Origin of the sequence: Pseudomonas sp. NPDC098747 (assembly GCF_044760045.1) — a bacterium.
Lineage (GTDB): Bacteria > Pseudomonadota > Gammaproteobacteria > Pseudomonadales > Pseudomonadaceae > Aquipseudomonas.
Genome location: NZ_JBIWAL010000023.1, coordinates 1 through 57,671 on the forward strand (window position 1 = coordinate 1; position 57,671 = coordinate 57,671).

The window sequence follows — 57,671 nt, forward strand, 5'->3', positions numbered from 1 at the left end:
AGTCCCCTCTCCCTCCGGGAGAGGGCTAGGGTGAGGGGCTTTTGATCTGGCTTTTGATGTTGCTCTTAGCCCCCTTCGGCAGGCCGAGCGAAGGTCTCCATCAGGGGGTTAGGCGCGCAGCGCCGTGCGGCGAAGCCGCACACATCGAGAGGAGGTGCCGCGAAGCAAACCGGAGGCGATGCCCCCGGATGGACACCGTAGCGAGGGAACACTGAGCCTCAGCGAAGTGCCGTACGCCGGGGGCAAAGCCTTTTGCTTACTTTTCGGCGTCTGGAAAAGTGAGTCGCTGTAAGAGCGAAACCATAATTGGCCATCACCGCAGCAACGGATATGCCCACAACTCCCAAAATCCCAAAACCAAACAAAATCAAAAAACCGCAGCCTTCAGCAACTCCCACACAGTTCGGTATCTGGCAGATGCACTCGGTTCAGACTCTCAACACTTTCCCACCAATCGCCACCGCTACCAGCAACACCGCCATCAACCCAAACGCAAAACTCAAACTGCTGGCATGCGCGACAAACCCAATCACCGCTGGCCCCGCCAGAATCCCCGCATAACCCAGCGTGGTAATCGCCGGCACCGCGATACTTTCCGGCATCACCGTCTGCTTGCCCACCGCCGTGTACAGCACTGGCACGATGTTCGAACAACCGGCACCCACCAGCGCATAACCGACCAGAGCGAGTTGCCAACTTGGCGCGAACGTCGCCAGAAACAGGCCCGTCGCCGCCAACAGACCGCCAAACAGAATGATCCGCGTCGCCCCTACAATCCGCACGATCCGGTCACCCATCAAACGTCCAGCAGTCATGGTCAGGGCAAAAGCTGCGTAACCCAAACCCGCATACGCTGTGTCGATCCCGCGTTCCTGAGCGAGGAACACCGCACTCCAGTCCAGCGCCGCGCCTTCGGTAAGAAAGACGATGAAGCACATCCCGCCGATAAACAGCACGATGCCGTGTGGCACCGCGAATGCCGGTCCCGAGCTTTCGCTGCCATAAGGCAGCATGTGCGGCACGCATTTGAACAACGCGGCGATCAGCACCGCGACCACCACCAACATCGCCCCCAGCGGCGACATACCGAGGCCAAGCAGGGCGCTGACGCCCGCCGCGCCAACAATCCCGCCGAGGCTGAACAAGCCGTGAAAACCCGACATCATGTTCTTGCCACTGGCGCGCTCGACGATCACCGCTTGCAGGTTCACCGTCGAATCCACCGTGCCCAGCCCGGCGCCGAACATGAACAGCGTGGCGATCAGCGCCGGAATCGACGACACCGTCGCCAGCAACGGCAACGCCGCGCAGATCAGTAACGTGCCGCCGGTGGCCACGCGTCGGCAACCGAACCGCGTCGCGAGAATCCCCGCCAATGGCATCGCCAGAATCGAACCGACCCCGAGGCACAACAGCAGCAATCCCAGCGTGCCCTCATTGAGCCCAGCGCGGGCCTTGGCGTACGGCACCAGTGGCGCCCAAGCGGCAATGCCGAGACCGGCGATGAAAAAAGCGATGCGCGTGGACATCTGTTGCAGACGTCCGGGGACGAAGGTGTCTTGGGGGGTGAGGCTGGTCATATCGATCCTTGGCAAAAATACATCGCGTCCCCGAGGGACAGTGATTGAACGTCGAGGTTCGATCACAGGACTTGAGGGAGCGCAGGAGGTTATCGTTGCACAGTCCAACCTGTGGGAGCGAGCTTGCTTGCGAAAGCGGTGTGCCCGTCGACATATTCTTTGGCTGATCCAACGCATTCGCGAGCAAGCTCGCTCCCACAGGGGATTGCGTTTTACAGTGGCGTTTTCGATGCGATGAAGGACAGGTGATGACGCAGTTCTACAATGCGCGGGGCAATATCTACGGGGTGGTTTCTCCGGCAGCGTTGCGTGAAGCGCAGATCGCTTTGCCCGCGAGTGCGACTGAATGTGCGTCATCGCGCAAGGCTTGGAGTGAAGCGGCCGTAGCCCTGTGCTGCGACTGGCCCGACGGTCAGCGCCCGCCGAACAGCAAACCCCACCGCAGCGACGGCTTGCTGATCGGCCCGTTCCAGAACTCGCCGCCATTTGACGTGCTGATCGTCAACACCGACGGCACCCTCGCCGAGCGCAGTGGCAATGGTCTGACGATTTTTTCCCAAGCGCTGACCGACCAGGGGTTGATGCTGGGGCAGGGGGCGCTATTACGCGTCCATCACGACAAAGGGGATACGGTGCAAACCTCGGTGAAACCAGCCGAAGTCGAAGGTGTAAAAGGTTTCTGGCTGGATCTCGGCCAACCCGGATTCGGCCCGACTGCGGTGGGTGCGCAGAACGATCGAAACGGCGAACTCAATGGGCGTGCAGTGAGCCATGTGAAACCCTTGGCGCAACTCGATCCCGCGTGGAGCCACAGCCAGTTTGTACGCATCGGCAATCCGCATTGTGTGACGCTACTGACAGACGTTGGCGCATTGCCGAGTAACGAGCAAATGCGCGAGTCACCGCTGAGTGAAGGCTTGACCCGGATTGCTTACGCGACGCCGACTGGCGCGGGAGAGCCTTGTCCGGCGGGTGTAAACCTGCAATGGGCGGCGCGCGAGTCGTCGCAGCGGATCGTCGCGCGGGTGTTCGAACGCGGTGAAGGGCCGACCGCATCGTCAGGCACCAGCGCCAGTGCGGTGGCGTGTGCAGCATGGCGGGTCGGTTGGGTCGCGGCTGGGGAAGTGCGGGTAGCCATGCCCGGTGGCACGGCGCCGATTTTGCTTGAAGAAGAGCAAGGGGAATTGGCTAGCGTCAGATTGTTCGGTACGGCGCAATTGATGGGCTGAATTCGAAATCGCCATCGCTGGCAAGCCAGACTCCCACAGGGTTTTGTGCTGAACACTTCATCTGTGTACACAACAGTCCACTACATGATTTGTGGTCAGACACATACTCTGTGCTCACCGAAAACCCTGTGGAAGCTGGCTTGCCAGCGATGGGGCCCTCAGCCTCAGCTCAGGTCGCTACTGAACTCCACCACTGGCATCTGCCGCTTCATCAACACTTTGCCGCCGCGAATCGAATACAGCGGCAAGCCCTGGCTGCGAATGACCTCGTAATCGCTGTCCGCCGAGAGGATCAGCAGGTTCGCCGGTCGCCCCTGTTCCAGGCCGTAACGCTCGCCCAGATGCATGGCTTTGGCGCTGTTGTCCGTCACCAGATCCAGTGCACTTTGCAGGTTGCGGTAACCGAGCATGTGACAGATGTGCAGGCCGGCCTCAAGCACGCGCAGAATGTTGCCGTTGCCCAGCGGATACCACGGGTCGACGATCGAATCCTGACCAAAACACACGTTCATCCCAGCTTCGAGCAACTCATTCACGCGAGTCACGCCACGGCGTTTCGGGAAGTTGTCGAAGCGCCCTTGCAGGTGAATGCTCTCGGTCGGGCACGAGACAAAACTGATCCCGGAATGACCGAGCAGGCGGAACAGTTTTGCGCAGTAGGCGTTATCGTAGGAGCCCATCGCCGTGGTGTGGCTGGCGGTGACGAGGGCGCCCATGTCGCGGCTGCGGGCCTCTTCGGCGAGCACTTCGAGGAAGCGTGAGTGCGGGTCGTCGGTCTCGTCGCAATGCACGTCGACCAGGCAACCCGTGCGCTCGGCCAGGTCCATCAGAAACTTCACCGAACTGACACCCTGATCACGGGTGTACTCGAAATGCGGGATCCCGCCGACCACGTCTGCGCCCATGCGGATGGCTTCTTCCATCAACTCGCGACCATTGCGGAATGACTCGATGCCTTCCTGCGGAAACGCGACGATTTGCAGGTCGATCAGGTGCCGACTTTCTTCGCGCACTTCGAGCATGGCTTTAAGTGCAGTGAGTTGCGGGTCGGTGACGTCGACGTGGGTGCGTACGTGCTGAATGCCGTGAGCCGCGAGCGTCTGAATGGTTTTCTTGGCGCGGGTCTTGGTGTCTTCTTCGGTGATGGTGACTTTGCGCTCGCCCCAACATTCGATGCCTTCGAACAGCGTGCCGCTCATGTTCCAGCGCGGCTCGCCGGCGGTGAGGGTGGCGTCGAGGTGAATGTGCGGCTCGACGAAGGGGGGCACCACCAGATTGCCGCCGGCGTCGAGGTCGTCGGGGCCCAGGGTCGGGGCTTCGGTCTGGCGGGCGATGCTGTGGATCAGCCCGTCTTCAAGGTGCAGTTCGTGCAAACCTTCCTGGTTGCGCAGTCGGGCGTTGATGATGTGCATCAGGCAAATCCTTCTTATAAGTCTTGAAGTGGCGCGCTGGCGCTGCGGGCGCCGAGTATTGCGGTGAAGATGACATACGTTAGCGCGGCAGCGGCGATCCCTACCAGCGGCGCGACCCACGGCGAGCTGAATGCAGCGACGGTGCCGACCCCGTAAGCCCCGAGGCCCCGCCAGTTGAACGCCGGTAGCCGTGCGTCGGCCAGACGCGGATAGCGCCCGCGCCAGCGGAAGAAGAAGTCGGCCATGATCACGCCGCCAATCGGTGGAATCACCGTGCCGAGCAGGATCAGATAAGGCACCAGCATGTCGTACATGCCCAGCAGGGCGAGCAGGGTGCCGATCACCGCGCCGGCCAGGGTCACGGTTTTGCGTCGCTCGGTGCGCAACAGGTTGCAACCGGCGACGGCGAAGTTGTAGATGGTGTTGTCCTGGGTGCTCCAGATGTTCAACAACAGCATCGCCATCGCGGCCATGGCGAAGCCCTGCAACAGCAGCACTTCAACCACGTCCGGTTGCTGGTAGACGATGGCGCCGTAGGCACCGATCAGTACCATCAGGCCGTTACCGATGAAGAACCCGATCAGGCTTGCCAGCACCGCAACCTTTGCCGAACGCGAGAAACGCGTCCAGTTGGTCGCCTGCGTCGCGCCGCTGACGAAGGTGCCGAACACCAGTGTGATGGCGGTCGACCAGTCCAGCGAACCACTGGGCACCACGCTCAGCAAACCCTCGAAACCGCCGACTTTCACCGTCGCGACCCACATCGACAGCAACAGCAGCAACATCATTGCCGGCACCGCGATGTACGACAGAATCTCCAGCCCGCGATAGCCGACATACGCCGTGGCGCAGAACATCAGGCCGAACAGCACCATCAGCCCGAGGACCGTGCCCTCATCGAGGTTGAAATATTTGCCGATCACCACCGCCGCCGTTGCCGTACCCCAGGCGTACCAGCCGATCTGGGTGAAGCCGAGGATCAGGTCGCTGAGCTTGCTGCCAACTTCGCCAAAACAGAAACGCCCCATCAACACCGAATTGAGACCGCTCTTGAAGGCGATGTAACCCAGGCCCGCCGCGTACAACCCGAGCAGCAGATTGCCGACGATGATCACCGCCATCAACTCGGCAAAACCGAACGCCACACCGAGCTTGCCGCCGGCAAACATGGTCGCGGTGAAGAAGGTAAAACCCAGCAACACCATCGCCGTGGAGGCCAGGCCTTTGCGCGCATGCAGGGGGACTTCGCTGAGCGGGTAATCGTTGCCGGGATCGTTTTGCGTCATGGGGGCGTTCCTTGCTGAAAAGGGAAGACGCGGGGAGGGTTGCAGCGGTCGTGCCAAACCGGGAGTTGCGAGTATGTATAGACGAGCCAGCGAGTTTCGGCGCGAAAGCGGTGCACCTGAACACACCGAAGCCCCATGTGGGAGCTAGCTGTGTTCGCGCACGGCATGGCGTATCTGGCGCCCGCTGGATCCAGCAGGCAGTCCGTCACGGGCCTGTCCTCTTGGCGGGTTTGAGCCAAAAAGCATAGGCGTAAAAAAACAGCCATGGCGGCTGTTTATTCAGTCACTGACACTGCGCATATCACTGTGGGAGCGAGCTTGCTCGCGAAGGCGTTGTGTCAGGCAACAATTACTTCGCTGGCAAATCGCTTTCGCGAGCAAGCTCGCTCCCACAGGTTCTTCAGTGTTCTCGGGATCGAATTACTCCCCGCGATAGATGCAACCGCTAGTGCAGGTCTCGTGGATGCGGATCGCGCTGAGTTCCGGCAGCAGTGGCTTCAATTCCTGCCAGATGAATTTGGCCAACACTTCGCTGGTCGGGTTTTCCAGACCGGGAATGTCGTTCAGGTAGTTGTGATCCAGACGCTCGTACAAAGGCTTGAAGATCGCCTTGATCTCGGAGAAGTCGCGGATCCAGCCGGTGTGCGGATCGAGGTCACCGCTGAGGTGGATCGCCACTTTGAACGAGTGACCGTGCAGACGCCCGCACTTGTGACCGTCCGGGACGTGCGGCAGGCGGTGGGCGGATTCGAATGTAAATTCCTTGAAGATTTCCACAGTGTTTTCAGCTCTGTTCAGATGGCGTTCGCCGCAGCGATTCGGGCAGGCGGCGAGTTTACCAGCTTGTGTTTGGCCGTGCTGACTAAAGGGTCAGCAAGCGCTCGGCGAGGCGACCATTGGCAGCCAGTTCGAGAAACTCGTCGCCCAATCGGCGGCTCTCGTCCATCGCCGCGTGCCAGTATTTCTGCCGGCTCGGCGCGTCGCCCATGAAACGCTTGAAGTCATTACGATCGGGCAGTTTGCCGAAGGGCAGGCGCGCCAGGTATTCCCTGGACGGGGCGAGCAACAGCACGTCCTGCAAACGCTCCACTGAAGCGCGACGCCACGGCAAGGTCTTGTCAAACCAGCCCGGAATCACCCGATCGGTGAAGTGCGGATAGAGCACGATGCCGTCGCCGCTGTAGGGCAAGTCGAGGTGATAGTCGAGCAGGCCACCGTCGCGAAACGTCCCGGCACCGGCGCCCGGCAAGTCACGCACGCCTTCCATGACCATCGGGATCGAACCCGACGCCAGCAACGCCTGACGCAGATTGCCGGCATTGAGCGCGACGAAACGTGACGGGAAATCGTTCAGCGCATTGACCGGCGGCGCCAGGCGCGGATCGTGGATGATCAACCGTTCAAAGTGCCGCGACAGTCGCGCACGGCCACGCAAGTTGTCGGCAATCACCGAACCCAGCGCCAGACCGAGACGGCCGCGATGATCATCGGCCAAACGCCCCTGACTTTTCACCACCATGATGTTCAAGCGGTAGTGGGCGTTTTCCAGAATGCTCGCGTCGCGGCCGTCGAGCAGGTCGTTGAGCATGCGCTGTGAACTCTGGCTGACCTCGGCCATGGTCACGCCTTTATTGAAATGCTGTTCGGCGTAGAGCTGCCCGAGGCGACGGATGCCTTCGGCGGCGTCCGGCAGACAGGCGCTGGCGAAGCGCCAGGAACCGACCGATGCTCCGATCAGCGAACGCTCGCGCGGCGCACTCGGCAGCCACTCACCGAACAACGCCAGATCCAGCCCCTGAATCCCAAGCGCCTTCGGCCCACCAGCCGCGCCGGGCAGGGTGCCGACGTCGGCAGCGTTCAGCCCTTGCGCACGAATCCGCGCCATGGCCCGAGGGCCGGCCTTGAGGGTGAGGGCAGGGAACTTGATGTGGATGGCAGTCATACCGGTCTCGATCGATAGCAAGCGAAGAATTATAGGCGCACTACTGAACTCTGTGGGAGCGAGCTTGCTCGCGAAGGCGTCAGCTCAGTGACAATGATGGTGACTGACACTCAGCATTCGCGAGCAAGCTCGCTCCCACAGGGGTTGATGTTTGGCAGGTGCTCTCGTGGGTTTGCCATCAGCAATGATGGCCATTCAGTTTCAGTTAAGTTCATCCCGTTAAGGTGCCCCCCGTAGGCAACACATAAAAATACGGAGATCCACATGAAAACCCTGACTGCCCTGTCCCTCGCCTCGATCATCGGCCTGACCGCCAGCCTCGCCCATGCCCGCGATTTGGGCCCTGATGAAGCCCTGCGTTTGCGCGACGCTGGTACTATCGTCTCCTTCGAGAAGCTCAATGCCACGGCACTGACCAAACACCCGGGTTCGTCGATCACCGAAACCGAGCTGGAAGAGGAGTACGGCAAGTACATCTACCGGGTCGAATTGCGTGATACGCAGGGCATTGATTGGGATGTGGAATTAGACGCGGTCAGCGGGCAGGTTCTCAAGGATCATCAGGATACGTAATGAAGGTTAATGTTCGCGCCACCCAGCTTACGGCGTTGGCGTTGGTGATTGTCTGCTCGGCAGCGATGGCTCGCGACCTTGATCAGGACGAAGCGCTGAAGTTGCGTCAGCGCGGGGTAATCCTGCCGCTCGAGCAAGTGTTGCAGCAGGCCATGGATCGCTATCCCGGAGCAAAACTGCTGGAAGTCGAGTTGGAAGAGAAACACGACGTCTACATTTATGAAGTCGAGTTGCTGACGGTCGAGGGTGTGGCGCGCGAGCTGCACCTGAAGGCCGATACCGGTGAACTCGTGAAAGACAAGGAAGATTGATCGATGCGCTTGCTTCTGGTGGAAGACCACGTACCGCTGGCCGACGAATTGATCGCCGGCCTGCAACGCCAAGGCTACGCGGTGGATTGGCTGGCGGATGGACGCGATGCGCTGTATCAGGGCAGCAGTGAGCCCTATGACCTGATCATCCTCGACCTCGGCCTGCCCGGCGTGCCGGGGCTTGAGGTGCTGGCGCAGTGGCGCGCGGGCGGTTTGGCGATCCCGGTGTTGATCCTGACGGCGCGCGATTCCTGGGCCGAACGCATCGAAGGACTCAAGGCCGGCGCTGACGATTACCTGACCAAACCGTTCCACCCCGAAGAGCTGCACCTGCGGGTGCAGTCGCTGTTGCGACGCTCCAAGGGCCAGGCCAATCAAACCACGCTCAAGGCTGCGGGCCTGCATCTGGACGAGGGCCGTCAGTGCGTGACGCGCGACGGTGCTGACATTCAGCTGACCGCTGCAGAATTCCGTCTGCTGCGCTATTTCATGCTGCACCCGGAGCAGATCCTTTCCAAAAGCCACCTCGCCGAACACCTCTACGACGGCGAGACCGAGCGTGACTCCAACGTCCTCGAAGTCCACGTCAATCACCTGCGCCGCAAGCTGGGCAAAAGCGTGATCGAAACCCGTCGCGGTCAGGGTTACCTGTTCGGCGGGCAAGCTTCGTGAGGTCGATCCAGCGCCGCTTGAGCCTGGGTTTGATCAGCGTGATGGTGGTGGTGGGTCTGGTGCTGGCGCAAACCAGTCTGTGGTTGTTCGAAATGGGCTTGCAACGCTACCTCGAAGCCGGATTGCGCAACGACAGCGAAAGCCTTTTGGTGGCGCTGGTGCGCGGCCCGCAGGGTTTTCAGCTGGATGAGCGTCACCTGTCGCCGGCCTATCAGCGGCCGTTTTCCGGGCATTATTTCCGCATCGATTTTGCCGACAGCCACTGGCGCTCACGCTCGTTGTGGGATCAGGACCTGCCGCTGCTCGAGCATCCGGGCCTGCACAGCAATCTGCAATTGGGCCCGGACGGTCAACAACTGCTGGTGCTGCGTTCGGACTATCGCCGATTGGGCCAGTCGATCTCCATCAGCGTCGCGCAGGATTACACGCCGGTGAACGACAGCTTCCAGCGCATGCGCCGGATCGGCCTCGGTCTCGGTCTGGCCGGTTTGCTGCTGATTCTGTTGTTGCAACGCATCACCGTGCGTCGCGCGCTGCGTCCGCTGGAAAAGGCTCGTGAGCAAATCGCCCAGTTGCAGCAGGGCCAGCGCTCGCAACTGGACGATCAGGTGCCGGTGGAGCTGGAGCCGCTGGTGGCGCAGATCAACCATTTGCTCGCGCACACCGAAGACAGTCTCAAGCGCTCGCGCAATGCGCTGGGCAATCTCGGGCATGCGCTGAAAACGCCTTTGGCGGTGTTGCTGAGTCTGGCGTCGAGCGAAAAACTCGACAGCCATCCCGAGCTGCGCAAGATCCTCAAGGAACAACTGGAGCAGGTTCAGCAGCGGCTCAATCGTGAGCTGAATCGCGCACGGTTGTCCGGTGATGCGCTGCCGGGCGCGCTGTTTGATTGCGATGCCGAACTGCCGGGGTTGCTGGCGACGCTGAACATGATCCACGGCGAGCATCTGGCGCTCAGTTACGTTGCGCCGAAAGGACTGCAACTGCCGTGGGACCGTGAGGATTTGCTGGAGCTGCTCGGCAACCTGCTGGACAACGCCTGCAAATGGGCGGATGCCGAAGTGCGTTTGAGCGTGGTCGAGAGCGCCGCCGGGTTTGCCTTGAGCATCGAGGATGATGGCCCGGGGATTCCCGAGGAACAGCGCGCTCAGGTGTTCGGTCGCGGGACACGGCTTGATGAGCAGACTGACGGGCATGGTTTGGGGCTGGGGATTGTGCGGGACATCGTCGACACCTGGGGCGGCACGTTGGTGTTGGGCGAGAGTGAGTGGGGCGGGTTGAAGGTGGAGATTCAGTTGCCTCGGCGGTGAATCTTCAAGAGCCCCTCACCCTAGCCCTCCCGAAACGACGGACCGCCCGGAGGCAGAGGGAACTGACCGAGATGTTTGTTTGAGGTACGCCGACCTGAACTATCGAGTCGAACTCAGGTTTTAAACAGCATGAAGATCGGCTCCCTTTCCCCCTCGCCCCCTTGGGGGCGGTCTGACGTTTCGGGAGGGCTGGGGTGAGGGGGAATCCAACTGACACCCCACAACCTTCGAATCAGACGCGAAACTGATCCATCAAACTCTGCTGCTGATTCGCCAGGCTGTTCAGCGACTGGCTCACTCGCGCCGACTCGTTCGCTTGCCCGGACAGCGACTCCGTCACATCGCGAATCGTGGCCACGTTGTTGTTGATCTCTTCCGCCACGGCGCTCTGTTCTTCAGCGGCACTGGCAATCTGCAGGTTCATGTCGCTGATCACCGTCACCGCATCACCAATCTGGCGCAGCGCCGTCACCGCTTGGCCAACCTGTTCGACACTGCCCTGCGCTTGACGATGGCTGTTGCTCATCGAACCGACCACATCTTGCGTACCGCTCTGCAACTGCTCGATGACCTGACGGGTTTCCTCCACCGACTCCTGCGTGCGGCGGGCGAGGTTGCGGACTTCGTCGGCAACCACGGCAAAACCGCGTCCGGCTTCACCGGCACGGGCCGCTTCGATCGCCGCGTTAAGGGCCAGCAGGTTGGTCTGCTCGGCGATGGCGCGGATGGTTTCCAGCACAGCGCCGATTTTCTCGCTGTTGGCGGCCAGGCCTTCGACCTGCACCATCGCCGCGCTCATGTCGGCGGCGAGGGTGTCGATGCTGGCGGTGGTGCGGTCGATCACGGTCAAACCCTGACGTGTGGCTCGATCAGCATCCTTGGCGGCTTCGGCTGCCTGAGCGGCGCTGCGAGCGACGTCTTGTGCGGTGGCACTCATTTCGTGGGACGCGGTGGCCACCTGATCGACTTGGCGGTATTGCTGCTCCATGCCGGCGCTGGTCTGGGCGGCGATGGCCGAGGACTGATCGGCAGTGTTGCGCGCGTCCTGCACCGAGCGTTTCACTTCGGCGATGATCGGCTGCAACTTGTCGAGGAACTTGTTGAACCACCCGGCCAGTTGACCGAGTTCATCCTGCTTGTCATACGCCAGACGTCGGGTCAGATCGCCTTCGCCGCTGGCGATGTCTTCGAGCATGTGCGCCACGCCAAGGATCGGTCGGGTCACGCTGCGCGCCATCAGCCACACCAGCAGCAAGCCAATCAACGCCGCCAGTCCGCCGAGGCCCAACTCGATCAGCGTGCCGGAGTTGTTGCTCGCATCCAGTTGCTGCTTGAGCGCTTCGGCCCGTTCCACCAGCACTTTTTCCGGGACATCCAGCAGCACGGCCCAAGACGGCCCGCCAGGAATCGGCTGGAACGGTGACAGTACTTTCAACTGGCCGTTGCTGTGCAGGCTGCTGACGTTGGTAGTGGCTGCAAGTTGGCGCAGCAGTTCGGCGCCGCTGGCGGTGTCCACCGTGTCCAGACGCTGGCTGAGTTTGCCGGCGTCCGGGCTGTAACCAGCGAGCAGGCCGACCGGGCTGATGATGCTCACGGCGGTCTGGCCGTTATAGAGCTTTTTGCTGGCGCTCTGACTGATCGCTTGCAGGCTGTTGAGGTTGATGTCGACCGACAGCGAAGCGATGACTTTGCCATTGACTATCAGCGGGAAGACGATGCTGGTCATCAGCACGTTATGGCCGTCGATTACATAGAAGTACGGCTCGATCACGCAGGGTTTGAGCGTGGTGCGTGGGCAGGTGAACCAGGCGTTGGCAGCCTGACCGCTGGGGCCGGTGCTTGTGTCGGCCATGTCGCTTTCCGGCAGGGCCATCGAGGTGATTTTGCCAGGTACAGGTTGTGACCAGTAGAGGGCGAAACGCCCCTTGTCGTTACTGCCTAACTCACCTTGTCCAGCAAATAGCTCGTCCTTGCCGTCCAGCGCGTTGGCTTCGAAAACCAGCGACAGACCGAGCAAGTCGGGGTTGGCTTGCAGCGCGGATTTGACCTGACGGGTCATGTCTTCGCGCAGGTCGAAGGCATCGAGGAAGCGCTTTTCAGCCTGCTCGCGCAGGAACAACACCTGACGCGAGAAACCATGACCGTATTGATAGGCGTCCATGAACTGCTGACGAATGCCGGCGGCTTGCACCTCGCCCTGGGATTCGATGCGCGCCTGGGCCGATTCGGTGAGCATCTCCATGCTGGAGGCTTTCACCAGTGCGGAGCTGTGCTCCATGCGATACAGCGAAAGACCCACCAACAGGGTCACGATACCGGCCAGGCAAAGCCCGGCGAGCAGGGTGATTTTCCATTGGATGGAAAGTTGTCTGAGCGACATGAAGACGTCCTTATTCGATAAATATCTGAGACTTTGCACTGTAGCGGCCGCTTTTCGGCTTTCTTTATCTCGAAAACACAATATGGCGGATTGCCGCACTTCAACTGCTTGCGAGAGTTCCCTGTGGCGAGGGGATTCATCCCCGTTGGGTGGCGAAGCCGCCCCCTGCGATCTCCAGATAAACCACATTCGCAGTTTTCACGACTGCTTCGCAGCCGAACGGGGCGGTGCGACGGTTCGTTAAATCCCCTCGCCACAGTCGAGATTTGGTCGCTCGCTTTGACACCACCGCCACTCTGCGGCACAGTGCGCGCCCTTTTAATAAGACCCTCTTTGCAATCCGCCGGTTGACCTTTGGCGGACTCATCCTGTCTGGCGGTCGGTTTTCCACCGCAGTGTTTTTTGAGGTAGTGAAATGAATGCAGTCATAGCGGCGGTTGGCATCATGCTGATTCTCAGCCTGTCCCGCGTGCACGTGGTGATCGCTTTGATCGTCGGCGCGCTGGTCGGCGGCCTGACCGGTGGTCTGGGCATCGATGCCACGCTCAAGGCGTTCAACAGCGGCTTGGGCGGCGGGGCGACGGTGGCGTTGTCCTACGCGTTGCTCGGCGCTTTCGCCGTGGCGATTGCCAAGTCGGGCCTGGCCCATGCGCTGGCCGACAAGGCACTGGCAATGGTCGACCGCCAACATGCGACCGGTGGCGGCAACGTCAAATGGTTGCTGATCGGCCTGTTGTGGGTGGTGGCGATTGCTTCGCAGAACATCCTGCCGATCCACATTGCGTTCATTCCGCTGCTGGTACCGCCGCTTCTTTATGTGCTGACCAAGCTGCAACTCGACCGCCGCTTGATCGCCTGCGTCATGACTTTCGGTCTGATCACGCCTTACATGTTTCTGCCGGTGGGCTTCGGCAACATCTTCCTCAATGAAATCCTGCTCGCCAACGTCGCACGGAGCGGCGTCGACATCAGCGGCATCAACGTCACCCACGCCATGGGCATTCCGGCGCTGGGCATGGTCTTCGGACTGGCGATGGCTTTCATCAGTTACCGCAAACGGCGTGTGTACGATCTGGCGAAAATCGAGCAGGTTGAGCAAGCGACGGTGCAGTACAACCCGCTGAGCCTGATGATCGCCGGTGTGGCGATTGCTGCTGCATTCATTGTGCAGTTGCTGCTGGACTCGATGATTATCGGAGCGTTGGTCGGCTTCCTGATCTTCTCGGTGTCCGGCATCGTCAAGTGGCGCGACACCGACGATTTGTTCACCGAAGGCATGAAGATGATGGCAATGATCGGTTTCATCATGATCGCTGCCTCCGGTTTCGCCGAAGTGATGAAGGCCACCGGGCAGGTACAGACCCTGGTCGAGTCGTCGGCGTCGTGGATTAATCACAGCAAGGGCGTGGGTGCGCTGTTGATGTTGCTGGTCGGGTTGCTGGTGACCATGGGCATCGGTTCGTCGTTTTCGACCGTGCCGATTCTGGCGGCGATTTTCGTCCCACTGTGCGTACAGTTGGGCTTCAGCCCGTTGGCCATCGTCTGCATTGTCGGCACTGCCGGAGCGCTGGGTGATGCCGGTTCGCCTGCCTCGGACTCGACCCTCGGCCCGACCTCTGGCCTGAACATCGACGGCCAGCATCACCATATCTGGGACACCGTGGTGCCGACTTTCCTGCACTACAACCTGCCGCTGCTGGCGTTCGGCTGGGTGGCCGCGATGGTCCTCTGAACATCACATGGCCCCTGTGGGAGCGAGCTTGCTCGCGAAAGCGGTGAATCAGTTGCATAAAGGCTGACTGACACGACGCCTTCGCGAGCAAGCTCGCTCCCACAGGGGGATGTGGTGATTCGTTTGCTCAACTTTTGATCTGACGTGCCGTTAAAGCCTTTAACCACGCCAATAAAACCAAAAGAGTGAGCCCCCCCAATGCGCCTGAGCCTCAAGGCTAAAGTCCTCTCCCTTGCCGTCCTCCCGGTATTGCTCTTTGCGCTGGTCATCAGCCTGACCACGCTGTTCATTCTTCAGGGGCAGGCGCAAAAAGAGGTCGAACAGACCCGCGAACGCCTGCTCGGCGACGCCAAAGCCACTCTGCAAAGTTACGTCGCCGTGGCCATGACCACGATCAAACCGCTGTACGACGCGGCCGCCCCGGGCGATGACGCGGCGCGCGCGCAGGCGATCAAACTGCTCTCGGGGATTCGCTACGGCAAGGACGGCTACTTCTTCGGCTACGACTCCGAGACTGTGCGCCTGTTCAAGGCCAACGATCCCGAAGGCGTGGGTAAAAGCTTCAAGGACAACCGCGACCCGAACGGCGTCTACGTCAACCTCGGTCTGGTGAAAGTGGCGAAGGACGGCACGCATTATCTGCAATACAGCTCGCCGCTGCCGGGCAACGCGAAAGTACTGGTGCCGAAACTCGGCTACACCGAATACCTGGCGAAGTGGGACATGGCGGTCGGTACCTCGGTCAACCTCGACGGCATCGAAGCGCAAGTGGCGCTGGTCGAAACGCAGGTGCAGGAACGCATGCAAGGCGTGGTGCTGAGCATCGTCGGCGTGGCGGTGGTGGTGCTGTTGGTAATCGCGGCGGCGGGGATGCTGCTGGCCAATACCATTTTGCGTCCGCTGACCCTGATGAAAGCCAACCTGGACGACATCGCCGCAGGCGAGGGTGACCTGACGCGCCGCTTGAACATCACCAGCCAGGACGAACTCGGCGAGCTGGCCGGCTCGTTCAATCGCTTCGTCGACAAGATTCATGGGCTGGTGCGACAGATCACCGAGATGACCACGCAACTCACCGGGCTGGTGACGCAGGTCTCGGATCAGGCCCAGCGTTCGGATAAGGCGATGGAGCGTCAGCGCCATGAGACCGATCAGGTCGCCACGGCGATCAACGAAATGTCCGCCGCCGCGCAGGAAGTCGCCAAGAGCGCGCAGAACGCCGCCGTCGCCGCCCAGCAGACCGACGAAGAAGGCCAGAGCGCCAAACGCGTGGTCGCTGGCAGCATCAAGCAGATTCATGCGCTGGTGGATGACATCCGCAGCAGCGGCGTGTCGCTGGACAGCCTGCAACAGGACGTGAGTTCGATTGTCGGTGTGCTCGGGGTGATCCGTTCGATTGCCGAACAGACCAACCTGCTGGCACTGAACGCGGCGATTGAAGCGGCGCGGGCCGGTGAGGCTGGGCGTGGTTTTGCGGTGGTGGCTGATGAGGTGCGCGCGCTGGCCAGTCGTACGCAGATCAGCACGCAGGAAATTCAGGCGATGATCGATCGCTTGCAAGCGGGCACACAATCGGCGGTCGAGGCGATGCGCCGCTCCAGTGAGGCCGGTGACGGCACCTCCGCGCAGGCCAATCAGGCTGGGGCTTCGCTGGATGCGATGGCGGAATTGATCGCGACCATCAACTCGATGAACGCGCAAATCGCCAGTGCTGCCGAGGAGCAGACGGCGGTGGCCGAAGAGATCAATCGCAGCGTGCATCAGATTGCGGTGGCGGTGGATAGTGTGGCGGATGAGACGCAGTTGGGGGCGCAGACTTCGCGCAGTTTGGCGGAGTTGGGGCAGCGGTTGGGCAAGTTGGTTGGGCAGTTCCGAATTTGATTTTTGGGTGAACCCTCGGGGCAGCCCTCACCCTAACCCTCTCCCAGAGGGAGAGGGGACTGACCGAGGTGTGTTGCGTCATACATCGACCTGAGAGATCCGGTCGATTATGGATTCACACCAGCTCTTCAGATCCGGTCGATTATGGATTCACAGCAGCTCTTCAGGTCCGGTCGATTATGGATTCACAGCAGTTTTTTCAGGTCGGCGTACTTCTGCAGCATCCCCCAATCAGTTCCCTCTCCCTCTGGGAGAGGGCTAGGGTGAGGGGCTCTTGATCTTCAAGCCCTCAAGGCCTGTCCCAGTAAGGCACGTCCCCAAAACACTCGACAAAGAAATCAATCACCGTCCGCACCTTCACCGACAATCGCCGGCTCCCCGGCCACAGCACCGCGATCTGCTGCGGTTCCAGACTGTTCGACACCTGATACTCCCCTAGCACCGGCACCAGTGTGCATTCGCGCACCGCTTCGCCAATCAGCCACGAGGGAAACATCACCAACCCCAGCCCCTGTTCGGCGGCTTGGGTGAGGGTGTCGGCGTGGTTGCCGGTGATCGGGCCCCTCACCGAATAGGGCGTCCAGTCGCCTTGATCCTGACGGAAAAACCAACGTTGCATGCCAGTCGCGCCCTTGTAGGCCAGACATTGATGTTGCGCGAGATCGTCGGGATGTTGCGGCGTGCCGTGGCGTTTCAGATACGCGGGACTGGCGGCGACCTGAAAGCGGTGCGGCGCCAGAATTCGCGCCTGCATGCTCGAATCGTGCAGCGCGCCGATGCGAAACAGCAGGTCTGCACCTTCCTGCAACGGATCGACGTAGTGGTCGGTTTGCTGGATGTCCAGTTGCAGCTTCGGGTAACGCGCGCACAACTGGCCGAGCCACGGCGTCAGATGCCGTTGACCAAACACCACCGGGGCGTTGATCCGCACCAGGCCGGTGGGTTCGCTTTGCTGTTCCTGCAAGGCTTGCTCGGCTTCTTCCAGTTGCACCAGCACCAGTCGCGCGTGATGGCCGAGCATGCGCCCGGCTTCAGTCGGCGTGACCGCGCGGGTATGGCGATAAAGCAATTGCTGGTTCAGCGCTTGTTCCATCAACTGGATTTGCCGGGAAATGGAGGAGGGCGCCACGCCCTCGCGGCGGGCGACTTCGGAGAAACTGCCGTGGTCGAGCACTGCAACAAACAGTCTGAGTGCCTTGAATCCGAGTTCATTGAGCCCGTGCATGGGTCGTCCTGCTGTGCGAGTTGCGCAAAAGTGTTGTCCTGATGCTCCCATTTATCGCACAGCGAAGCCAGCCGATAATCCGCGCCATCGTTTACTTGCACAGGTTTTGGTTATGCAGACGTTGGATGAGGTAAGTGTTAGCGCGCCGGTGGCCAAGCCGGGGTTGCGTTTGTTGTTGCTGCCGCTGGTGATTCTGGCGGGCATGGGTTTGTCGGTGGAGGCGGGTTTGCTCGGGCCGTTGGGGGTGCAGGTCGGGCATTTGTGGGCGACCTTGAGCATCTTCGGCGTCGGCTCGGCGATTCTGTTTTTGCTGCTGCTGTTTGCTGGTCCGCAAAAGGGCCCGGCGCTGACCGATCTGCCGCGCTGGCAGTTGATCGGTGGGTTTCTGGGGCCAATGTATGTGGTGGTTTTGACGTTGGCGACGCCGCATATCGGCATTGCGATGACGATGATCGCGATTCTGTCCGGGCAGGTCGGCAAGAGTGTCTTGATCGACCATTTCGGCTGGTTCGGGGCGACGCGCAAGAAGGTTAATGCTGAGCGTTGGCTGGCGTTGGGGTTGATTGTGGTGGCATTGGTTTTGATTGCGCGGGGGTGAGTGATGAGTCTGATTATTTTGTTGGCAGTGGTGGTGTTGGCTGGCGCGGTGTTGAGTGTGCAGGCGGCGATCAATGGGCGTCTGGGTGAATCCGTTGGGGTGTTGCGCAGTAGTTTGCTGACGTTTGTGGTGGGCGCGGTGGTGACCGGGTTGTTGATTTTGTTTTTTGAGCCGGCGCAGGCGGTGAGTTTGTTGGATGTGCCCAAATGGCAGCTGATGGGGGCGTTGTTTGGGGTGGTTTATATGATGGTGATGGTGGGCGCGGTGCCTGTGGTGGGTACGGCTGTGGCGACTGTTGCGGTGATTGTTGGTCAGCTTGGGATGGGCATGCTGATTGATAATTTTGGCTGGTTGGGGAATCCGGCGATTGAGCTGTCTTCGAGTCGGGTTTTGGCGATGGTGTGTTTGGGGTTGGCTTTGGTGTTTATGTATCGCAGTAGTGTTCGTTCTTCTTAGAAGTGTTTATTGGTGTGTATATCCGTTGCTGCGGGTGTGGCTGATTACGGTTCCGCCCTTACGGCGGGTCACTTTTGGCAAACGCCCCAAAAGTAACCAAAAGGTCTGTGCCCTGACGTTCGGCCCTCGCTGTGGCTCGGGTTCCTTCGCTCCGGGATTGATCCGGGGGCATCGCCTCCGGTTTGCTGCGCTGCACCTCCTCTCGATGTGTTTGGCTGCGCCAAACGGTCGCTGCGCTCCCACCCCCGGATCAATCCCGGAACGAAGCCTGCCGACGGGGCCTTGAGATCAAGAGCTGCACTCGAGCTAACGCTCATTGGGTTGAGTGGTGAAAGGCAATGCGTTCGGCTTTTGATTTGTGTGCAGTGGTCAACTAATTCCGGACACCTCAATAGGTAGTTTTGACGCCATCGCCCGCTCATAAGCAGTCGGTGTGAATTTGCCCCTCATCGGAACGCCGCCCGCCCAGCCCTCTCCCCAGGGAGAGGGGGCCGATTACTGTTGGTTTCGAAACTTATATTCGACTCGGTATCCCACGTCGGCGCACCTCGCCCAATCACCTCGGTCAGTCCCCTCTCCCTCCGGGAGAGGGCTAGGGTGAGGGGCTTTTGATCTGGCTTTTGATGTTGCTCTTAGCCCCCTTCGGCAGGCCGAGCGAAGGTGTCCATCAGGGGGTTAGGCGCGTAGCGCCGTGCGGCGAAGCCGCACACATCGAGAGGAGGTGCCGCGAAGCAAACCGGAGGCGATGCCCCCGGATGGACACCGTAGCGAGGGAACACTGAGCCTCAGCGAAGTGCCGTACGCCGGGGGCAAAGCCTTTTGGTTCCTTTTTGGCGTTTGAAAAAGGGACTCGCTGTAAAAGCGAAACCGCCAGAAGCCCCAACCGCAGCAACGGATATGCCCCCAGAACCAAAACCCAAAACCCAAAAACAAACAAAATCAAAAGATCGCAACCTGCGACAGCTCCTACACTGAAGTCTACGGCTTGCAAAGCCTCAGACAACCACAACCCAAGGAGTCTGTCCCATGCCTGACAGAAAATGCGATTGTCCCGGATGTAAATGCACCATCAAAGACGGCGAGCATGCGTACGCTGTGCACGGCAAGCACTATTGCTGCGAGGCCTGCGCTCACCACCACAAGGGGGGCGCGGAATGTTCAAGCAAGGGCTGCCACTGCGCGCATCCCAAGTAACCGTAACGTAAAAAAGTGGAGCCTAATCAGGCTCCACTTGCAGTTTCAGACTGTCATCATCCAGCCGTTCTATGTGGCGGACAGTGCCGAACAGTCGTCGGCCTTCGACCGTCAGTGATACGGTCCTGGCCCGCTCCAGGTCTTCCGGAAATGGCGCATTGACCAGCAGGGCGAAGCTGAATGGATCGTCCGCGACGGCTTCCAGGTCAACTTGGCAATCAGCACTGATGATGCGGCCGGATGGAATGTCCAGGCTGTAATCCAGTTTAGCCAGGCTGGTTGCCATTTCTTGCTTCCCCCGTTGATTCGACGCCTTACAGAGCTTAGCTGGTCGGTCGCCAGACAACATTTTCCACACCGAATTTTTCCGCCATCGGTTTGCTGGTCTTCTGCACTTTCTCACGGCCGAAGCGCGGTATCCGACCTACCCCTGCGTCGCAGCTCGCCCAGTGCCAAGCCTCGGCGTTGTCCATTTTGTCCGAGCGGATAATGAACGACTTGGGCGTGCCGTGAAGGGTGTAGTCGATGACATAGAGTTTTGCGTTGTTCATAAAGCCCGTATTCCTCCCTGTGGTAATAGAGGGATCGCGGTGCGCCGGGAAAATTCACTCGGATTGTCGGACGGTATCTATCAATGGCGACGCGTTGGTTGTTGTGCAGTGCGATTAATTGAACTTGCACAGAACCTGTGGGAGCTAGCCTGCTAGCGATAGCAATCAACCAGTCGATGAAGATGTTGACTGGAGAGCCGCCATCGCGAGCAGGCTCACTCCTACATGAGGGCTTTGCTGTTCTCAGGATTTGGGAACGCCGTTTTCCCACGCAGACCAGTTTTTCAGGATGTCCTGCACCAACGGATTACCCGCGCGATAGAGGTTTTCAAGCGCTGGAACGAATCCGCCCTGATCGGCATATTTCAGCAAGTTATCCACTTCGCTGCCGCCAGGTTCAGGACGGTCGAAGTCGGAGCCTGCGCGAACGACTGCCAGGCGTTGTATGTCCACCAGACCTTCGCGGCTCGCGCGCAGCAGGGCCTCGTAGGTGGAGTTGTCTTCCTGTTGCGTCGTGCAGTATTCGCCCTTGTTTTCGGTCAGCAGTTTGGTCCAGACCTCGGCGCGTTCACTCAGGCGCGTGCCGGAAAACCAGGTGTTGCCCGCCAGTGTGTCGCAACGGGTGACCACCGGCGGTTGGTTGGCTGGCGCAGAAGGGTATTTCAGGCGCCAGGCGGCTGATTCCTTGCTCTCGCTCAGCTCGACTTTATGGCTCAGGGCGAAGGCCTTGGCCTGCAGTTGAGGGTTGAGTTCGAAGACTTCGGTCTTGTAGTCCAGCGGTGGTTTTTCGTTCGGGCCTTTGGTGTTGATGCCGATGTAGCCGGTCGGCCAACTCGCAGGCGCATCACGCGAATCGAGTTCCCACTGGGTGCCGAATTCCACCAGATAATGTGCCCACGCGGCCGTGCCGATGGTCCCGTGTTTGGGGTTGATCCCGGCAATGCCTGCGATCAGGAAATAGCTTTTGCGCAGGTCGAATTTCGGCGACAAGGCCAATGCCAGGGTCGATGCCGCCGCGTTGGTCTGGCCCATGCCAGTGGTCAGCAGGCACACCTGCTGCGTGTTGCAGCGGATGGTCGGGTACTCGGCGGACAGGCCCGGCACACGGATTTCCTGCTTGAGTTCCAGGCGCTCGATCCAGTGTTGCGCCTCCGGGGCGAACATGGTGATCAGCACTATTTTTGGCTGAAACGGTGCTTGCGCTGCCCAAGCGGTGGAAGAGAGCAGGGCCGCTGCGGCCAGTGAAACTCGCGTCATTGCGTGCATAAAAAACTCCTGATTTCAGAATTGATAACCGATGCCGGCGTAGTAACCCCAGCCATTCGAGCGGGCGCGGAAATTGCCGTCGCCAAAGTTCAGCTCGCTGCCATCTTCCCAGTTGCCGCCGTTGTGGAAGTAACGCCCGACCAGGGTGAAGCGCAAATGGGTGAACGAGTAGAGCAACACGTTAGTCGCGACCGTCGCGTTGGCGGTGCGTGCCGGGTTGTCCTTGTGGATGTCGGAGCCGAAATCGAAGTTGGTGAAGCCGATGTAGGTCAGCGAGGCGCCGTTGCTGAACTTGTCGATAGGGATGATGTACTTGAGCTGCGCGCGGTAGCCGTCCCACGAATATTCATTGCTCGCGCCGTAGTTTTCCCACTGGTAACGCCCGTACAGGTTGGCCGACAGATTGACCCGCGAATGGGTATCAATGTCGGTGCCGAAGCCGCTGTACAAGGTGTTGGCGCGGTTCTCTTTGCGGCTGCCGTGGTCGTAGATCCAGTCAAACGCTATATACCATTCCTTGAACGGGCCGATGGCCAGGCTGCGGCCGGCGAGGTAGTCGATGGAGATGCGCGGTTCGTGCTCCATGAACACCGGCGAGCCGTGGTCCCACACGCCTTTGTCGTGGCTGTTGCCGATGTTGAAAATCTTCGGCACGTCGATGTAGCCGTACAGCTCAAAGGGCCCCTTGCGCCCGAAATACTCGTATTCCAGGTAGATGTCATCGGCCGGTTGTGGACCGAAGCTTATGTCTTTGCTACCGATCAGGGTCAGGTCCTGGTTGTACCAGTCCGACAGGTAGGCGCCTTTTTTCGGTGGACTGGCTTCGGGGCTGAGGGTTTCACCCTGGGCGGACTCTTCGGGGAGGGCTGGTTGCGCGCAAGTACTTTGACTGAGAACTCCGGTAACGCCAGTCAGTAGCAAGGAAACAGCAAACGTGCGCGCAAAAGGTGCGCGAAGAAGAGAAGCGACGTGCATGCGAAGTCCTTTTTCTGCGGATCAAGGCCCGGATTCTGCGGGCCTGGCTGATGTGCGGCGAAAGTGCCGCGATTGACGCTTCGCAAACGTTTGCATAAGGCGTACCAGTTTCTTTGTTGCACTGAAGATCACTGTGGGAGCGAGCTTGCTCGCGAAGGCGCTGGGTCAGCCAATGCATCCTTTTCTGGGCCAACGCTTTCGCGAGCAAGCTCGCTCCCACAGGGGAATTACTTGTAGTCGAAGTTCCCGTATTCGCAGGCTGAAAGCCGCGAATTAGAGGGCCTAGTCTTAAAGTATTAACACCATTTAATCCGCGCCCCATTTCCAGGCGTCTACTAGCGTTGTGAGCAATTACGCGGTTTGTGATGACCGTCGCAGTCTTGATTCGCGTGTCGAACAAGCACTCGTTCGCACGTCTTCAAGGAAGAATTGGCCACGACAAGGAGTAGCCCGTGCAAGCAAGGTTTGGTGTTGCCCTCGTATCGCGTTTTTCCCCTCTTTCCCTTGCTGTACACCTGAGTGTCGTCGGGCTGTTGTTCGGCGGCGTGAGCACTCCGGCGCTGGCCACTTGTTCCACCATCGGCACCACCGTGACCTGTACTGGTGTGCCGAGCCTGCCGCTGTTTCTCAACAACTTCAACAGTGCCACCAACGGCCTGACGGTCAACGTCAACAGCGGGGCGCAGATGAACGCGACCCTCGGTGGCCGGGTGATGAACCTGACCGGGGTGAACATCACCCTGAACAACTCCGGCACACTCGACCCGGCGTTGCTGGGCCTGGTCTCGGTGTTGAGCGGCGGCGCGTTCATCGGCACGGGTGCCACCAGCACCGTCAGCGTGCTCAATAACGCCAGCGGAATCATGCGCGGCACCGGCATGTTGCTCGGGGTCAATCTGACCAGCGTCGACGGCTTGGCCATCGGTGTGAACAACGCTGCGGCCGGCACCACCAGCATCACCAACAACGGCACCATCACCTCGACCGGGCTGTCGATTGGTGGCATCACGCTGGCCGATACCCCGGTGGTCGGCATTTACGGTGGCTCGCAAGTCAACATGACCAACAGCAGCACTGGCGTCATCAACGGCCGGATCGCGTTCGAGTCGTCGGCAGCGGGCAATACTTTCACCAACGCCGGCGCAATTACCGGCGGCGTGTCGATGGGCGCAAGCAGCACCAACACCTTCACGGCGGTGACCGGTTCTTCGGTCCAGGTCGGTGACGGTATTCAGGTTTCGGTGGGTCTCGGTGGTCTGATCGGCATCGACCTGACCTTCGCCCCGACCGGCACCGTCGATGGCGGCGCAGGCGGCACCAACAGCCTGATCCTGCAAAACCCGATCGGCGTTGGCGGCGGTACTACCGGAGTCGGCACAGCGTCCAGCGCCACCTACGTCAACTTCAACAACCTGACCATCAACAGCGGCACCTGGACCTTGCAGGGACCACTGGTCAGTGGCGCGACTACGCTCAATGGCGGCGTCGCCCAGTTCAACAACAACGCCACGTTTGGCAGCGGTGTGATCACCTCCAACGGCGGGATTTTGCAGGCGAGCAACGCCGGGTTGAACGTCAGCAATTTGATCTCTTTGGGCGCGGGTGGCATGACCGTGCAGGGCACCAACGGCACCACCCTAAGCGGTGTGATTTCGGGCAGCGGCGGCCTGACCAAGATCGGTACCGGCCAATTGAATCTCAGTACGGCCAATACCTATCTGGGCAACACCACCCTCAATGGCGGTACGGTGCAGTTGGGCAACAACCTGGCATTCAGTAGCGGCAACCTCAACTTTACCGGCGCGACCAGTCTGTCGGCGCCGGGCACCATCAACCTGAACAATGCGATCAGCCTCGGCGGCACGATGACCGCCACTGGCACCGGCGCGCTGACCCTCGGCGGATCGATTACCGGCAGCAGTGGTATCACCAAAACCGGCAGCGGCAACCTGACCCTCAGCGGCGCTAACACCGGTTACACCGGCACGACCACATTGAGCGCCGGCAGCTTGCTGGTGACCAATAACGATTCTCTGGGCAGCGGTGCGCTGACCACCGCCGCCGGCACCAACCTCGACAGCACTGCCAACGTCACTCTGGCAAATAACATCGGCATGACCGGCGCGCTGAACGTGCTCGGCAGCAATGCGCTGACGCTGGGCGGCATTCTCTCTGGCACGGGTGCTATCACCAAAACCGGCACCGCCAGCCTGACCCTGAACGGCAATAACACCAACGCAGGCACTACCGCGCTCGACGCCGGTAGCCTGTTCGTCGGCAGCAACACCGCGCTTGGCACTGGCGCATTGAATGCGGCCGCCAATACCACGCTGGATGCGACCGCGGCGGTGAGTTTGGCCAACGCCGTTGCGCTGGCGGGAGGGTTGACCATTGGTGGTACTCAGGCATTGGGGCTGAGCGGCGTCGTCAGTGGCGCCGGCAACCTGATCAAGAATGGCACGGCGAACCTGAGCCTCAGCGGCAACAACACCTTCTCCGGCGGCACCGCGCTCAATGCCGGTACGCTGATTGTCGGTTCGAACACGGCGCTGGGCACTGGCGCATTGACGACGGCGGCGGGCAGCACGCTCGATGCAAGCACCGCTGTGGCGCTGACCAATGCCATTAGCCTCGGCGGCAATCTGGACATCGGCGGCAGCGCTAACTTGACCCTTGGAGGCGTGGTCAGTGGCAGCGGCGGGCTGACTAAGCGCGGTGTGGGCAACCTGATACTCAATGGCGCCAATACCTTCCTGGCTGGCACTTCACTGACAGCAGGTACTCTCACCATTGGCAATGCGGCTGCACTGGGCACTGGTGCCTTGACGATTGCCGATACCTCGACGCTGGACAGCAGCACCTCCGTCAGTCTGACCAATGACATCAACCTCAACAGTGCGCTGACAATCGGTGGCAGCAACAACCTGGGCCTTGTCGGTGTGATCAACGGTGTCGGCCAATTGATCAAAAGTGGCGCGGCCAACCTGACCCTCGACGGCGCCAACACCTTCAGCGGCGGCACCATGCTGAATGCCGGCAGCCTGACCGTCGGCAGCGGCGCGGCACTCGGCACCGGTGCCCTTACCGTGGCAGGAGCGGGCACCCTCAACAGCAACTCGGCCGTGAGCCTGAACAACAACGTCATTCTCAACGCCAACCTCACCGCCGGCGGCGCCAACGCGCTGACCCTCGACGGTGTGATCAGTGGCGGTAACGGTTTGATCAAGACCGGCGCGTCGAGCCTGACCCTCAACGGCACCAACACGTACACCGGCGTGACGGCGCTGAATGCTGGCTCGCTGATCGTCGGTTCCAGCACCGCGCTCGGCGCCGGCGCGTTGAACGCGTCGAATGGCACCACGCTGGACGCCAACACTGCTGCGATCCTGGCCAACAACGTCAACCTCGCCGGCACCCTGACCGTTGGCGGCACCAATGCGCTGACCCTCGGTGGCTTGGTTGCCGGTATCGGGGGGCTGGTCAAGAACGGCGCGGCCGACCTGACCCTCAACGGCGCCAACGCCTATTTTGGCAACACTGCCCTGAACACCGGCAAACTGATCGTCGGCAGCAACACCGCGCTGGGCTCCGGCACATTGAACGCGGCGGCAGGCACCACGCTGGACGCCAATACCGCCGTCAGCCTGAACAACGCAGTGGTATTGGCCGGTGCCTTGAACGTCGGCGGCACGGCGAATCTGACTCTGACCGGTCTGGTCAGCGGCGCTGGCAGTCTGGTGAAAGACGGCGCGGCCAATCTGATTCTCAACGCTGCCAACAACTTCATCGGCGGCACCGCCCTGAACGCCGGTACGCTGACCGTCGGCAACAGCTCGGCACTGGGTTCCGGCGCACTGACGGTTGCGGGCGCGGCGACGCTGGACAGCAATTCGCCGCTGGTCAGTCTCGGCAACGCTGTCGCCCTCAATGCGGCACTGACCGTTGGCGGTACGCAGAACCTGACCCTCGGCGGCATCACCAGCGGCACCGGCCAGTTGATCAAGGACGGCGCGGCCAACCTGACCCTAAATGGCAACAACACCTTCAGCGGCGGCACCGCCCTTAATGGCGGCACGCTGACTCTCGGCAATGCCAACGGTTTGGGCAGCGGTGGGTTGATCGTCGGCGGCGCTGCAACTCTGGATAACAGTGCGTCCTTCGGGATCGGCAATGCGATCACGTTGAACGCCGGACTGACCGTTGCGGGTAACAACGACCTCAGCCTCAACGGCATCATCGACGGCGCAGGCAGCCTGACCAAAAACGGTCTGTCAGATTTGACTCTGGCCGGCAACAACACCTTCACCGGCGCGCTGAATATCGTCTCCGGCAGCGTCACCACGCTTAATACCAATGCACTGGGCGCGACTTCCGGCGTAAACATCAGCGCCGGTGCCGGGCTGAATCTCGGCAGCGATGCAAGCCTCGCCGCACTGACGGGCAGCGGCAGCGTGCAACTCACCGGCAGCAATACGCTGACCGTCGGCGGCGTCAACTCTACCAGCACCTTCGACGGTGACCTCAGCGGCAGCGGCGGGCTGATCAAGGTCGGCACCGGCACGTTGAACCTCACCGGGATCAACGGCATTACCGGCAACACCGCGATCAACGGCGGCATCGTGGATCTCAGCGGTTCGCTGGCCAGCGCACAGATCAACGTCAATACCGGCGGTACCCTGACCGGTACCGGTTCGGCGCTTGGTGCGGTGAACGTCAACAACGGCGGGCATCTGGCGTTGGCTTCGGGCGATACCCTGTCCGCCGGGTCATTGACCCTCGCGGCCGGGAGCAACGTTGATGTCTCTCTCGCGACACCTTCTACTACTTCTCTGATGAACATCGGCGGCAACGTCACTCTCGACGGCAACCTCAACGTCACCGATGGCGGCGGGTTCGGCGTCGGTGTTTACCGTTTGTTCAACTACACCGGCGCCCTGACCAACCAGGGCCTCGATGTCGCCAGCGTGCCGGTGGGTTATGCACTCGGCGATCTGGTGGTGCAGACCGGCGTGGCCAACCAGATCAACATTCAAGTGTCGGCACCGAACTCCGATATTCGTTACTGGGACGGCAGCCAGACCATTGCCAACGGCGTCGTCGATGGCGGCACCGGTACATGGAATGCGGTCGGCACCAACTGGACCGATGCCAACGGTCTGGTCAACCAGCCATGGGCCGGCGACTTCGCAGTGTTCCAGGGCACGGCGGGCACCGTGACGGTCAACGGCACGCAGTTGTTCACCGGCATGCAGTTCCTCACCGACGGCTACAGCCTGGTCAACGGCACGGCGGCGCAACTCACTGCCGTCAACGGCACCGGTGGGACCACAGCGGTGCGCGTTGATCCGGGCGTGACTGGCACCCTCGACGTCAACATCGGTGGCAGCGGCATTCTCAACAAACTCGACAGCGGCACCTTGGTGCTCAATGGCGCCAACACCTACAGCGGCGGCACGCAACTGGATGGTGGCAAAATCATCGTCGGCAGCAACACCGCGCTGGGCAGCGGTACGCTGACCGCCAACGCCGGTACGCAACTGGACAGCAACGCCGCAGTGACCCTCGGCAACGCCGCGACGCTTAACGGCAATCTGACCGTGGTAGGCAGCAATGCGCTGACCCTCAACGGTGTGATTGGCGGCACGGGCGGCCTGATCAAAACCGGCGCGGCCAATCTGACGCTTGGCGGCAACAACGCCTTCCTGGGGCCTGTTGCGCTGAATGCCGGCGGACTGATTCTGGCGTCGAATTCGGCACTGGGTTCCGCCACCCTGAACGCGGCGGGCGGCACCACGCTCGATGCGAGCATGGCGGTAGCGGTGAACAATGCGGTCAACCTGGCGGGTAACCTCGGCATTGGCGGCACGGCAGATCTGACGCTGGCCGGCACGATCAATGGCGCTGGCAGCCTGAGCAAAAACGGTGCGTCCAACCTGACCCTCAGCGGCAATAACAACTTCCTCGGCGGCATCAACCTGGGCGCCGGCACCCTGACCGCCGGCAGCAACTCGGCGCTGGGGCTGGGCGACCTCACCGTGGCCGGCGCCTCGGCGCTGGACAGCAACAGTGCGCTGAGCCTGGGCAACAACGTCGTGCTCAACGCCAACCTGAGCAACACCGGCAACAACAACCTCACCCTCAGTGGCGTGGTCGGCGGCGCGGGCGGACTGATCAAGGACGGCGCGTCGAACCTCACCCTCAACGGCACCAATACCTTCACCGGCGGCACCACCTTGAATGCCGGCACCCTGACTCTTGGCACCGCTGCGGCATTGGGCTCCGGCGCAGTGACCGTGGCTGGCGCATCGACCCTCGACAACAGTTCGCCGCTGGTGTTGGCCAACAACGTCAACGTCAATGCGAACCTGACTTTGGCCGGCAACAACAACCTGACCCTCGGTGGTGTGATTGCCGGGACGGGGACGCTGAGCAAAAACGGTCTGGCCGACCTGACGTTGAGCGGCAACAACACCTTCAGCGGTACCTTCGATGTGCTGTCTGGCAGCCTGACCACGTTGAGCGGCACGGCGCTGGGCAACAACGCCACGGTCAATCTCGGTGCCGGCACCGCGCTCAACCTTGGTGCTTCGGGCAGCCTCGCCAGCCTGACTGGCAGTGGCACTGCCCTGATCGGCAGCGGCAATACTTTGAGTCTCGGCGGCGGCAACCTCAGCAGCACCTTCGCCGGGATTCTCAGCGGCACGGGTGAGTTGGAAAAACTCGGTACGGGCACGCTGACTTTAAGTGGCGTCAGCGACCTCACTGGCGACACCACCGTTAATGCCGGCACCTTGCAGGTCAACGGCTCGCTGACCAGTGCCAACGTGCTGGTTAACAGCGGCGGCACCCTCGGCGGCAGCGGCACGTTGACCAGCGCGGTGACGGTGGCTGATGGCGGACATCTGGCGGGTGTCACCGGCAGCACCTTGTCGGTGGATTCGCTGGTGTTCAGCGGCAATTCCAATTTCGACGTCGGCCTCGGTACGCCGGTGTCCGGCGGCGGTAACGCGTTGGTCAACGTTGGCGGCAACCTGACCCTCGACGGCACACTTAACGTCAGCGACATCGGTGGTTTTGGCAGCGGCGTGTATCGCTTGATCAACTACACCGGCGGCCTGATCGACAACGGCATGCTCATCGGCAGCGTGCCGGGCAGCGTCACACCTGGCGATCTGCAACTGCAAACAGCGTTGGCCAATCAGCTTAATCTGCTGGTCACCGCGCCAGCCGCCACCGTGCAGTTCTGGGACGGTAACCAACTGATCGCCAACGGCACGGTCGACGGTGGCAGCGGTACCTGGGGCACCGGCACCACGAACTGGACCGACGTCAACGGCACCACCAATCAGGGCTGGACCAGCAACTTCGCAGTGTTCCAGGGCACGGCGGGCACGGTCACGGTCAACGGCGCGCAAACCATCACTGGCATGCAATTCGTCACCGATGGCTACAGCTTGGCGAACGGCACGTCGGGTTCGCTGAACCTGGTCAACGGTTCACTGGGCAACGCCACGGTGCGTGTCGATCCGAACGCCACGGCAACCGTCGGTGTAGCGCTCAACGGCGCCGGCACCCTTGGCAAATACGACACCGGCACACTGGTGCTCAACGCTGCCAACGGCTACACCGGCGGCACCGCGCTCAATGGCGGCAAAATCGTCGTCGGCAACAACGCTGCGCTCGGCACTGGGGCGTTGACCGCGGCCAACGGCACGGCGCTGGCCAGCAACGCCGCTGTCAGCCTCAGCAATGATGTGCTGCTGAACGGAGGATTGAACGTCACCGGCTCCAACGCTCTGACCCTCGGTGGTGTGGTCAGCGGCAGCGGCAGTCTGATCAAGACTGGCGCATCGAGCCTGACCCTCAACGGCAGCAACACTTACGGCGGCGGCACCCAGCTCAATGGCGGCACGCTGGTTCTCGGCAACAACAGCGCAATCAGCAGCGGTGCATTGAGCGTGCTCGGCAACGGCACTCTGGACAGCACCTCGGTACTGCAACTGGCCAACGCCATTAATCTTGGTGCCGAGCTGACTCTGCCCGGCAACCAGAACACCACGCTGATCGGCGCGGTGACGGGCACCGGCAGTCTGGTGAAAAACGGCGCGGGCGACCTGGTGCTCAGCGGCGCCAACACCTACAGCGGTGGCACCACGCTGAATGGCGGTAGCACTCGCGGCGACACCAGCAGCCTGCAAGGTGCAATCGCCAACAACGCGGCGCTGACCTTCGAGCAAAACGCCGACGGCAGCTACACCGGCAACCTCACCGGTACCGGCACGCTGAACAAAACCGGCAGCGGCCAACTGCTGCTGACCGGCAACAACAGCTTCACCGGCAACACTTCGGTGCAGGCCGGCACCTTGATCGTCAACGGTGTGCTCAACAGCGCCAACGTCAACGTCGCCAGCGGCGCGCAGATTGGCGGTGGTGGTCAGCTGGGCGGTTCGCTGCAACTGGCCGACGGCGCGACGCTGGCCGGTGGCGGCACGGCAACACCGATGTCGGTCGGTGCGTTGGCGTTGTCTTCGGGGACTGATCTGGACTTCAGCCTCGGCTCGGCTGTCAGTTCCACCACGGTGGTCAACGTCGCCGGCAACCTGACGCTGGACGGCACGCTGAACATCAGCAACGCCGGCGGTTTCGGCACCGGGGTCTATCAACTGTTCAGCTACGGCGGCAGCCTGACCGACAACGGTCTGGTCTACGGCAGCCTGCCGGTAGCGCAGGCCAACCTGACCCTGCAAACCGCCATTGCCAATCAGATCAATCTGCTGGTGCAGGGCTCGCCGGGTGAGGTGCAGTTCTGGAACGGCGGCACCACCAATCCTGATGGCAGCATCGGTGGTGGTAGCGGCGTGTGGGGACCGGGCACCAACTGGACTGATCCGAGCGGTACCCAGGCACTCGGTGCCAACGGCCAGTTCGCGGTGTTCGGCGGGCAGGGCGGCACGGTCACGGTGCAGGGCAATCAGAATTTCACCGGTTTGCAGTTCCTCGCGGCCGGCTACAGCCTGGTACCTGGTGCTGGCGGCACGCTGACCCCAGTCAACGGCACGAATGGCAGCTTCGTACCGGTGCGAGTGAATGCCGGTGCGAGCACGGAAATCTCCGTTCCGCTGGTGGGCACGGGCGGTATCGAGAAACTCGATTCCGGCACCCTGATACTGAGCGGCGCCAACACCTACAGCGGTGGCACCACGGTCAGCGGCGGCACGCTGATCGGTGACAGCACCAGCCTGCAAGGCAACATCCTCAACAACGCCTCACTGTTTTTCGTGCAGGACTTCAATGGGCGGTTCAACGGTCGCCTTAGTGGTCTAGGCGCCATGGCCAAACGTGGTGCCGGCACCTTGCTCTTGACCGGTGATAACCCGTTCAGCGGCACCGTCGCGGTCGATCAAGGCGTGCTACAAGTCGGCAGCCGCGCCGCGCGTGCCTCGTTGGGCGGGCAAGTCACCGTCGCCAACGGCGCCGCGCTCAGCGGTAACGGCAGCGTCGGTTCGCTGGTCAACAATGGTCTGGTGCAATCCGGGGCCGAGGCGGGCACTTTGAGTGTTGCCGGCAACCTGACCAACGCCTCCGCTGGTGTGCTGGCGCTGACCATAAGTTCGCCCACCGCGACACCGCTGGCGGTGGGCGGCACCGCGACGCTCGGCGGCGGTTTGCAGGTCAACTCGCTTGCGCCGTTCACCAGCAATACTACGTATTCGCTGATCACGGCGGGTGGCGGGGTGATCGGTACTTTCAACGCTGCGGATCTGCCGCAATACGCATTCCTCGATTCGGCTTTGGTATACGACGCCAACGCGGTGAACCTGGTGGTCAGCCGCAACGGCAACTCGTTCGTCGATGTCGCTGCCACGGGCAACCAGCGCAACACCGCTTCGGCGTTGTCGCGCAACGGTGCGGCCGGCGATGCGTTGCAGAACGAGATCGTCAACCTCAGCGTGGCGGGGGCGCGCAATGCCTTCGACAGTCTGTCAGGGGAGATTCACGCCAGCACCGCCAGTGCGATCCTCGAGGATTCGCGTTACGTGCGCGAAGCCGTCAACGATCGCATGCGCCAGCCGTCGTGCAGCGCGCCGGATGATCCACGCCGAGCCCTGGCACCAAGTGACAACCAGTTGAGCAGTAACGGTTGCCATGGCGAAATGGTCGGCTGGGCCCGCGCACTCGGCGCCTGGGGTGAGTCCGATGGCGACAGCAACAGCGCCAGCCTCGACCGCAACCTCAGTGGCTTCATGCTCGGCACCGACAAGCAACTTGATGAGCAATGGCGCGTGGGCATGGCGGCCGGTTACACCCGTAGCGACCTCGACGCCCATGATCGTCGCTCGGATGCCACGGTCGAAAGCTACCACTTGGCGGCGTACCTCAACTCGCAGTTCGAGGCACTGGCCGTGCGCCTCGGCGCGGCGTACAGCTGGCACGATATCGAGACCAAACGCGACGTCAGCGTCGGCACCTACAACGACCGTCTGGAGGCCAATTACGACGCCCGCAGCGCTCAGGTGTTCGGTGAAGTCGGCTACACCGTAGAAGCCGCCGGCATAGCGCTGGAGCCGTTCGCCGGCCTTGCCTACGTCAACTACGACACCGACAAAGCCAAGGAAAAAGGTGGAGTGGGGCGCCTGAAGGCCGATGCCGATCAGGACATCACCTTCTCCACCCTCGGCCTGCGCGCCGGCAAAGTCATCACCCTGGCCAACGGCGGGCAATTCACCCCGCGCGCCGCCATCGGCTGGCGACATGCGTTTGGCGACACCAAACCCGACGCGGACCTGACCTTCATGGACGGCGGCGCCTCGTTCAGCACCCAAGGCGTACCGATTGCCAAGGACAGTGCGCTTGTCGAAGCGGGTGTGGACTTCCAGATCAGCCCGACCGGCAAACTCGGTATCGGCTACTCGGGGCAGCTGTCGGACGACAACAACGATCACGCCATGACCATCAGCTTCAGCCTTGGCTTCTGATTTAGGGTCGAAGCACTTTTAACCGCCCGAAAGGGCGGTTTTTTTTGGCAAGGCAAACCGCTGTCACACCCGTGTACGAAGGCGCTGGTTACCGTCCTGTCCGACGTAATGTCTGTAGGAAATATGGCCGGAGATGGCCCGTTTTTTTTCTATCGGAAAAGCCCTACGTCAAATATCGACTCATCTGACTTCACCGATTCGGCCGTCACCCACACAGTCCTGTGTTTTCAACAAACGCAGGGAGATGTGGATGCTAACTGTCGGCAGGCTCATGGTTTTCAAACGAGATATCGAAAGTTTTCCCTGCGGTTTTCAGCTGTCCGCGTGCAGTGCCGGGTTTCTGAAATTACCTGGCGAGCGCCTCGTGCTGGTTGCTCCACTGATTCGCGATGGGTCGTCTGAACGAGGCCTGTCATGAGTTCCCCAGCCAATCTCGCTGCTGCTGCCGCATCAAAAACTGCCATCGGTTCTCCCGGTGCCTGCCCACTGCGACAAACCCACGTGCAACTGCTGCCGTTGAGCTACGGTCTGGTGGAAAGGTCCCAGGATTCAAGTGCCGAATTGCAGTTGCCGTACACCCTGACTGCGCGCCCGTTGGGTATTCGCAGGTTGCGCGATGGCTGGCTGTACATCATCGACAGCCTCAGCGTCGAACTCCACGAGTATCGAGTACTCGACGGTATCGTCACTGCGCTGCTGCATAAGGGCAAAACGGTCAACGAGGATCACCGCACGCCGATTGAAGAGCGCCCGGCACTGATCTTTTCGCGCAAAAGCACGCTGTACGTGACCTACGCCGAGGTGCAGTGGACGGTGAGCAAATGCGCTCAGGTGCAGGGCAGCGCTGAGGAGCGCGAGTACTTCATGCAAGCGGTAGAACTGGTGGCGGTGGATTGCCAGGTCGGCGGCGAGCATTTGCTGACCGTCAATCAGGCAAAGCGGTGGCTGGCGGAGATGGCGGCCGACGCTGAGTCGGTTGCCGAAGCGGATGCGACACGGCTGCCGACCGTACAGGTCAGTGACGCCCCCGAGCACGAACGCGAACCGTATTTGTGGGAGCAACCCCGGCGCTTTCGAGAAGTGCACATCGGCGAGTTTCTCGGCCAGGTGCGCGTTGCCTATCAGGACGACACGCTGTTTTTGCTGGTCAACGATGATTTGGGCGTGATGCGCGATCTGGCTGAATACCAGGACACGGTGGTTGGCTGGGTCGATGACTGGAGCAACACCGACAACAACTCCAGGGATTATCTGCTGGCCAGCTATATCGAGTCGCTGAGCCAGCTCGGTGCCGCCAATTTCGACGCTGTGGCCAAGGCCAGCGAGCAGCCGTCGGCCTCGGCCCTGTTCGCCGATCTTGAACAACTGCCCGAGCCGGGTCGGGAGAACACCCGCAAAGCGTTGCTCGATTATTTGAACAAGGGCGGCAATGTCGAACCAACCTGCGCAGACGCGGCGCCGGAGCTGGAGCAACTGCGCGAAAAGGCGCTCGATCAGGCGCTGGCACTGAATCGCTTTGACGGCGTCGCACCGGACTACACCGCCTACGGGCGTGCCACGGGCGAGGCGGATCGTCGTTATTACACGCGCCAGTACTTCGAGGCGGTCGCCCCCGAAGATTTTGTCGAGCGGCACCTTTCAACATTGGTCGACCTCGGCAAGAACCAGGATCGCCGCATGAAAGATGTACTCGACGGCCCGGTGCTCAGCGGCAAACGCGGGGTCAACGACCTGATCGACCGTCCGGCGATGGACGAGAGACTGAACTTCCTGCGCGACGACCTCGGCCGCTGGAATCGCCTCCTCGAGCGGATCACCGCCGACCGCACGCAACTGCTGTGCGCCGGCAGGTTCCACCGCGCGGCCTGGTATTACGATGTGCAAGTGCCGGATCAACTCGGCCAGGCCCTCAGCACCGAATACGCCTGCCTCAAGGACATCTGCCGCAGCGATACGGCGAGCGAAAAACTGCTCGGTTATCTGGAAGAACACCCGCAACTCACCCGCATCGTGTTCTACACCTTGCCGCTGCGCCTGCAATCGGAGCAGGCGGGGCAGTATTCGACACTGTTCAACGCCGGCATGGCGACGTTCAACAACCTGCCGGACTGGCTGGCCAAACTGAAAAAGATCGAGCAACCGCAACTGCCGGCCCTCGACGACCTGCCCGAACACACCCGCGCCGTCGCCGATGCCGTGCAGCATGCTTACAGCCCGGCGCTGAACCTGGGGCTGATCCGCGCGCTAGAGGGCTTCGACCTGTCGGGCGAGAAAATTCCCGACCTCGACGAACTGTTCCAACGCCTGCCCAAAGCGTTGCGCCTGCGCGTCTTCGACGCGGCGAAAACCAGCGGCGTGACCTTCACCGTCGCTAGCCCTGCGCAACAGTCGGCATTGCAAACCGCGATCAAGGAAGTCCTGCGCGAGCGCGAATACCTCAAGACCCTCAACCGCGAACGCAACCAACTCACCCACAACAAGAATCGCCAAGGCCACAAAACCCCGAGAGCGGCGCAGTTGCAGGAAGAAATCGTGCGCGTGCGCGCCCAACTGACGCAGATCGAAGGGCGATTGGCGGCGGCGTTGAGCCCAATTGAGGAACTGCCGGATCGCGCGGCGAGGCTGTACGGTGCAACGCCTGCTAGGGCGGGGGTGACAGTGGTGTTTCCACCGGCGCAGCAAGGGGAGTTGCGGAGTTTGCTGGGGAATATTCGGTTGGGGGTTGGCGGGGTGTCGGCGGGGAGTCTGGTGAAGACGGAGGGGATGGGGTTGGTGGTGGTTTTGGTGCAAGTGGTGAATTTGGTTGGGGCTTATCGGGAGTTGATGAAGCAGACCAGAGACAAGAAAAAACGTGCTGATTTTTTTGCTGCATTGGCCGCAACGGGGGCTGCCGGATTCACTGCTGCGCAGAGCCTTGCGGATACGGCGTTGAAAGCTCGTGGCACTGCGCTTGTTGCAGGGCTCCAAACCCATGCCTTGCAGCACGTACATGTGCAGATGGGCAAATTGCATATTGGGCTAGGCGTCTTCACGTATGGTTTGGGTCTTAGAGTGTCGCTGGCCAGTTTTAAAAACCAAAACCGAAATTGGCAGGATGCGGTTCGTAGCGGAAATCAGTCAGCACAGGGCGCGGCAGCGCTGGCTACGTTGGGAGCGGGCGGCATGGTGACTGCTAACGGCTATGGGCTGAGTCATACGATTCACGCCACTTTTCAAGTGGTGACTGCACCTAATAACGCCGCACGGACTGCCGCTTGGGCTGCCGCAGGCACGCGCCTATCAACAGTGTTCTTTCGATTCAACCTCGCCGGTGCTCTATTTACAGTCTTGGAGTTGAGCGGTACTTGGCTGTTTAACCGCTACAACATCAGTGCCCAAGACAAATGGCTGAAACTCACACCCTGGAGCCGGGACGCCGAGATGCGCGGCGATCACTCTCTGGAGGACTACCAAAGTTATCTGGCCTTTCTGATACATGCGCCATACGCGCAACTTGGGCCCAACCCGTACGACTCCTGGCTGAAAAACCTGTTGCTCAAAGCCAAACCCAGCGATATCCATCTGGTTCTACCAAGACTGACGTTGAGTGATCTCCTGCCTCCTCTTGGTGGGAAACCGACTCATCGCTTGGGCATTGGTGCACACCGCATTTCCATACCCCTTCACAGTCGCGGAACGCCACAAGAACGCAAAGATGTGATCAGCGATGAGGTCGTCGGCAGCTTGCGCATCGTTAAGTCATCCACAGAAGGCTTGGTGCTCTGCCTTCAGTATCCGGTTGATCACAGCGCTGAATACACTCCAGCGAAAGAAACACTGGAGTTGGCAGTTTGCGTTCAGACCCTGAATGGTAAAGGCGAGTGGGCGTCGCGAACCCGTGTCATACATATAGAACCACGGGGTGAAGGGCATTTTGCGGTGGTTGCGCCTCAGCTTGTGAGAGAAAAACCACCGGTTTTGCACGTTGAAGCCCTGTATTTGGAGACGGCCGATCATGGTGAATAACCCTAATAAGTCCGTTGGCGCACTGCACGTTGAACAACCGCGAAAAGCGGGAGATATCGAACCGTTTCCGAGTGGAAAGCTCACCTATCTAGCACCACCGCCGCTTCCAACACCAATGCCACCCTACGGCCCACATATTGGCGAGATGAAAGATGTGCATATGGATTTTGGATTGGGCTCGCCGCAAGTGTTCTCATGGCAAATCATATTAGGTGGGCCAGTCAGCTTGTCTTTCATGGTTATATTTTTATTCCCGCTAGTAACCGGACTGATGGGAATCATTTTTGGGTATGGGCAGGAAGCTATATGGGAATCAATGGTGAGCATGTTTGAAACGGGCTTTGAGAACTCGCTAATGGTCGACCCCCTTATCTTGCTCATAGGCCTATTAGTCTGGCACCACAACCACAAAAAACGCGCCCACATCATCCCGACCCGCTTCAACCGCCAACGCCGCGAAGTCTGCTTCATGCCCGCAGGCGCCAGCGAACCTGTCTTCGTCCCTTGGGAATCACTCTCCGCCTGGATCATCGAAGCCCAAGGCGTCACCCAATACGGCATCCACCGCCAATACGGCATGGGCATCGGTTTCTACTATGGTGAAACCCTCACCAGCCTCGAATTCCCCTGCGCCGGTCTGCCACTCGCGATCAGCCATTGGGAAGCGATCCGCGGTTACATGGAATACGAGGTCAACGACCTGAAATCCATTCAGGATCTACAAGACCTGCAAGGCCCCGACGATCCCCCCCACGAAGGGCTGCACACCTTCCGCAACGCGCGCACGCGCATGCACCAGCAGATCCGCGACGGTTCACGCACTCGGTTGTCAGGGTTTTTCTGGTACCTGTACCACGTCATGACCCTGTGGACGATTCCCAACCACCTCGTCGAATGGGAAGTACGCCGCCTCGAAAGACTCGGCAAACAAACCCTGCCCGAAATCATGCGCGAATGGTCCGAGCCGCTACCAGAAGATCAATGGGCCAAGCCGAGTGAAGAGCTGCTGCGGCTGAGTGAATGGGTCCGTCAAATGCAAAAACGCCAGCCGCACCGGCCGATTACCGAGATTTTTGCTGAGGTGCATCGTCAACATTGATGGGGGGTGTGGAAACCTGGATGGGTGACCCTGACACGCACCACAAAATTCAGCCAAGCCGCGCTCTGCTAGAATGCGCCCCATTCCCTGCCAGAGACTCTTTCCCATGAGCGAGCCGATTCGCCTCACCCAATACAGCCACGGTGCCGGTTGCGGCTGCAAGATTTCACCGCAGGTGCTGGAGGTGATTCTGGCCGGCAGCGGCGCGCAGAACCTTGATCCGAAACTGTGGGTCGGCAACGCCTCGCGCGATGATGCGGCGGTTTATGAGATTGATGCCGAGCGCGGCGTTGTTTCGACTACGGACTTTTTCATGCCAATCGTCGACGATCCGTTCGACTTCGGCCGTATCGCCGCGACCAATGCGATCAGCGACATCTATGCAATGGGCGGCGATCCGTTGATGGCGATTGCGATTCTCGGCTGGCCGGTGAATGTACTGGCGCCGGAAGTGGCGCGGGAAGTGATTCGGGGTGGCCGCGCGGTGTGCGACGCCGCAGGCATTCCGTTGGCGGGCGGGCATTCGATTGATGCGCCGGAGCCGATCTTCGGCCTCGCGGTGACCGGTCTGGTGGAAAAACGCCATATGAAGCGCAACGACACCGCCACTGCCGGTTGCCTGTTGTACCTGACCAAACCGCTGGGCATCGGCATCCTCACCACGGCCGAGAAGAAGGGCAAGTTGCGTCCCGGTGACGTCGGCGTAGCCCGCGACTGGATGTGCACGCTGAACAAACCCGGCAGCCGCTTCGGCAAACTGGCCGGCGTCACCGCGATGACCGACGTCACCGGTTTCGGCCTGCTCGGACATCTGGTGGAAATGGCCGACGGCAGCCAGCTTACGGCGCGCATCGCCTATGACCGCGTGCCGCGTCTGGACAGCGTCGAGTACTACCTCGAACAGGGTTGTGTGCCCGGCGGCACGTTGCGCAATTTCGACAGTTATTCGAGCAAGGTTGGCCGCGTGCAAGAGCTGCACAAACGCGTGCTCTGCGACCCGCAAACCAGCGGCGGTCTGTTGATCGCGGTAACGCCTGAAGGCAATGACGAATTCCTCACAGTGGCCGCCGAACTGGGGCTGAACCTGACACCAATCGGTGAACTGGTCGAGCGACAGACAAACGCAGTCGAGGTGATTTGATGCTCCGCGACTGCACCGATTACCGCGATATTTTCCTCAACGACCGGCCGCTGATGGACGCCCGCGCGCCGGTCGAGTTTCACAAGGGCGCGTTTCCCGGCGTGATCAATTTGCCGCTGATGGACGACATCGAGCGGCAGAAAATCGGCACCTGTTACAAGCAGCACGGCCAGCAGGCCGCCATTGAGATGGGCCATCAAATGGTCTCCGGCGCGGTGAAGGCCGAGCGCATTCAGGCCTGGGCCGATTTCGCCCGGGCCCATCCTGACGGTTACCTCTATTGCTTTCGTGGCGGGCTGCGTTCGCAGATCACCCAGCAATGGCTGCGTGACGAGGCGGGCATTGACTATCCGCGCGTCGGCGGCGGTTACAAGGCGATGCGCAGCTTCCTGATCGACACCACTGAACAAGCCATCGAGCAGTGTGATTTCGTTTTGTTGGGCGGCATGACCGGCACTGGCAAGACCGAAGTGCTGGTGCAATTGCGCAATGGGTTAGATCTGGAAGGGCACGCCAATCATCGCGGCTCCAGTTTCGGCAAGCGCGCCACCGGGCAGCCGTCGAACATCGATTTCGAGAACCGTCTGGCGATCGACATCCTCAAGAAGCGTGATGCCGGTATCGAGCAGTTTGTGCTCGAGGACGAAAGTCGGGTGGTCGGCAGTTGCGCCTTGCCGCTGGCGCTGTATCAGGGCATGCAGCAGTACCCGATGGTCTGGCTGGAAGACAGTTTTGAAGATCGCGTGGAGCGGATTCTGCGTGATTACGTGGTCGATCTGTCTGCCGAGTTTGCGACGGTGCATGGCGAGGAAGGTTTTACGCTGTTCTCGGAACGGCTGCTGGAAAGCCTGAACAACGTGCAGAAACGCCTGGGTGGCGAGCGCCATCGGCGGCTGTTCGAGTCGATGGAGGACGCGTTGGCGGAGCAGGGTCGCAGTGGCGCGGTGGATTTGCATCGCGGCTGGATCGAGGGGTTGCTGCGTGAGTATTACGACCCGATGTATGTGTTTCAGCGGGAGAAGAAGGGTGGGCGTATCGAGTTTGCCGGGGAGCGTGAGGCGGTTATCGAGTATCTGCGCGAGCGGATGAATCAGAAAGTTTGAGGTCGTTTGACTGGCCCCTTCGCGAGCAAGCTCGCTCCCACAAGGGATCTTAGTCAGACACGCAATTTGTGCTCAAAGAAGATCTACTGTGGGAGCGAGCTTGCTCGCGAAGAGACCATCACTGACAGCATAAATCTCAAGTCGGGCAGGTGGCCTTGCCGTTATCCAGCCCCTGCTTGTAGCTGTGGCTCTGCAAACTGGCCTTGCCGTTGTGCCACGTCAGGGTCAGTACATAAAGCGAATCGAAGTCGCTGCCCGCCCAATCCTCGGTGATGGACTGTTTTTCGCCGACGGCATTACCGGCCACCTTGTTGATCAGTTCCGGCAAGTAACCGTGGGACCACGCGGTGTAGATCGTCGCGTTGTGATACTTGTCCTCCAGCAGTTCGCGCGCCAGATCGCTGGTGTCGTTGGCCGAGAACTCGATGTTCACCGGCAGGCCGAGCTTGATCGCGGCCGGGCTGATGGTCATCAGCGGGCGAATGTAGCTGTAAGAGTTGTCCAGCTCGCCTTCTTCGACATTGCGCGTCGGGTTGGCGGCGAATACGTAGTCGGCCTTGCCGAATTTCTCCGGCAGCAGCGTCGACAGGTCGATGGCCCGGTTCAGGCCTTGGCAATTGAGCTGGCCGAGACCTCCTTCGGGCTTCTCCGCATGGCGCAGGAACACCAGAGTCTGTGTGCCGTCAACCGGTTGTGCACGACTCTCGCTGGATTCCAGCGACAGGAACAACGCGCTGACCGCCAACAGGGAGGGCAGGGCCACATAGGCGCGATGTTTGAAGCGTTTGGCGAAACTCATCAGATTCGTCATGAAATAAGAAATTCTTCAGCGTGTTTGGTTAAGGCTGACAAACCTTTACACCGCAGGCTCCCAGCACCGGGTGTTTTCCATGTCTTGAAGCGCTTCCTCTGTAACAAGGGCATAGCTCAGAGTCCCCGAGGCCCTTTTGGTTCGATTCGCAAGCGTGCGCGGCACTCTAACGGCAACTTTTAACGACTTGGGTGCAGGTTAGCGACAGGATGTTACGGTTCGTGTGCTTTCTGGCGCAGGCTGAGATCTTTTCCCGAGCGCCAAGGCTCAAGATCAAAAGTTCGCAGCCTTCGCCAGCCTCTACATTATGATCAGGCTTTAATTTGTGACTGGATGCTTCCCATGACCGATCTGTCCGCGTTCCCGATCACCCAGAAATGGCCGGCGCAGTACCCTGACTGGATTCAGCTCTATTCCTTGCCGACACCCAACGGCGTCAAGGTTTCGATCATGCTTGAAGAGATCGGCCTGCCATACGAGCCGCACCGCGTGGGTTTCGACACCAATGATCAATTGTCTCCGGAGTTCCTGTCGCTGAACCCGAACAACAAGATCCCGGCGATCCTTGACCCCCACGGCCCCGAAGACCAGCCACTGGCGTTGTTCGAATCCGGTGCGATCCTGATTTACCTCGCCGACAAAAGCGGCCAGTTGCTCGCGCAGGAAGGCACCTTGCGCTACGAAACCCTTCAGTGGCTGATGTTCCAGATGGGCGGTATCGGCCCGATGTTCGGCCAGCTTGGTTTCTTCAACAAATTCGCCGGCAAGGACTACGAGGACAAGCGTCCGCGTGATCGATACGTCGAAGAGAGCAAACGCCTGCTCAAGGTGCTCGACGGTCGGCTTGAAGGGCGTGACTGGTTCATGGGTGAGCGTTACACCATTGCCGATATCGCGACGTTTCCGTGGGTGCGCAATTTGATCGGCTTCTACGAGGCCGGCGACTTGGTGGGCATCAGCAACTTCCCGAATGTCACCCGGGTGCTGGAGCGCTTTTTGGCGCGGCCTGCGGTGATCCGAGGCCTGACCATTCCGTCCTGACGTTCAAAATTGGGGACTGAACACAAATCTACTGTGGGAGCGAGCTTGCTCGCGAAAGCGTCGATTCAGTCAGCATTTATGTCGCTGAGGCACCGTATTCGCGAGCAAGCTCGCTCCCACAATGTTTTTTATGTTCTGCGATGGATTATTACGCACTCGGTAACGCTGTCTTGATTGATCCAGGTTTGTACGCCATCCCCGCAAGGCATAAGCTTCGCCCCCTACGACTTTCGTCTCATCTTCCGTTTTCAGGAAAGCCCCATGTCCAGTCAGTTCCCCGAAGCACGTCCCCGCCGTCTGCGCCGCAATGCGAGCCTGCGCAGTCTGTTCCAGGAAACCGAGTTCAGCCTGAATGATCTGGTGCTGCCGATTTTCGTCGAGGAAGAAATCGACGACTTCGTACCGATCAAGAGCATGCCCGGTGTCATGCGCATTCCCGAGCGCAAACTGGCCAGCGAAATCGAGCGCTATGCCCGCGCTGGCATAAAGTCGGTGATGACCTTCGGCGTGTCCCATCATCTGGACGGCAACGGCAGCGACACCTGGCGCGAAAACGGCCTGGTCTCGCGCATGTCGCGCATCGCCAAGGATGCCGTGCCAGACATGATCGTGATGTCCGACACCTGCTTCTGCGAATACACCGACCATGGCCACTGCGGCGTGATGCACAACCATGAAGTCGACAACGATCAGACCCTGATCAACCTCGGCAAACAGGCCGTTGCGGCTGCCCGTGCCGGTGCTGATGTGATCGCGCCGTCGGCGGCAATGGACGGTCAGGTGCGCGCAATTCGCCAAGCGCTGGACGCGGCCGGGTTCACCCAGATTCCGATCATGGCCTATTCGACAAAATTTGCGTCGGCGCTGTACGGCCCGTTCCGCGAGGCCGGTGGCAGCGCATTGAAGGGCGACCGCAAAAGCTATCAGATGAACCCGATGAACCGCCGCGAAGCCCTGCGCGAATCGCTGCTGGATGAGCAGGAAGGCGCCGATGCGCTGATGGTCAAACCGGCCGGCGCGTACCTCGACATCATCCGCGACATCCGCGAAGCCTCGAACCTGCCGCTGGCGGCGTATCAGGTCAGCGGCGAGTACGCGATGATCAAGTTCGGCGCGCAGGCCGGGGCGATTGATGAAGATCGCGTGGTGCGCGAAAGCCTGGGCGCGATCAAGCGCGCGGGGGCGGATTTGATCTTCACGTATTTCGCGATGGACCTGGCGTTGGCCGGGATCTAAGCAACACTGCAAAACCCTGTGGGAGCTGGCTTGCCAGCGATAGCGGTGGTTCAGTCAACATTGATTTTGGCTGTGCTGACCTCATCGCTGGCAAGCCAGCTCCCACAGGTTTCTTTGGTGTTCTTGAGTCAGGGGCAGGCGAAGAACGGCCGGATCCCTTGGTCGCGGAAATACCGCTCGATGACTTTCGGATCGGCGCTGTTGTCGGCAATCGCCACATAGGTGTCCGGGCGCAGCAGGTAAAAACCGTTACGCGCCAATCCCGCCGTTTCAAACGCCGGTCGCCAGTCGAACACGTGCAGCGGCAAGTGATGTTCAAGGCACCAGGCGAGCATTTCGTCGCTGGTGTCACCGTACACATGAACCTGCCATCAGGGCTGGCGCAGCGGTTCGTAGTTGTCACCTTCACCGTCATGCGCCCACGGCAATCGGTCGCCACCGTGGACGTGACCGGCCGTGCCTTGGCTCAGCGGCATGCCGCGATAGTTGAGGGTGACTTGGGACACGGTGCGAAAGAGGAACTCGCGACTGGCCTCGAATGACGCCATCTTCGGAATCAGAAACGGTGCCAGCCGCGTGCGCAGCAGATCGGCCATGCGCCCCTCGGCCGTGACGAAACTGAACACTTTGTCGGTGGTTGAGACCAGCCGCCGGGCGAAGGCGATGCGTTCGGTTTCGTAGCTGTCGAGCAACTTGGCCTCGGCACCGCCGCTGAGGACGGCGGCGAGCTTCCATGCCAAATTGATCGCATCGCCGATGCCGGTGTTCATGCCCTGACCACCCGCCGGGCTGTGCACATGGGCCGCGTCGCCGAGCAGAAACGCCCGACCACTGCGAAAATGCTCAGCCACGCGGTGATGCACGCGGTAGGTGGAAAACCAGTGGACGTCTTCGATGTGCACCCTAAGGTGCTCGATGGCGCGGCTGCTGACATCAGAAAATTCCAGGGTTTCGGCACGCTCCGCACGTTCGTCGCGCACCGTGCCGATCAGTCGCGCGCGGCCTTCGCCAGCCAGTGGAAACACCGCGAGAAAGTCCGCTTCGTCGAGATCCAGATGCAACTCGCCGTTGAGCGCCGGGCCGCTGGCCTGGACATCCGCCACATAGAAAATCTGCTGATAAGTGCCTCCCGGGAAACCGGCGTCGAGGGCTTTGCGCACCACCGACCGTGCGCCGTCTGCACCTGCCAGATAGCAGGCCTGGCAGATTTCCTGCTCGCCATCGGGACGGCGCAGATGGGCGGTGAGACCGTCGCCGGTCTCCTCGAAACGCTCCAGCGTGGTGTTGCGCTCGACGCTGACGCCATAGTCTTCGAGGCGCTCGATCAACAGCTGTTCATGTTGGTCCTGCGGGAAGATTTCGACGAACGAGTAGGGCGTCAGACCCTCGCCGATACGGTTCAGCGGCAGCTGTGCGACCGGTTTGCCGTTGACCCAGAAATTTGCTGCCGCCACCTGATGGCCGTCGCGCACGATGGTGTCGGCCAGATCCAGTTGCCGATACAGCTCCAGCGTTCGCGCCTGCACCGCCAGCGCGCGGGAGGTGGTGCCGGGTGCGGCGGTCTTGTCGATGATGCGCACCTGCACGCCCAGTTTGCTCAGCCACAGGGCCAGCACCAGCCCGGTGGGGCCGGCGCCGATGATCAGGACGTCGCTGCGGTTCATGGGTGTGTGCTCCGTTTGCTGTGGAGCAAGTATGGACCGGAAGGAGAGGCTGGCCAGTTTATCGGCTGGATGGGGAAGTGCCGTTTTTGCAGTGTTCGGCTGAAGGTGTGCGGCGTTGCGAAAATCCATTCCCCCTCACCCCAGCCCTCTCCCCCAAGGGGGCGAGGGGAAAGGGAGCAGATCTTCAGGCTATTCAGCTCCACAGGGGAATGCGTTTAGTCAGATGGAATATTTGGGGTGGGGGGATTGTGGAGGGAACAGGTTCGGATCATCGCAGTCCTAGCCTGCGCCATACCATTGATCGTATGGTGAACCCGCCTCAACGGACTGGATGGAGCAACATGCACACCCCTCGATTACTGATCACCCTCGCGGCAATGCTGGTGCTGGCCGGTTGCGCCAGCCAGCGCAATGGCGAGCCCGCGCCGCGTCCTCCGGCCGAAGTGAAGGCTGAAATCGTGCGCCTGATGCCGGCGAAAACTGCCGACCGCCAAGGCTGGGCCACTGATATCTACGCGGCATTTGCTGCACAGGACATCAGCCCGACCACGCAAAACCTGTGTTCGGTGCTGGCCGTTACCGAGCAGGAATCAACCTTTCAAGCCGATCCGACCGTGCCGGGCCTCGGCAAGATCGCCCGCGACGAAATCGACCGTCGTGCCGGCAAAGTCCACATCCCCAGCCTGCTGGTCAGCGGCGCCTTGCAGGTACGCTCCTCCAATGGCAAAAGCTACAGCGAACGCCTGAAGGCGGCGCGCAGTGAAAAGGAATTGAGTGCCATTTTTGACGAGTTCATCGGCATGGTGCCGATGGGCCGCACGCTGTTCGGTGGCTTCAACCCGGTGCACACCGGCGGGCCGATGCAGGTCAGCATCGAATTTGCCGAGCAGCACGCCAAGGACTATCCGTACCCGGTGGACGGCACAATCCGCCGCGAAGTGTTCAGCCGTCGCGGCGGCATGTATTTCGGCATTGCGCATTTGCTCGGCTATCCGGTGAGCTACCGCGAGCCGCTCTATCGCTTCGCTGACTTCAACGCCGGTTGGTACGCCAGCCGCAACGCGGCGTTCCAGAATGCCGTCAGCCGCGCGTCGGGTATCCCGCTGGCGCTGGATGGCGACCTGATCCGCTACGACTCGATCATGCCCGGAGGCACGGAACTGGCGGTGCGTACCCTTGGCAAGTCGTTGGGCATGCGCAATCCGACCATTCGCGATCAACTGGAAAAGGGCAAAACCCTGGAGTTCGAAGAGACCAAGCTGTATCGAGAGGTTTTTGCACTGGCCGAGAGGGCCGAAGGCAAATCATTGCCACGCGCGGTGCTGCCGGGGATCGTCCTGCAAAGCCCGAAAATTACCCGAAAACTGACCACCGCGTGGTTCGCCAAACGCGTGGATGAGCGCTACAAACGCTGCATGGCCAAGGCCGGATAAGCTCCACGACATAAAAACCCAGACATAAAAAACCCGGCTGCGGGAGCCGGGTTTCTCTGGGCTGTTGCGATTAACGCCATTCATTCAAGCGTTGCGAAGTTCGTTCAGACGATCCGCACCACCTTCGGCAACGGTGTTGCCTTGCAGGCGATCCGAGCCATCAGCAGCGACGGTGTTGCCCTGCAGACGATCCGAGCCATCAGCAGCGACGGTGTTGCCTTGCAGACGATCCGAGCCATCAGCGGCGACGGTGTTGCCCTGCAAACGATCCGAGCCATCAGCGGCGACGGTGTTGCCTTGCAGGCGATCCGAGCCATCAGCGGCGACGGTGTTGCCTTGCAAACGATCCGAGCCATCGGCAGCGACGGTGTTGCCTTGCAGACGATCTGAGCCATCGGCAGCGACAGTGTTCTGGTACAGATGATCCGAGCCATCAGCGGCGATCATCGTGTGAGCTGGCGTAGCGGCGAAAGCGTTAACTGCGAAAACCGAGAAAGCGATGCTGAGAAGAGTTTGGCGTTTCATGATGGTGTGCTCCGGGGGTGTTATTGGTTGGTATGGAGCAGATGTTACGCCAGAGATTTTTTATGAGAACTTCATTGCCGTGATTGTAAACATCGACGGCAATGATGATTGGGTCAGAGTACTTTTACGGCCCGGCCAATTGCCTGAATCGGTCCGGTTGGCTTGCCGATCGGCGAACCGTTTGCCCCTTCAAGCGTCAGCTCGAACAATTGATTCGGTTGCAGCGGCGGCAATTTGTCCAGCGGCACTGATAAAGCCTGCCCCGGTTTGACCAGCCCAAGCGATACCGGGCCTTGCCAGCCGTCAGCCTTGGTCCAGAACTCCAACGCCTTATCCGCCGGCACTTCCATCACACCCAAGGGAATCAGCTGAATCTCCCGCGAATTGCTGGCCTGGATCACCCAACCTGGGGCCTTGTCCTGCGGCGCGACCAGCACCACCAGAAAACTCGGTTTCGGTGTGGTCTGGGTCAGCAGCATTGAGCCCAACACCAATGTCGCGGCCAGGCCCGCAGCGCTCAAGCCGCGCCACAGCGGCAGCAAATTCCATAATGAAGTTGAAGGTGTTTGCTGCATGAGTCGATCAATGCTGCGATTGATCCGCGGCCATAGCAGCGCTGACGGTTGTTGCGGCGCGGCGAAATCCGTCAGCTCCAGCAACCGCCGCTCCCAGGCATCCACCGCCGCACGCAGATCAGGCTCATGTGGCAGACGTTTCTGCACATCGATCCGCTGTTCGGCAGAGAGCGTCCCGAGCACGTATTCGCCCGCCAGTTCATCGCGTTCCTGCGCCGATTCAGTGGTCATCCCATGCACTCCCGCAAGGCGTTGAGGCTGCGTTTGATCCAGGCCTTGACCGTGCCGAGCGGCGTGTCGAGGCGCGTGGAAATTTGCGCGTGGGTGTAGCCGTCGACGTAGGCGTGGAGGATGCAGCGCCGACGTTGCGGGTCAAGTTGCTCCAGGCAGCGATGGATGCGCGCCGAATGATCCTGAGCGTTGAAGGTCTCGTCGAGTACTTGGTGATCTTCGTCGAACGGCGTTTCCCGACTTTGATCACGCAGCTGATTCAACGCCAGATGGCGCGTCACGCTGTACATCCAGCCGCGCGCTGAACCACGCCCGGGGTCAAACCCCGCTGCGCCGTTCCAGATCTTGATAAATGCGTCATGAACAATGTCCTCCGCCAGCGCCGTGTCGCGCACCAGCCGTTTGGCCACACCGAGCAGGCGTGGGCCTTCCTGCACGTACAAATCGCGCAGGGCCGAACGCTCGCCTCGGGCACAGGCAGCGAGGCGGGCTTCATAATCGAATACAGGTTCAGGCAAGGTCATGCTGTGCAATTTAGCTGACAATCTTCAAACTTCCATACCCCATTGTTTCCCCCGTGGGAGAGAGCTTTTGTGGCGAGGGGATTCAGCGAAACGTCGCACCGCCCCGATCGGCTGCGAAGCAGTCGTAAAACCGTTGGATGCGGTGAATCTGACACTGCGCATTTGCTGGTTTTGGGGGAGCTTCGCTCCCCGTCGGGGATAAATCCCCTCACCACAGTTCACTCCTACAGAGGATTGTGGTGAGCTCGGAAAATCAGTTCGCCGCCCAGAAAATGTAATCCGCCTGATATTTCACCACTTCCTGCTTGCCCTTGTTATCCGCTGTGCAGGCACTGCCTGGCGCCACGCCGCCCTTGAGCGCGACGCGCTGGATGTAGGTGACGCCAGTCATCGCGCCTTTGCCTTCAGCAGGGTTGGCCTTGACCAGTTGATACGGCAGGTTGCCCGGGGTCGATGGCGCCACGGCCAGTTGTGTGCCGGTGACTTTCGAACCGTCCTTGGCCTGCCAGGTGGCTGGTGGGCCGAAGTAGGTGCCGACCTGCTTGCCGTTGCGATCATTGAGCACCGCTTTAGGGCCGACGAAGGTCCACTCGGTCTGCCCGGCAGCGTTGGGCTTGTCGCGGCATTCGTAGGTGATCTCGCCGACCCCGGTGGTCTCCAATGCGATCTTGTGGCCTTCCGGGACTTTGATGGTGTCCGGATAGCTGCTTTGGGCAAAGGTCGTCGAGGTGACGGCGAGCAAACCGGTGAAGCAGATCAGCTGTGTGGTGTTCATCAGTGTCTTTCTCCGAAAAGGGTAAACCGCTGACAGCCGAGGAGGGCTGTTACAAGGACTACCCATGACGGAGAGATTTGGATGCAGTGCATGAAAAATATTTTTTCAATCGCCGCCAGCGCTGTTCTGCGAGGGCCACTTCGCAAGTGGCGAACGCATGGGAAAAGCGCGCCAAATCGGATACAGCAGCTATAAATAGTGCTACATCAGATGCCTGTCGGGATTGAGGAGGAGATATGTATCAGCTCTACGGACATCGCAATTCAGGCGCAGCCGCCATCGAAGCGGCGCTGGAACTGTGCCAGATCGCTTTTCGCTTCATTGATATCGAAGCCAGCACCGAAGCCGCCGAGCACTTGGCGAAGCTCAATCCACTGAAACAGATCCCGACCCTGCAATTGCCCGACGGCAGTGTGCTCACCGAGAGCGCGGCGATTCTGATTCATCTGGGCCTGACATTTCCGAAATCCGGTTTGCTACCGCTCAAGTCAGACGACCGTGATCAGGCGATTCGCGGTCTGGTCTACATCACCAGCAATTGCTACGCGGCCATCGGCGTTGTCGACTACCCCGAGCGTTGGCTGGTGATGCCCGACGAAGCGTCGCGGCAGAACCTGATCGCCGGCGCTCGCGAGCGTTTGCACTGGAGTTGGGAGGTGTTTGCCGACCAGTTCTCCGCCGAGCTGTACCTGGACGACGAAACACCGGGTGCGCTGGACGTGCTGGCGGCGGTGGTGACGCGCTGGGCAGGCAGCCGGGAGCATTTGCGCCAGACGCGGCCGGGGTTTTATGCGTGGTTGCAGCGCATCGATCGGCATCCGGTGCTGGCGCCGGTGTTTGCCCGGCATTGGCCCGTGTGAACCGTAAACCCAATTGTGAATGTGATCCCTGTGGTGAAGGGATCATGTGGCGAGGGGATTTATCCCCGTTGGGTGGCGAAGCCGCCCCATAACCTGCAACCGCGGCCAGTCAGACACACCGCGCGGGATGGTCTCAGGACTGCTACGCAGCCCAACGGGGCGGTGCGCCGTTTCGCTAAATCCCCTCGCCAAATGGTCTCAATCACCACAGGATTCACTCCTACAGGGAATTGTGGTTTTTTCGGGGAGATCACTCCCCGCGAATGTATTGCTCCAGCTGCTTGATCAGTTCGGCCTGTTCGGCAATCGCCTCTTTCACCAAGTCACCAATCGACAGCAAGCCAATCAACTTGCCGTTCTCCACCACCGGCAGGTGGCGCAGGCGTTTGTCGGACATGATGCCCAGGCACGTGTCGACGGTCTGGTGGGTATCAACGGTAATCACGTTTGCCACCATGATGTCGCGAACCGGCGTGCCCACCGATGAGCGGCCGTGCAGCACCAGTTTGCGTGCGTAATCGCGTTCGCTGATGATGCCGACCACGTTGTCGTCTTCCACCACCAGCAAGGCGCCGACGTTTTTCTCGGCCATCTTCATCAGCGCTTCGAGCACCATGTGATCAGGCTTGATCTGGTGCACTTCCTGGTTTTTCTGATCTTTGAGCTTGAGCAGTTGGGCGACGGTCTTCATGGCGGTTACTCAGGTGTTGTCGTTGTTATCCAAGCATCGTAGACGCTGGCGCGCAGGGCAAGGTGGCAAAGCGGCAGATAGCACGCAAAAAACGTCATTTGGCTGTTTTTTTTCCACACATAGCTGCTTCATTGCGTATGCACGTCTTGATACAGAAGGGCGCGATGGCGTTTCTGAGTCTTCGATAGACTCGGGCATCTGAATTTCATGGATGAAAATTTCGATGCAGAGCTTGAATTTGAGCAACAAAAATATCGTGCCGTCGCTGCCGGATTCTCTGGCTGGCAATGCCACGTTCAGCTTCATTGCGGGGAATGTTCCAGACTGGCTATTAAACAGCACCGCACTGCACAGGGACGCGTTAAAGCAGGCCACAGTGCCGGACCAGCCTTGGTTTCACTCTGCCTCGCCAGCGCAACGCGATGAGATGAAAAGCGCCCTTGCAGCGAGTTGGACTGCCCGGCAGGCGGTGGACAGGGTCTTCGCGCGGCTGACCGAAGTCGAAGCGTTTGCCCATGAGCTACTGACCGCTGCGCTGAAAGACCGCTACGACATCAGCGTAGACGTCAGCTCGACGTGTCTGAGGCTTTACCGTTCGACCGGGATGACGGGTGGCTTCGAGGTGCGCACCCTGACCCTGCTCGAGTGCTGTCTGCACAATTTCGAATTGAAGGAAACCAGTCCGGAGTATTACGACCGAGCGAGCGACTTTATTACCCGACCCTCGGCCTCGGGAGAGTTCGAGGTCGTGCCGATCAAGGCCCGGATGTCCGTCGGGGCTTTTACCGCGCTGTGCCGGGAGCTGGACGCAGGTGCTGCGTATCAGAAATATCTCGATGACTTTTTCGACCTGGCCAATCCGGTTGCCACAACTGTACTGAAGATAAAGGTCGAGGCTAACGAGAAGGGCACCCTGCGCCTGTGCAATGGGCTGGCGTTGATCAAAGGCGATATTGATCACGACGCTCATCGCCTGGTAGAGAGGTGGGCTGCGGCAGATCGACGGTTAGTCTGGAGCGGGCGGGCAGTCCACTGTCATGCATTGACGATGATGGGCGTCAAGTTGCCAGGGATTGTGTTGGTCTGCGCCGATCTTGAACGCAGTTCGACGGCCGTTCCGGTGCTTGCCTATGTACCCCATGATCCCGAGCATCCGCTCAAGATGTATGGGTCTTCGACGCAGTTCGTCGTCGAGCTGACAAGACAACTGCGCTCACCTGAGTACCAGCGATTCTTCAGCCGGTTCGTGCCGCATCAGCACCGAGGCGAATTCTTTTTTCAGCTCAACAACCGGCTCTCAAAACTGCAATGGCATGCACCGGTTCCTTCTCAACAACTGCCTGCCTGGCGCCCAGAGCCCGTTCTAAAACCTGATCTGCAGATCGGGTATGCGCGAATCAACGGAGATTTCTGGGATCACCCATTTCAGCAGCAGTTGAACACGTTGTTCGCCGATGCCCGAACTCGGGCTGTTCCCACCGGCGATGAGGATGCCAAATCCCGTTGGGCGCGTTGGGACAGCTTCCTCAAAGTCGCACTGACTGTGCTGGAAGTGGGTGCATTTGTCGCGGCGCCATTCGTACCCGGTCTGGGTGAGTTGATGCTTGCGTATACCGCCTACCAACTGTTGGATGAGACGTTCGAAGGGATTATCGAGTGGGCTCAAGGTCTGCGTACTGAGGCGTTCGAACATGTGCTCGGCGTGGTGGAAAGCCTGATTCAGCTAGGTGCATTCCTGGTTGGCGGTCAATTGGTGGCGGCGGTGATCCCGCCCAAGGCGTCGCCCTTGATCGGCCGTATGAAAATTGTCGATAGGGCGGATGGTCGCTCGCGATTATGGGATTCGGATCTGCGGCGCTATTCACAGTCGTTGGACTTGAGTGAATCGGGCCGGCCTGACTCTTTCGGTATTTATCGACAGGCGGATCGGCAAGTATTACCGCTGGAGGGCGAAACGTTCGTGATTCGCCCGGAGCCCGGATCGGACGACTACCGCATCCAGCATCCGCAGCGCAGCGACGCCTATGCTCCGCGTCTCAGCCACAACGGTGTTGGCGCCTGGATGCATGAAGCCGAACAGCCTCAGGCCTGGCAGGGGAGTCAGCTGATGCGACGTCTTGGGCATCAGGTCGACGGTTTCACCGACCAGTCGCTGGAACAGATCCGTATCGTCAGCGGTGTGGATGAGTCTGCATTGCGCAAACTGCACGTTGAACAGGAACAGCCGCCCGCCATATTGGCGGCTACCATCAAGCGTTTCACTGCCGATCAAGCCATTGAAACGTTCCTTGCGCAGCTCGGTAGTGACGATGTCCGGATCCATGGCAAGGCTGATGTGCAGATGCAGCTGGAATTGCTGGCGGGGCACAAGCAATGGCCTGAACAACTCGCGCTGCAATGGCTCGATAATCAAGGCAATGTGCTGTGGCAATCGTCATCACTGGCAGGTAAGACGCCGATCAATTTGAGGCTCGACCCGGGCATCGCCGCCGATCTGTCCGCCACGCTGCTGTCCCGGTTGGGCGAGCAAGATATCAAGGTATTGCTGGAAGAAGAGTTTGGTCTTGGCGTCATCGCTGCGAACGTGCGTGCTGCGAGGCTGCGCGCATTGATCGCCGAGGCGGCAAGGGAGCAAAGAACAGCGTTGTTGGATCGCCATGTCAAACTCCAGGAGGTGCCGACTGCCGCACCTTCTGCCGAAAGCGTGCTGCTGCGCAACGAGTTTCCCCAACTGCCGGACGAGCTATTGAGGGATGTACTGGTTGATGTTTTGCCGGCAGAAAAGCAGCTGGCCAGCGAGCAGGGACAATTGTCCCTGCGCTTGAAACAGGCTGCCCGTGAAGCGATGCGCGAATGGCGCACGACCCGGGCCTGGGAGGGGATGTACCTGCCAGCCAATGCCAATCTCGAAAGCTATCGATTGGCGTTGCACAGTCTGGAAAGGCTACCGGGCTGGTCGCCGCAGGTATTGATCGAAATTCGCAACCAATCGTTCGACGGACCGCTGATCGACAGCGTCGGGCCGACCTCGGCACCCATTCGCAAAGTACTGCTGCGCACAGTGCAGAACCAGTTCCAGCCCCACGACGCGCAGGGCAATAGCTTGCAAGGCGCAGGTGATTTTTATGACGCTGTGTTACAGGCATTACCGGATGCCGAACGCGACAGTCTGGGTTTTGGCATCGGTGAAGGTCAGCGCCTGCGCAGCGACCTTCAGCAATCATCAATAACGCGAGCAGAACTGCGCGATCTGCTCGACGACTCACCGCTTCGAATCGTCGTCGAAAAAACCCGAAATCCAGGCTACACGTTGATCAATGAACGGCTATTAGGCACGGGCGGTGAGCCTGGTCTGGAGGAACGGTTCAAAAGCCTTTATCCGCAGGCCACCGCGGACACCTTCAGTGAGTTTGTGCGAGGATCCGGAACACCTGCTGACGCTTTACGGGTCATCCGTGAGCGGGAATTGGCGTTCAAGAATCTGCAGAAAACCCTTGATGACTGGGTGGCAATCGAGCGCGGCGAACTACTGCCGATGGATCAGCGTTTTCACAAACGGCGCTTCGCCAAGGCACTCAACCAATGCTGGCAGGCCACTGAGACAGCGGGGGCGGGTGGCTACACGCTGGATCTGGATTTTCACTGGACCAGTGATTTTCTTGAGTATCTGCCGAAGCTGGACGTTGAGTTCCCGCACGTCAGCGCACTGCAATTCCGTCATGTGGAGTTGCGCATTGATATCAGCCAGTTCCTCGGCTACTTCCCCAAATTGAAGGCGCTGGATCTAAGCGAAAACTCGCTCACCGCATTGCCCCGTCTGGTAGGCGATCTGCACGCTTTGGAAACGCTGGATCTGGGCAACAACCAACTGACGCTGACGGCCGGAAACGTCACTGAATTCAGCCGCTTGACCCGCTTGCAGACATTGAGACTGGGCGCTAATCCGATGCTGGCGCGCGCACCGGATGTCAGTGCGATGGTAGACCTGCAAATCCTTGATCTGCATGACACCGGTATTACCGAATGGCCGACAGGCCTGCTCACGGCACCGCGTCCACGGGTGTTCGATCTGGATTTGCAAGGCAATCCGATCGAACAGGTTCCCCAGGTAGCACCCGGTTCAGAGCAGGCACGGCTGATCGCCCGAACCCGACTGAGTCGTGATCGTTTGTCCGATGAAGGCCGAGCGCAATTTCAGGCGTACATGCGCTCGGTGGGCTACGACCCCGCCCGCAGTTATCCGCCCAAAGGTGAGCAGACCAGCGTGCATTGGCTGGAAGGCGTGGCGGATGAGCCGCGCCAGCACAAGCAAACCCTGTGGGACGAGTTGGAGCGCGAGCCTGATTCACAAGGTTTTTTTGAGGTATTGGAGAAGCTCGCCGAGTCGGCCGATTACGTGGAGGAGGGCAGTCGCCCAGGGCTCACCGAACGGGTGTGGCGAATGCTCGAGGCTGCGACGCAAGACACGCCGTTACGTGAAGAGCTGTTTCGCATGGCGAGCAATCCGGACTCCTGTGCAGATGCCGGTGCGCAGATTTTCAATGAGATGGGCACCAAGGTGTTGGTGCACGAAGCCTGGCAGGCCGCAAGCCCCGAGCAGATCGAAGCCGGGCTGTTGCAGTTAGCCAAAGGCAAGTCGCGTCTGGATCAGGTCAATGAAATCGCCCGCGCCAACGTCCAGGCGCGATTGGAGGCCGGTGAAACGTTTACCGCGCTTGATGAGGACGGTGAATTCACCGGTTCTATCGATGAAGTGGAGGTGTATCTGGCGTTTCAGACCGGTCTGGCGGACCGGCTTGAGCTGCCGTGGCAGTCGCGGGGGATGTTTTTTCGCGACATCGCCGAGGTCAGTGAAGCGCAGATTGAAGAGGCTTACCGGCTTGTGTTGTCGCTTGAGGAGGGCGACGGGCTTGTCAACCGAATGATCGAGCAGCGGTTTTGGCGCAAGTATCTGAAGGACAAGAATTTAAAGGCACTTGAGCAGAATGCGACGATATTCGACGCAAAGTCAGAGGAACTGTTGAACCGGCATCTGGCGGGCGCTGTTGCGCAACATGAGTACGAGCGCGAACTCGTTGAGTTGGCGGATGGACGCAAGGCTTTGTTGAGATCGCTGACACTCGCGGCATTGACGAAAATGTCACTGGTTGTTCGGTAAAGGACAGTAGGCCTGATCTTGCGAACAGGCCTACTTGTTCGAGCTTTCAAGGTCTACCTCTTCTTTCGGAACTCATTCATCCCTCCGGTTATTTCTTTGTCATCTCTGACGTTTCGCCAAATCGCGGAGTTCGTATTTGTGCTGCCTGTCGGGACGTAAAAGGCCTTTTCATCGGGCTCATAAGTTGCGACCAGAATACCGCGGCAGTTGTAACAAGCGGGGAAGGCTTGCGCGTGTCGCCTGTACTGCAACTTCTGAGTCACCACCTCGATGAGTTCCGGATTGGTTGAACCTGTTCGTGCTTGTTGTTGATACAGCATGAAACTGGCTGCTTGGATTTCAGCGTGGGCACCTGGCAACCCAGCCGATTGCGGCAAATAAAAACCCGATGCCTGGATATGTCGCTCGATATTTTTTTTGATAGTCGGGTGGATAGCTGGCACTTCCTGTTCCAGGCCTGCCATGTTTATCGGAGTGGTGTTTTCGCCCTCATACAGTTTTACGGGGTACGCTGGGTCCTTGAATCGTTGGGAGTATTGTTTACTCATATACCCGAGAAATGTATCAGGGTTCGTAATATTGAACTCGCCTCCGGCTAACAGGTTGTCTTGGGGTAAATTGGCGTTGTGGGGTCTACTGACAATCAAACCATGATCGGCGGTGGTAGGCCGGATTTTGTAAGGCTTGCCGGCGTTTGACGTTCCACCCTCTCGGGGAATATTGAAAAAATCTGTCGCTATCGCGATCACTGCACCATCGGGCTCGGGTGAGTGGAGTGCAGATCCAGCATGAGCGACAAGAATCGTGTTTCTTGCCTCAGCGTGAAACTGGCGTTGGTCGCTCGAATCAGGTGTGCTGAGGATTTGCGTCGTTCGCGTACTCATCTTCTCGTTAGTTTTGTCACCGAATTTATTGCGCCCGAGTCCGTTGATGTCGACAAAATTCACCGGGTTATTCCCCACCATCGCATACAGATTCCAGCCGTCCACATCCCCCGCCGGGTCGGCGCTGATCCAGCGCTGCAACCATGGTGCGTAATAACGTCGGCCGTAGTAATAGAGGCCGGTGTCATCCAGTTCCTTGCCCGAATAACGAATGGTCTTGTAGCTGACTTCCAGTTCCGAGTGCGCGGTCAGTGAGGCGGTGCCGCCGAACGGGTAATAATGTTCATGACTGATCAGGCGTGCGTTCTGGTCGAGTTCGATCAGGCTGGAACTCTGACTGTCTTCAAGGCAATAACGCAGTTGATC

38 protein-coding genes and 4 pseudogenes (1 of these 42 running past the window's edge) are annotated in these 57,671 nt (G+C 60.1%); 21 read left to right on the forward strand and 21 right to left on the reverse strand.

Annotated elements, in window-relative coordinates:
• Nucleotides 1–428: 428 nt before the first annotated feature.
• Nucleotides 429–1,580, reverse strand: a complete 1,152-nt coding sequence (locus ACIQVE_RS15710) for an MFS transporter (protein ID WP_402809879.1) — start codon at nucleotides 1,578–1,580, stop codon at nucleotides 429–431.
• A 248-nt stretch (nucleotides 1,581–1,828) separates the two neighbouring features.
• Here ACIQVE_RS15710 and ACIQVE_RS15715 point away from each other — a divergent pair, with 248 nt between their 5' ends.
• Nucleotides 1,829–2,809 carry a diaminopimelate epimerase gene (locus tag ACIQVE_RS15715; protein ID WP_402809882.1) on the forward strand — a complete coding sequence of 327 codons (981 nt, stop codon included), beginning with the start codon at nucleotides 1,829–1,831 and terminating at the stop codon, nucleotides 2,807–2,809.
• A 164-nt stretch (nucleotides 2,810–2,973) separates the two neighbouring features.
• Here the strand turns inward: ACIQVE_RS15715 and codA are convergent, their stop codons facing one another.
• The 4 genes from codA to ACIQVE_RS15735 all read right to left on the reverse strand — a co-directional run bounded on the left by codA (nucleotide 2,974) and on the right by ACIQVE_RS15735 (nucleotide 7,449).
• The gene (gene codA, locus ACIQVE_RS15720; RefSeq protein ID WP_402809885.1) at nucleotides 2,974–4,221 is read right to left on the reverse strand and encodes a cytosine deaminase; all 1,248 of its coding nucleotides are present in this window, start codon (nucleotides 4,219–4,221) and stop codon (nucleotides 2,974–2,976) included.
• A gap of 14 nt (nucleotides 4,222–4,235) precedes the next feature.
• Nucleotides 4,236–5,507, reverse strand: coding sequence for a cytosine permease (gene codB, locus ACIQVE_RS15725; protein WP_402809888.1), 1,272 nt, complete (start codon nucleotides 5,505–5,507; stop codon nucleotides 4,236–4,238).
• 420 nt (nucleotides 5,508–5,927) lie between these two features.
• On the reverse strand, nucleotides 5,928–6,284 hold the full coding sequence (gene queD, locus ACIQVE_RS15730; protein WP_046042818.1) for a 6-carboxytetrahydropterin synthase QueD: 357 nt from the start codon (nucleotides 6,282–6,284) through the stop codon (nucleotides 5,928–5,930).
• 85 nt (nucleotides 6,285–6,369) lie between these two features.
• On the reverse strand, nucleotides 6,370–7,449 hold the full coding sequence (locus ACIQVE_RS15735; RefSeq protein WP_402809892.1) for a patatin-like phospholipase family protein: 1,080 nt from the start codon (nucleotides 7,447–7,449) through the stop codon (nucleotides 6,370–6,372).
• 264 nt (nucleotides 7,450–7,713) lie between these two features.
• Between ACIQVE_RS15735 and ACIQVE_RS15740 the strand changes: the two genes are divergently transcribed.
• The 4 genes from ACIQVE_RS15740 to ACIQVE_RS15755 are packed head-to-tail and all read left to right on the forward strand — an operon-like array spanning nucleotide 7,714 to nucleotide 10,315.
• Nucleotides 7,714–8,022, forward strand: a complete 309-nt coding sequence (locus ACIQVE_RS15740; RefSeq protein WP_402809894.1) for a PepSY domain-containing protein — start codon at nucleotides 7,714–7,716, stop codon at nucleotides 8,020–8,022.
• Nucleotides 8,022–8,333, forward strand: a complete 312-nt coding sequence (locus ACIQVE_RS15745) for a PepSY domain-containing protein (RefSeq protein WP_402809897.1) — start codon at nucleotides 8,022–8,024, stop codon at nucleotides 8,331–8,333. Before ACIQVE_RS15740 ends, ACIQVE_RS15745 begins: the two co-directional genes overlap by 1 nt.
• A 3-nt stretch (nucleotides 8,334–8,336) precedes the next feature.
• Nucleotides 8,337–9,005 carry a response regulator transcription factor gene (locus tag ACIQVE_RS15750; protein WP_402809900.1) on the forward strand — a complete coding sequence of 223 codons (669 nt, stop codon included), beginning with the start codon at nucleotides 8,337–8,339 and terminating at the stop codon, nucleotides 9,003–9,005.
• Nucleotides 9,002–10,315 carry a sensor histidine kinase gene (locus tag ACIQVE_RS15755; RefSeq protein ID WP_402809903.1) on the forward strand — a complete coding sequence of 438 codons (1,314 nt, stop codon included), beginning with the start codon at nucleotides 9,002–9,004 and terminating at the stop codon, nucleotides 10,313–10,315. Before ACIQVE_RS15750 ends, ACIQVE_RS15755 begins: the two co-directional genes overlap by 4 nt.
• A 232-nt stretch (nucleotides 10,316–10,547) precedes the next feature.
• Here the strand turns inward: ACIQVE_RS15755 and ACIQVE_RS15760 are convergent, their stop codons facing one another.
• Nucleotides 10,548–11,303 carry a methyl-accepting chemotaxis protein gene (locus tag ACIQVE_RS15760; RefSeq protein ID WP_390896377.1) on the reverse strand — a complete coding sequence of 252 codons (756 nt, stop codon included), beginning with the start codon at nucleotides 11,301–11,303 and terminating at the stop codon, nucleotides 10,548–10,550.
• 102 nt (nucleotides 11,304–11,405) lie between these two features.
• Nucleotides 11,406–12,884: pseudogene (locus ACIQVE_RS15765) on the reverse strand (HAMP domain-containing protein); the annotation flags it as partial.
• Nucleotides 12,885–13,110: 226 nt separating this feature from the next.
• Here ACIQVE_RS15765 and ACIQVE_RS15770 point away from each other — a divergent pair.
• The 3 genes and pseudogenes from ACIQVE_RS15770 to ACIQVE_RS15780 all read left to right on the forward strand — a co-directional run.
• Complete coding sequence (locus ACIQVE_RS15770) at nucleotides 13,111–14,427, forward strand: Na+/H+ antiporter family protein (protein WP_402809906.1); 1,317 nt, start codon at nucleotides 13,111–13,113, stop codon at nucleotides 14,425–14,427.
• Nucleotides 14,428–14,625: 198 nt separating this feature from the next.
• A pseudogene (locus ACIQVE_RS15775) lies at nucleotides 14,626–15,402 on the forward strand (cache domain-containing protein); the annotation flags it as partial.
• A gap of 312 nt (nucleotides 15,403–15,714) precedes the next feature.
• Nucleotides 15,715–16,308, forward strand: a pseudogene (locus ACIQVE_RS15780) (methyl-accepting chemotaxis protein); the annotation flags it as partial.
• 289 nt (nucleotides 16,309–16,597) lie between these two features.
• On the opposite strand, the gene ACIQVE_RS15785 reads toward ACIQVE_RS15780, so the two are convergent.
• The gene (locus tag ACIQVE_RS15785) at nucleotides 16,598–17,533 is read right to left on the reverse strand and encodes a LysR family transcriptional regulator (RefSeq protein ID WP_402809909.1); all 936 of its coding nucleotides are present in this window, start codon (nucleotides 17,531–17,533) and stop codon (nucleotides 16,598–16,600) included.
• 112 nt (nucleotides 17,534–17,645) lie between these two features.
• On the opposite strand from ACIQVE_RS15785, the gene ACIQVE_RS15790 reads away from it, so the two are divergent.
• The 3 genes from ACIQVE_RS15790 (at nucleotide 17,646) to ACIQVE_RS15800 (ending at nucleotide 19,781) form a co-directional block, all read left to right on the forward strand.
• Nucleotides 17,646–18,131, forward strand: coding sequence for a DMT family transporter (locus tag ACIQVE_RS15790; protein WP_402809912.1), 486 nt, complete (start codon nucleotides 17,646–17,648; stop codon nucleotides 18,129–18,131).
• A 3-nt stretch (nucleotides 18,132–18,134) separates the two neighbouring features.
• Nucleotides 18,135–18,587, forward strand: a complete 453-nt coding sequence (locus tag ACIQVE_RS15795; protein WP_402809915.1) for a DMT family transporter — start codon at nucleotides 18,135–18,137, stop codon at nucleotides 18,585–18,587.
• Between the two features lie 1,026 nt (nucleotides 18,588–19,613).
• The gene (locus ACIQVE_RS15800; protein WP_402809918.1) at nucleotides 19,614–19,781 is read left to right on the forward strand and encodes a metallothionein; all 168 of its coding nucleotides are present in this window, start codon (nucleotides 19,614–19,616) and stop codon (nucleotides 19,779–19,781) included.
• Between the two features lie 22 nt (nucleotides 19,782–19,803).
• Here the strand turns inward: ACIQVE_RS15800 and ACIQVE_RS15805 are convergent, their stop codons facing one another.
• The 4 genes from ACIQVE_RS15805 to ACIQVE_RS15820 form a co-directional block, all read right to left on the reverse strand.
• Nucleotides 19,804–20,067, reverse strand: coding sequence for a hypothetical protein (locus tag ACIQVE_RS15805; RefSeq protein ID WP_402809921.1), 264 nt, complete (start codon nucleotides 20,065–20,067; stop codon nucleotides 19,804–19,806).
• A gap of 37 nt (nucleotides 20,068–20,104) precedes the next feature.
• Nucleotides 20,105–20,332, reverse strand: coding sequence for a DUF6555 family protein (locus tag ACIQVE_RS15810; RefSeq protein WP_034154602.1), 228 nt, complete (start codon nucleotides 20,330–20,332; stop codon nucleotides 20,105–20,107).
• A 243-nt stretch (nucleotides 20,333–20,575) separates the two neighbouring features.
• Nucleotides 20,576–21,598 (reverse strand): purine-nucleoside phosphorylase, encoded by a 1,023-nt coding sequence (locus tag ACIQVE_RS15815; protein ID WP_402809924.1) that lies wholly within the window; start codon nucleotides 21,596–21,598, stop codon nucleotides 20,576–20,578.
• A 15-nt stretch (nucleotides 21,599–21,613) separates the two neighbouring features.
• Entirely contained in the window at nucleotides 21,614–22,573 is a 960-nt protein-coding gene (locus tag ACIQVE_RS15820) for a nucleoside-specific channel-forming protein Tsx (RefSeq protein WP_402809927.1), read from the reverse strand.
• A gap of 452 nt (nucleotides 22,574–23,025) precedes the next feature.
• Here ACIQVE_RS15820 and ACIQVE_RS15825 point away from each other — a divergent pair, with 452 nt between their 5' ends.
• The 5 genes from ACIQVE_RS15825 (at nucleotide 23,026) to mnmH (ending at nucleotide 40,897) form a co-directional block, all read left to right on the forward strand.
• Entirely contained in the window at nucleotides 23,026–33,549 is a 10,524-nt protein-coding gene (locus ACIQVE_RS15825) for an autotransporter-associated beta strand repeat-containing protein (protein WP_402809929.1), read from the forward strand.
• 414 nt (nucleotides 33,550–33,963) lie between these two features.
• Entirely contained in the window at nucleotides 33,964–37,554 is a 3,591-nt protein-coding gene (locus ACIQVE_RS15830) for a toxin VasX (protein WP_402809931.1), read from the forward strand.
• Complete coding sequence (locus ACIQVE_RS15835) at nucleotides 37,544–38,653, forward strand: hypothetical protein (protein ID WP_402809934.1); 1,110 nt, start codon at nucleotides 37,544–37,546, stop codon at nucleotides 38,651–38,653. Before ACIQVE_RS15830 ends, ACIQVE_RS15835 begins: the two co-directional genes overlap by 11 nt.
• Before the next feature lie 106 nt (nucleotides 38,654–38,759).
• A complete protein-coding gene (selD, locus tag ACIQVE_RS15840; protein WP_402809937.1) occupies nucleotides 38,760–39,794 on the forward strand; it encodes a selenide, water dikinase SelD in 1,035 nt (344 codons plus the stop codon).
• The gene (gene mnmH, locus ACIQVE_RS15845) at nucleotides 39,794–40,897 is read left to right on the forward strand and encodes a tRNA 2-selenouridine(34) synthase MnmH (RefSeq protein ID WP_402809939.1); all 1,104 of its coding nucleotides are present in this window, start codon (nucleotides 39,794–39,796) and stop codon (nucleotides 40,895–40,897) included. The genes selD and mnmH overlap by 1 nt, the downstream gene beginning before the upstream one ends.
• 136 nt (nucleotides 40,898–41,033) lie before the next feature.
• Here the strand turns inward: mnmH and ACIQVE_RS15850 are convergent, their stop codons facing one another.
• The gene (locus ACIQVE_RS15850; protein WP_402809942.1) at nucleotides 41,034–41,708 is read right to left on the reverse strand and encodes a histidine phosphatase family protein; all 675 of its coding nucleotides are present in this window, start codon (nucleotides 41,706–41,708) and stop codon (nucleotides 41,034–41,036) included.
• A 342-nt stretch (nucleotides 41,709–42,050) separates the two neighbouring features.
• On the opposite strand from ACIQVE_RS15850, the gene ACIQVE_RS15855 reads away from it, so the two are divergent.
• Nucleotides 42,051–42,749 (forward strand): glutathione S-transferase family protein, encoded by a 699-nt coding sequence (locus ACIQVE_RS15855; protein WP_402809944.1) that lies wholly within the window; start codon nucleotides 42,051–42,053, stop codon nucleotides 42,747–42,749.
• A 261-nt stretch (nucleotides 42,750–43,010) separates the two neighbouring features.
• The gene (gene hemB, locus ACIQVE_RS15860) at nucleotides 43,011–43,985 is read left to right on the forward strand and encodes a porphobilinogen synthase (RefSeq protein WP_402809947.1); all 975 of its coding nucleotides are present in this window, start codon (nucleotides 43,011–43,013) and stop codon (nucleotides 43,983–43,985) included.
• Between the two features lie 128 nt (nucleotides 43,986–44,113).
• Here the strand turns inward: hemB and ACIQVE_RS15865 are convergent.
• A pseudogene (locus ACIQVE_RS15865) lies at nucleotides 44,114–45,649 on the reverse strand (FAD-dependent oxidoreductase).
• 341 nt (nucleotides 45,650–45,990) lie between these two features.
• Here ACIQVE_RS15865 and ACIQVE_RS15870 point away from each other — a divergent pair.
• Entirely contained in the window at nucleotides 45,991–47,082 is a 1,092-nt protein-coding gene (locus ACIQVE_RS15870; RefSeq protein WP_402809950.1) for a DUF1615 domain-containing protein, read from the forward strand.
• Nucleotides 47,083–47,166: 84 nt separating this feature from the next.
• Here ACIQVE_RS15870 and ACIQVE_RS15875 read toward each other — a convergent pair whose 3' ends face one another.
• The 4 genes from ACIQVE_RS15875 to ACIQVE_RS15890 all read right to left on the reverse strand — a co-directional run bounded on the left by ACIQVE_RS15875 (nucleotide 47,167) and on the right by ACIQVE_RS15890 (nucleotide 49,712).
• Entirely contained in the window at nucleotides 47,167–47,607 is a 441-nt protein-coding gene (locus tag ACIQVE_RS15875) for a hypothetical protein (RefSeq protein ID WP_402809952.1), read from the reverse strand.
• Between the two features lie 113 nt (nucleotides 47,608–47,720).
• Nucleotides 47,721–48,413, reverse strand: a complete 693-nt coding sequence (locus tag ACIQVE_RS15880; protein WP_402809955.1) for an anti-sigma factor domain-containing protein — start codon at nucleotides 48,411–48,413, stop codon at nucleotides 47,721–47,723.
• A complete protein-coding gene (locus ACIQVE_RS15885) occupies nucleotides 48,410–48,937 on the reverse strand; it encodes a sigma-70 family RNA polymerase sigma factor (RefSeq protein WP_402810064.1) in 528 nt (175 codons plus the stop codon). The genes ACIQVE_RS15880 and ACIQVE_RS15885 overlap by 4 nt, the downstream gene beginning before the upstream one ends.
• A gap of 253 nt (nucleotides 48,938–49,190) precedes the next feature.
• Nucleotides 49,191–49,712, reverse strand: coding sequence for a DUF3455 domain-containing protein (locus ACIQVE_RS15890; RefSeq protein WP_402809958.1), 522 nt, complete (start codon nucleotides 49,710–49,712; stop codon nucleotides 49,191–49,193).
• 236 nt (nucleotides 49,713–49,948) lie between these two features.
• On the opposite strand from ACIQVE_RS15890, the gene ACIQVE_RS15895 reads away from it, so the two are divergent.
• Nucleotides 49,949–50,572, forward strand: a complete 624-nt coding sequence (locus ACIQVE_RS15895; protein WP_402809961.1) for a glutathione S-transferase — start codon at nucleotides 49,949–49,951, stop codon at nucleotides 50,570–50,572.
• 250 nt (nucleotides 50,573–50,822) lie between these two features.
• Here the strand turns inward: ACIQVE_RS15895 and ACIQVE_RS15900 are convergent, their stop codons facing one another.
• Nucleotides 50,823–51,263, reverse strand: coding sequence for a CBS domain-containing protein (locus ACIQVE_RS15900; RefSeq protein ID WP_187677632.1), 441 nt, complete (start codon nucleotides 51,261–51,263; stop codon nucleotides 50,823–50,825).
• A 9-nt stretch (nucleotides 51,264–51,272) separates the two neighbouring features.
• The gene (locus tag ACIQVE_RS15905; protein WP_402809964.1) at nucleotides 51,273–51,569 is read right to left on the reverse strand and encodes a hypothetical protein; all 297 of its coding nucleotides are present in this window, start codon (nucleotides 51,567–51,569) and stop codon (nucleotides 51,273–51,275) included.
• Nucleotides 51,570–51,690: 121 nt separating this feature from the next.
• Here ACIQVE_RS15905 and ACIQVE_RS15910 point away from each other — a divergent pair, with 121 nt between their 5' ends.
• Nucleotides 51,691–56,421 (forward strand): NEL-type E3 ubiquitin ligase domain-containing protein, encoded by a 4,731-nt coding sequence (locus ACIQVE_RS15910; protein WP_402809967.1) that lies wholly within the window; start codon nucleotides 51,691–51,693, stop codon nucleotides 56,419–56,421.
• 53 nt (nucleotides 56,422–56,474) lie between these two features.
• Here ACIQVE_RS15910 and ACIQVE_RS15915 read toward each other — a convergent pair whose 3' ends face one another.
• Nucleotides 56,475–57,671, reverse strand: the 3' portion of a protein-coding gene (locus ACIQVE_RS15915) for an RHS repeat-associated core domain-containing protein (RefSeq protein ID WP_402809969.1). Its footprint extends 1,554 nt past the window's final position; the window shows 1,197 of its 2,751 coding nt (coding positions 1,555–2,751); the start codon falls outside the window, past its right edge; it ends in the stop codon at nucleotides 56,475–56,477.

Excerpts from the sequence above, each read along its gene's own strand:
- ACIQVE_RS15710 (WP_402809879.1), bottom strand. The coding sequence starts at position 1,580 with ATGACCAGCCTCACCCCCCAAGACACCTTCGTCCCCGGACGTCTGCAA.
- ACIQVE_RS15715 (WP_402809882.1), top strand. The coding sequence starts at position 1,829 with ATGACGCAGTTCTACAATGCGCGGGGCAATATCTACGGGGTGGTTTCT.
- codA (WP_402809885.1), bottom strand. The coding sequence starts at position 4,221 with ATGCACATCATCAACGCCCGACTGCGCAACCAGGAAGGTTTGCACGAA.
- codB (WP_402809888.1), bottom strand. The coding sequence starts at position 5,507 with ATGACGCAAAACGATCCCGGCAACGATTACCCGCTCAGCGAAGTCCCC.
- ACIQVE_RS15735 (WP_402809892.1), bottom strand. The coding sequence starts at position 7,449 with ATGACTGCCATCCACATCAAGTTCCCTGCCCTCACCCTCAAGGCCGGC.
- ACIQVE_RS15740 (WP_402809894.1), top strand. The coding sequence starts at position 7,714 with ATGAAAACCCTGACTGCCCTGTCCCTCGCCTCGATCATCGGCCTGACC.
- ACIQVE_RS15745 (WP_402809897.1), top strand. The coding sequence starts at position 8,022 with ATGAAGGTTAATGTTCGCGCCACCCAGCTTACGGCGTTGGCGTTGGTG.
- ACIQVE_RS15750 (WP_402809900.1), top strand. The coding sequence starts at position 8,337 with ATGCGCTTGCTTCTGGTGGAAGACCACGTACCGCTGGCCGACGAATTG.
- ACIQVE_RS15760 (WP_390896377.1), bottom strand. The coding sequence starts at position 11,303 with ATGGAGCAGCAATACCGCCAAGTCGATCAGGTGGCCACCGCGTCCCAC.
- ACIQVE_RS15770 (WP_402809906.1), top strand. The coding sequence starts at position 13,111 with ATGAATGCAGTCATAGCGGCGGTTGGCATCATGCTGATTCTCAGCCTG.
- ACIQVE_RS15785 (WP_402809909.1), bottom strand. The coding sequence starts at position 17,533 with ATGCACGGGCTCAATGAACTCGGATTCAAGGCACTCAGACTGTTTGTT.
- ACIQVE_RS15790 (WP_402809912.1), top strand. The coding sequence starts at position 17,646 with ATGCAGACGTTGGATGAGGTAAGTGTTAGCGCGCCGGTGGCCAAGCCG.
- ACIQVE_RS15795 (WP_402809915.1), top strand. The coding sequence starts at position 18,135 with ATGAGTCTGATTATTTTGTTGGCAGTGGTGGTGTTGGCTGGCGCGGTG.
- ACIQVE_RS15800 (WP_402809918.1), top strand. The coding sequence starts at position 19,614 with ATGCCTGACAGAAAATGCGATTGTCCCGGATGTAAATGCACCATCAAA.
- ACIQVE_RS15805 (WP_402809921.1), bottom strand. The coding sequence starts at position 20,067 with ATGGCAACCAGCCTGGCTAAACTGGATTACAGCCTGGACATTCCATCC.
- ACIQVE_RS15810 (WP_034154602.1), bottom strand. The coding sequence starts at position 20,332 with ATGAACAACGCAAAACTCTATGTCATCGACTACACCCTTCACGGCACG.
- ACIQVE_RS15815 (WP_402809924.1), bottom strand. The coding sequence starts at position 21,598 with ATGCACGCAATGACGCGAGTTTCACTGGCCGCAGCGGCCCTGCTCTCT.
- ACIQVE_RS15820 (WP_402809927.1), bottom strand. The coding sequence starts at position 22,573 with ATGCACGTCGCTTCTCTTCTTCGCGCACCTTTTGCGCGCACGTTTGCT.
- ACIQVE_RS15830 (WP_402809931.1), top strand. The coding sequence starts at position 33,964 with ATGAGTTCCCCAGCCAATCTCGCTGCTGCTGCCGCATCAAAAACTGCC.
- ACIQVE_RS15835 (WP_402809934.1), top strand. The coding sequence starts at position 37,544 with ATGGTGAATAACCCTAATAAGTCCGTTGGCGCACTGCACGTTGAACAA.
- selD (WP_402809937.1), top strand. The coding sequence starts at position 38,760 with ATGAGCGAGCCGATTCGCCTCACCCAATACAGCCACGGTGCCGGTTGC.
- mnmH (WP_402809939.1), top strand. The coding sequence starts at position 39,794 with ATGCTCCGCGACTGCACCGATTACCGCGATATTTTCCTCAACGACCGG.
- ACIQVE_RS15850 (WP_402809942.1), bottom strand. The coding sequence starts at position 41,708 with ATGACGAATCTGATGAGTTTCGCCAAACGCTTCAAACATCGCGCCTAT.
- ACIQVE_RS15855 (WP_402809944.1), top strand. The coding sequence starts at position 42,051 with ATGACCGATCTGTCCGCGTTCCCGATCACCCAGAAATGGCCGGCGCAG.
- hemB (WP_402809947.1), top strand. The coding sequence starts at position 43,011 with ATGTCCAGTCAGTTCCCCGAAGCACGTCCCCGCCGTCTGCGCCGCAAT.
- ACIQVE_RS15870 (WP_402809950.1), top strand. The coding sequence starts at position 45,991 with ATGCACACCCCTCGATTACTGATCACCCTCGCGGCAATGCTGGTGCTG.
- ACIQVE_RS15875 (WP_402809952.1), bottom strand. The coding sequence starts at position 47,607 with ATGAAACGCCAAACTCTTCTCAGCATCGCTTTCTCGGTTTTCGCAGTT.
- ACIQVE_RS15880 (WP_402809955.1), bottom strand. The coding sequence starts at position 48,413 with ATGACCACTGAATCGGCGCAGGAACGCGATGAACTGGCGGGCGAATAC.
- ACIQVE_RS15885 (WP_402810064.1), bottom strand. The coding sequence starts at position 48,937 with ATGACCTTGCCTGAACCTGTATTCGATTATGAAGCCCGCCTCGCTGCC.
- ACIQVE_RS15890 (WP_402809958.1), bottom strand. The coding sequence starts at position 49,712 with ATGAACACCACACAGCTGATCTGCTTCACCGGTTTGCTCGCCGTCACC.
- ACIQVE_RS15895 (WP_402809961.1), top strand. The coding sequence starts at position 49,949 with ATGTATCAGCTCTACGGACATCGCAATTCAGGCGCAGCCGCCATCGAA.
- ACIQVE_RS15900 (WP_187677632.1), bottom strand. The coding sequence starts at position 51,263 with ATGAAGACCGTCGCCCAACTGCTCAAGCTCAAAGATCAGAAAAACCAG.
- ACIQVE_RS15905 (WP_402809964.1), bottom strand. The coding sequence starts at position 51,569 with ATGAAGCTGAACGTGGCATTGCCAGCCAGAGAATCCGGCAGCGACGGC.
- ACIQVE_RS15910 (WP_402809967.1), top strand. The coding sequence starts at position 51,691 with ATGAAAAGCGCCCTTGCAGCGAGTTGGACTGCCCGGCAGGCGGTGGAC.